The organism is Paraburkholderia sp. UCT70 (assembly GCF_050434085.1).
GTDB classification, from domain to species: Bacteria; Pseudomonadota; Gammaproteobacteria; order Burkholderiales; family Burkholderiaceae; genus Paraburkholderia; species Paraburkholderia tuberum.
In genome coordinates this window covers 402,220-459,890 of the sequence record NZ_JBNPVZ010000004.1, presented here as the reverse complement: position 1 = coordinate 459,890, position 57,671 = coordinate 402,220, and the positions used below count along the sequence as shown (strand labels likewise).

Below are 57,671 nucleotides of genomic sequence, written 5' to 3'. Positions count from 1 at the left end.
ATGATGTCGATGCTTTGCGCGATCGAGCTCAGCATCGACGGCACCTGCGCGCTTGGCTTCGGCGGCACGCGCACGTCGTCGGTGGCGCTCGCCTCGGCTGGCGCGAGCCAGCGCGGCCACGGCTTGCCGTTGCGGCGCAGCGCGACGGGCGGCGGCGCGGTGGGATCGAGAGCGGGCGTTTCGATGACCGGGCCGCCGAAATCGCGGCCGTTCAGGATGTCGTTGTTCAGATCGATCGCGATCACGCAGTCCGCGCGCATGCCACGCGCGACCGACACCGGCACCGGGTTGCTGAGCCCGCCGTCGACGAGCCACACGCCGTTGTGCCATACCGGCGTGAAGATGCCCGGAATCGCAATCGACGCGCGCACCGAGTCGATCGTGCTGCCGTCCTGCAGCCAGATTTCGCGGCCCGTGTCGAGTTCGGTCGCGACCGCCGCGAACGGCATGTGCAGTTGCGCGATCGAGCGGCCGGCGAATTTGTCGGCGAATAGCTGGATCACCTTGCGCCCGCCAAGCAGGCCGCCCGAGATACGCAGATCGAGCAGCCGCACCACGGTCTGCCACGTGAGACGCGACACCCACTCCTCGAGCCAGTCGAGATCGCCGTTCGCATAGACGGCGCCGACCAGCGCGCCGATCGACGTGCCGCACACGACGTCGGGCCTGATGCCCGCGTCTTGCAGCGCGCGAATCGCGCCGATATGCGCCCAGCCGCGCGCGGCGCCGCCCCCCAACACCAGCCCGATCCGGCTGTATCGACGTCGACGTATCATGCCTACCCCGCTTTTTCGGCCCGCTTATCCGGCCGTCTTCTGATCGACATTGCCCCCGCCTATCGCCCGCGGATCACGTCCGAGCGTGACGTGGTGTACACCCTCTGGTTCCGGTCGAAGTGAACGTTGAAGATGCCTTCTTCGGTCACGCCGCCCTCGCGCCATTTCCAGCTCCACACGGTTTCCGGCTTCAGCGGAAACACCGCGACTTGTCCAGGCTTGCCAAGCAAGCGCCGCACCTCGTCCTCGGTCATGCCCGAGCGAACCTGCGCGAAGTTGTCCGCGGTCAGCACCTGCGTGATCGCCTGCAGCATGCCGTCGCGATCGATGTCGACCATGTAGGTATTCAGGCCTTGCGGGCCGCGCGGATATTCGAAGCGCTTCGAGCCGTCGGTGAAGGTGCGCGTGGTCTCGGGCTTGCCCATCTGCGCGAGGATTTGCGCTTCGGTCGTGACGCCCGGCGTCATGTTCCTGAGCAGCAACGCGTCCGGTTTGACGGCGTTGAAAAAGTCCTTGAGTTTTTGCACGGCTTGATCGCTCTGCTGTTGGTCGCAGCCGGTCAGCGCAAAGCACGCTATCAGTAGCGTGACGCCCAGTGGTTTGAGACTCACTTCGGTTCCTGTCCGGATGTGCGGGATCTGTCTTCGCGGCGCCTGGCCGGTCTGTAGTGTGTACTACAAGGATAACCGCGCACGGAGAAAACCGCGAGCAACGTGTTGCGCGCAGCGCTAATGGATCGGCCGAGGTCGGTTGAGATGGGCACGCCAAAAGCAAAAAGGCGACGCTGTGTACAGCGTCGCCGTGTCGGTCGATAGGATCAACCGGAAGTGACGGCGGCTCATTAGCCGCCTTGCGCGAAGCACCGCGGACGACGCGCAGCGGCCTGCTCCAGACGAAGCGATGAGCAACCTTGGCTACTCACCTTGCGCCATCGCCGAATGACAAACCGCTGCCTTTTATGGCCGCCCTGGTCCCTCGAAAAGCCTTCCAGATGCCGCTAATCTAAACGCATCGGAGGCTTTCGACGAGAGCGCGTTTACACCGAATCGGCAGAAGATTCGCGTGGCGCAAGAGGGGTGCGGATGGCCGGCCCGCGGATCGCCGGCCGCCGGATGGCCGGCCCCCGGATCGCCGGCCGCCGGATGGCCGGCCCATCAAATCACACGAAAGCCGTGCGTGCCGTCGCGCGCGAGTTGCGCGACGAGCCCGTGCTCCCACTCCAGATACGCGCTCATCGCTTCGCGCGCGTTGTCGGTACCCTCATATGGCCGCTGATAACGATCGATCCGCGGCGACGCCATCCGCGCGCCGCCCGACTCCACGGGCAAGCCCGCGTCGATCCACGCGATCGTGCCGCCGCGCAGCACCTGCACCGGCCGCCCGGTCGCCGCGGCGAGCTCCGGCGCGACGAAGCGCGCGAGCACGTCGCTGCCGCACGTGAGCACATAGCGCTTCGCGTCGGGCAGTGTGCGCAGCGCGTCCGCGAGCTGACTGCGGATCACGAACCACGCGCCCGGAATATGCCGCCTCAGATAGTGCCTGCTGCTCGTGAAGTCGAGCACGACGGTTCCCGTCGACTGCAGCAGCGCGGCGAGCTCGGCCGGCGCGATGTCGTCGACGTCGGGTGGCGTCACCGCGTTGCGCGCCAACGGCGCCATGCCCTTCTCGGCGAAATCGGCCGCCGTCAGGCCATCGACCACGTACACCTCTACGTTCATCTGCGCGAGCCACGATGCGGTCATGTTCGCGCGCACACCGTCGCTGTCCGCGAGGATCACGCGCGCGCCGCGCACCGTCACGAACAGGTCGGTTTCCTGCACGAGCTGGCCGCCTGGCGCGCTGCGAAAACCGGGCACGTGGCCCGCCTCGTATTCCTCGGGGTTGCGAACGTCGAAGCGATAGACGGTACGCACCGCTTCGTCGGCCCAGCGGCGCGCTTCGTCGCGCGACGTGCGGCGCACGCGCGCCCGGTCGGCAAGCGCGCGCGCGCCGTCTGCCGCGGCGAGACGGGAAGCGTCGTCGACCGCGCCTTCGACACGCCGAGCGCTGCCATGCGCGAGCGGTTGACCGGCGAGCGTCCAGCCCATCGTGCCGTTGCGCAGCGCGGCCACCGGATTCGGCACGCCCGCGTTGATCAGCGACTGCGCGCCGATGATGCTGCGCGTGCGCCCCGCGCAATTGACGATGATGCGCGTGGCCGGATCCGGCGCGAGCTGCCTGGCGCGCAGCACCAGCTCCGCACCCGGCACGCTGATGCTGCCGGGGATGTTCATGAGCTGAAACTCGTCGAAACGGCGCGCGTCGAGCACCACGACATCGGCCTCGCGATCGAGCAGCGCCTGCACCTGCTGCGCGGACAGCGACGGCGTATGACGCACGCTTTCGACCAGTTCGCCGAACGCCTTGCTCGGCACGTTGACATCCTTGAACAACTCGCCGCCCGCTTCGCGCCAGCCTTGCAGGCCGCCTTCGAGCAAGGCGACGTTGGTATAGCCGAGTTCGGCGAAGCGCTCGGCCGCACGCCTCGCGAGGCCTTCGCCGGCATCGAACACGACGATCGGCACGGCCGGCCGAGGCAGCCGCAGCGGCGCGTCGAGTTCGAGCCGCGACAGCGGCAGATTGGCGGCGAACAACGGATGACTGCGCGCGTGCGGATCTTCCTCACGCACGTCGACGAGCGCGATCTCCTCGCGGTCGAGCAATGCGTGGCACACGTCTTGGAATGACCGGGTACGAAACTCTTTGACGACATTCATGGGTTCGGGAACTCCTTCGCTACATTCTCCGGCAACGGGTCGCGTCACCGCACCGATACTTAACCGTACACTCGAATTCCGATCGGCGCACGGTCACTCGCTGGATTGCTGATTCGGGCGCACTGCGAATGCGAAGCACCGCCGCGCGAACACGCTACGCACGCGCAATTTCCGCGCCATGGGTCGCGCCTCAGCGCGCCTCATCGGTCCTGCCGACCCTTCCGTCGACAGGGGCATCGCCGCGCCGCCAGCAGAAAAGGCGCCGCTTTGCCACAATGCCCCATCGCGCGAAAGCGCCGCCCATCGCAATCAACAGACAATGATCCCCTTCTCGGTTCTCGATCTTTCGCCGGTCACCGCGGGTGCCACGCCGGCTGACGCGTTCAGGAACACACTGTCACTCGCGCAGCACGCGGAAAAGCTGAACTACAAACGTTACTGGCTGGCCGAGCATCACAACATGACCGGTATCGCGAGCGCGGCGACCTCGGTCGTGATCGGCTACGTGGCCGGCGGCACGAAGACGATTCGCGTCGGCTCCGGCGGCATCATGCTGCCGAACCATGCGCCGCTCGTGATCGCCGAACAGTTCGGCACGCTCGCGTCGCTGTATCCGGGGCGGATCGATCTCGGCCTCGGCCGCGCGCCCGGCACCGATCAGACCACCGCTCGCGCGCTGCGCCGCGATCTCCAGGCGAGCGCCGAAACCTTCCCCGACGACGTCGTCGAATTGCAACGGTATTTCGCTGAGCCGGTCGCGGGCCAGCGTATTCGCGCGGTGCCGGGCGCGGGCCTGAACGTGCCGCTGTGGCTGCTCGGTTCGTCGCTGTACAGCGCGCAACTGGCCGCGGCGCTCGGGCTGCCGTTCGCGTTCGCGTCGCACTTCGCGCCCGATTACATGATGACCGCGCTGCAGGTGTATCGCACGCAGTTCCGGCCGTCCGCTACGCTGGCGAAGCCCTATGCGATGGTCGGCGTCAATCTGTTCGCCGCCGACACGAACGACGAAGCCGCACGGCTGTTCACGTCGCTGCAGCAGCAGTTCATCAATCTGCGGCGCGGCACGCCGGGACAATTGCAGCCGCCGGTCGAGCGGCTCGACGCGTCGGAGATGGAGTTGAACAACGTCGCGCGTGCGCTCGCTTGCACGGCGCTCGGTGATCGCGACGCAATCCGCGAAGGTCTGCAATCGATCACCGAGCAGACCGGCGCGAACGAGTTGATGCTGACCGCGCAGATTTACGATCACGCCGCGCGGCTGCGCTCGTTCGAGATCGGCGCCGAGGTGCGCGATGAAATGATGGCGGCCAGATAAGCGGTTCGCGAACCGATCGGCGGACACGGCGACGCACGAAAAAAGGGCGGCTCATGGCAAGCCGCCCTTGTCTTTTGCACTGAGTTGGGGCCGGTCGTGTGAGAAGCCGGCCCAATGCCTTCGTGGTCTAGAAGGCGCTCTTTATAACGCCCCCGTCGGCGCGCAACGCGGCTCCCGTCGTGGCCGACGAAAGCGGACTGGCGATATAGGCCACGAGCGACGCGATTTCCTGCGGCGAACCAAATCGCTTGATGAGCGAGGTGGGACGGACCTTCTCGAAGAACTCTGTTTCGAACGCTTCAAACGATTTGCCGTCGGCCTTGGCAAGGGTCTCCACGAATTCACTCACTCCCCGCGATTTCGTCGGCCCCGGCAGCACGCTATTGACTGTAATGCCCGTGCCGGCAACGGCTTCGGCGAGCCCCCGCGAGACCGCCAGCTGCGCGGTTTTCGTCATCCCGTAGTGGATCATTTCAGCTGGAATCTGCACCGCACTCTCGCTCGAAATGAAAATGATGCGCCCCCAGTTGGCCTGCCTCATCGCAGGCAAAAACAGGCGAGCGAGGCGTACCCCACTCAAGACATTGACGTCGAAGAACCGCTGCCAGTCCGCATCGGGAATCTCTTCAAACGGCTTGGGCTCGAAGATGCCCAGGTTGTTGACCAGAATTTCCACGTCGGGATAGCGTCGCGCGAGCTCTTCCGCCGAAGCGGCCGTACTGAGATCGCCCGCAAATCCCTGCACGTCGCTGCCCGTCTGCACTTTCAGCTGCGCGACCACGTCGTCCACAGATGACTGGGAGCGGCCGTTCACGATCACACGAGCGCCCTCCTGCGCCAACGTGGTGGCGATAGCGAGACCGATGCCGGCTGTGCTGCCGCTCACCAGTGCGAGCTTGCCTGTCAGGTTCAGGTCCATGGGTGATTTCCTTTCAATGGATGAATTAAAAATGGCGACATCGGAACTTGAACGTCGGATGCCGCCGTGAGGTTCACGTACGTGTAATCGCCGCAGTGCCGGCAAACGCGAGTTGGTGCCAGTGTTCACGCGTCTGCATCGCCTCTGCCTCCCGTCTGCGGCGAAAAGTGGCACGAGCACAGATGCCCTGTGCACGGTAATCCGGGGCGCAACGAACACCTTGGCGCGGCGGCTTCCTCGGCTCCGGGGATCAAGTCGGGATCGGGCGTAGAACCGCGCTTTCGAACTGGAAAAAGACTCGATCATCTGACGGAGAAGGCCGGGACCAGCAAGGCGTGTATGTGGGGGAACGCACATGAGTGGCAGGCGGACAGCGAAGCAGGCAGACCTGAAGTACGTGTAGGAGAAGGAAAACAAGGCCATGTCAGCGATTTTCCAACTTCGTTTGGCTAAGTGATGGTGGCGCCCAAACTCGCATCATCGCGATTCACTGGGGATGCGCGCTCCGCGCAGATCACGCCCGGATGGCATGACATGTGCGTTGTGTGCTGCAAGCAGCGGCTGGAATAAAGACGGTCGTGGTGCGCCGTCCGCGGAGCTGCAACATTACTTTTTGGACGCGCTGGCCGAACAGTCCTTCTCGAAGCCGCTCGGATCGATCCTGGATATCGTGGCCGAACAGTTGCGAATCGCCCGTTTCATGTCGATCCACGTGTTCCGGTATCTGGCCTGGCAGCGGTTAGTTGAAGTTGACCTCTATGTGCCTCTACACCTGACCAGACCTCATCCGGCACTCGCGTCGAATTTCAGGAAGATCGCCGCATGATCAGGCCAAAGATCAATGCCGTTCTGGTGCCGACCGGCGACGAACCGCTGACGGGACGGCATCGCGTCCTCGCGCGGATCGCTGATGATCTGGTTCTGTTCAAACTCGACCAGCCGCACGGCCGGCCGTTCGTCGTTCCTCGCCCCGTAGTGGCCCAATGGGTCGCCGATCAGCTAGTTTCGATCGGACCGGATCCTGCACCCGACTACGTACGTCGCGCCGATAGCGAAATACCGATCGCACATCGCACGAGGCGCGACACGTTATGGGCGGCGATAAAGCCTCTCGTCACCGGCGAGGACGCCGGGCTGATCTTCGACGAGGGCTATCGCTGGAAGATGCTGACGCTGCGGGCAGCCGAAGTCAACGTCACCGTCGCCTACCTGTACCGCGTGCTACAGCGATACTGGCAGTTCGGGCAAATCCCCAATGCGCTGCTCCCTGCCTATTCAAACAGCGGTGGGGCTGGCAAGGTGCGGGCATCAGTCGAGGGCAGCAAACGCGGGCGACCGCGAAAGGTGCTGGCCGCAGGGCACGACCCGGGCGCCGTCGGCGTCAATGTCACCCCCGACGACCTTAAATTCATCGCACTGTCCGTGAAGGTCTTTCATCTCCGGCGTGGCATGACGCTGAAGGAAAGCTATGACGAGATGGTGCTGCACCACTATTCGACGCGCGATCTGTTCGACGGCGAAGTCCGCAAGATCCCGTTTCCCTCGAACCGGCTGATCCAGCTCCCCACGTACCGCTACTGGGCCGCCAGGCTGATGGCCGACATGAGCCTTCAGCGGGAAGTACTCGATGACCTGCTATGGCGCAAGCGACTCCGTGGTCGCGCAGGTCGTGCCAGGGATACGACGATCGGGCCCGCCGATATTTTCGAGATTGATGCAACGGTCGGAAACTTCTATCTGGTTTCGGAATTCCATCGCAATCACCTCATCGGCCGACCCGTGATTTACTTCGTGGTCGACCGTCGCTCAACGATGATCGTCGGGCTGCACGTCGGCCTGATCGGGCCGTCGTGGAATGCGGCGCGCATGGCGTTGCACTGCGCATTCAGCGACAAGGTGAGCTTCTGTGCACAGTATGGCATCACGATCCGTCCCGAAGACTGGCCGGCGCAGGAACTGTGCAACCTGATTGTTGCCGACAATGCTGAACTGCTAAGCCGGCATGCCGAGAAATCCCTGCAGAACCTGCTGCATATCGACTGCAACATCAATCCCGTTGGCCTGCCGGTCGCCAAGGGCACGGTCGAGAACAAGTTCGCCACGGTCAACGAGTCGGTCGCGTGGGTACCGGGCGCCTGGAAAGCGCGAGCGCTCGAACACGATGCGCGCAATGATCTCGATCTGCGCTGGGACGCCACCCTGACGCTTCGGGAATTCACCCAGGTGCTCGTCGACGAAGTTCTCTATCACAACAATGCGATCGCGGTCCCGGATTTCCTCACCAAGGAAATGATCCAGGCCGGGGTGAAGCCCTATCGACGCGACATCTATCTTTGGGGCCTCGAACATGAGTCCGGCGAACGTGCTCGCCATTCCGATCCGGAGGCGCTCTATCGGTGCCTGTTGCCATCCCGACGCTGTTCGATGACCGAAAGTGGCCTGAAAGTCGACGACATGTATTACTTGCCTGAAGGAGGTAGCCATGAATTGCTGCTCGCACAGGCGAAGCGGTCACGCCGGTCAGTCACTATCCACCATGACGACAATTGCACGGATTTCGTCCATGCCATTGACCCAACCACGGGCAAATGGTCTCGTTGGCAGCTTAACACATCGTCGTCGGCGCGCTACGCTCGGTTGCGGTTCGAGGACATGCTTGAGGTCCATGCGTCGCTTCAGTTCGCAGCGCATGACGCTGCCGACCATGAGAATGTACAAAAGGCTGTCAGGAAGCAGAAGCAGCAAGCCATTGTGGCGGGCGCGAAGTCAGCAAAACGCAAGGCGCCGCGCCCTCCGACCCAAAGGGAATATCTGAATTCCACCAAAACCAACCGGCAGAGGGAAGTGGCGATGCAGAACGTCCTGCTGTCGACGGAGTCATCCACCCTGCAGAGTCTCGCAGAGCGTGAGCGCGAGGCCGCCACAAAGCACCGCAGCGAGATGCGCTCACGGCGCAACAAGGTTGTTGCCATGCGGCGATCAATGCCCAAACCGGGGAAAGCCTGATGTCGCGCGCACCGCTGATGCAGGCTATCTACCGACCCACCGGCGTGATTGCCTACGAAGGGAATCCGTTGATCGAGGCACTGCCCCCGATCTGTTCGACGGCCGATTTTGCGTCGATGATCGAGTGGCTGCCTCCAGCACCGCAGGACGCCGATCGCAAGACGCCCGCCGAGTTGCGTATCCACTCGTTGCCGTCGATCAGAAAGCTCGTCTATCTGTTGCCCGAATATGGGCTGTACAGTTCGATCTTTTCCGTTGTGCTGCGCGAGGGTTATACGACGCGCAACCCGGTGCGAACCGAAACCTGGCAGCATCTTCACTACGTCAACAGCGGCGGAAAAGACGCGTATGGCGCTCCAGAGCCGGCGGCGCACAGATCATCTGGCATCCTGTTCTCCGGCCTGAGCGGAACCGGTAAATCAACGTTCATCAACCGGCTGCTGCAAACGTATCCGCAGGTTATCCAGCATACGCGGTACAACGACCAGCAGTTCATTCATCCCCAGCTCGTCTGGATCAAGATCGACTGTCCGCACAACGGTTCATTGTCCGGTCTGACACTGCGGTTCTTCACGGCTGTCGACAAGGCGCTCGGCACCTCTTACGCGCGCAACAATTTTCCGGCAAGCGGTCGTTCGCCGAAGCTCGCCATGCTCCTTGAGGAGATGGCCGCGGTTGCCGCAAACCATTTTCTTGGCGTGCTGATCATCGACGAACTCCAGAATCTCAGCCGCGCGAAGACGCAGGGCGATGAAGGGTTCCTGACGTTCCTGAGCAGCATGGTCGAACAGATCGGCATCCCGATCATCGGCATCGGAACGCCTGGTGTCACGAAGGTCTTTCGCAAGACGCTGCAGGATGCGCGTCGTGCAGCGGCGATGGGCTACTACGAATTCCAGCGCTTTGCCGAAGACGAAGACGCGTGGGCCGATTTCGTTAGAACGGTTACACAATACAACTGGACCGATCACGCCATTCCGGATGATTCCGCCTTCAGGGCAGCGCTCTACTATCACACGCAGGGGATTACGGCGATCGTTATCGCACTTTTCATCCTCTCCCAGTTTCGCTGCCTCGCAGCCGGTGAACCGCTGACAACCGATACGCTAGACAGTGTGTCGCTGGGCGAGCTTGCACCCCTTCAGGCCGCACTGCGCGTACTTCGGTCAGGCAGCGCCGATGGCATGCACGAGTTCGATGATCTTGCCACCGACAAGGCTTGGGCAGAGGCAGTTGAAAACCTTGACCGTGTGGTTCTGGATTTTGTAACGACGCGAAAACCGCGTAAGTCGTCAAAGCGCGGCGCGAAGAATACGGGTCCCGGAAAAGGTCAGTCGCAACCATCGGACGATCCCCGCGATCTGCGGAATCTGGAAGCCACACGGAACCTGCACGAGCAACTGCGCGAATGCGGCCTGACCCCTGTCAACATTTTCGCGATGGGTAAGGATGCCGCCGACGATTAGCCACGCTGTACGCTTCAACGAAACGCGGATCGAGGTGCCCGTGAATCGTGTTCACCCGTCAATCACAGCCGTTTCCCGCACATGACCTCCGGTTCGAACCTGCTCCTCTTCCCCGTGTCACTGCCCGATGAAGCACTTGTCTCTCGCGTGAGCCGCTATCACATTCTCACGCGCAACCGCAAAACCCGGGACAGCTTCATGCAGCTGTTCGGCAAGCCGCGCACAGCGCTCACCGACATCGTACCGCCCGACATCCCGTGTCTGGCATTGCGCCTGCCGGGCGACAGTAGCGATAACCTCGAACGGCTGCTCAACGACAATACGATGTTTCCGCTCGCCACGCTTTTCAACAGTTGGACGCCGCCGACGGACTGGCTCGGCGCCGCAGCCACACCGGCCACGATACGGCGGCGCACACTTGGCCTCGCAGGCCTGACAAAGATATGCGAACTCTGCCTGCGGGAAGATTTCAACACCCACGGATCGCCTTATATTCACCGTGCACATCAGGCACCGGGCGTGATCTGCTGCTGGAGACACGGGACGTCATTGATCGAGCGGTGCCCGGAGTGTTCCTGCCCGTTCGAGCAACCGCGGGAACTCCTTGAGGTTCCCTGGAAGCCATGCGCGTGTGGATATCGCCTTGGCAGTGACGTAGATCCCATAGACGAGGCGACCGTAGGGGGAGACGCCGCGCGGGGCTATGCCGTCTTCGCTAGGGATCTATTGCTCGCGGCCCCGGGCTCGTATTCCACGTCGGTAATCGCCTCGACGTGCCGAACGAAACTCGTGGAACTGGGTCTTTCCCGTGGACAACGGGGAATCGACCGTCACGCGGCCGCAGCGTTACTGGGAGACTACTACGGTTCAGACCTGCTCGGGCAGATGGACCCCGCCTACGCCGCGGGCAAACGCGATCAATGGTTTCGCATGGGCAGCAGAAGCGGCACGCCGGATGTCCCCCTCAACCGCCATCTGCTCACCACGCATTTCCTGTTCGTCGACGCAGGCCGGTTTGTTCAGGCGCTCGACACGGCCGCCGCGGAAGCCCTCATGCCACCGATGCCAACGCAGGCCACCCTGGACCTTGCAGGCGACGCTCGGAAGCCGAATGACAAGGTGAGTCGCGCGGTGGGCGAACTGCGTCGGGTGCTGGAGGAAAATCCGCGCTATACCTTGGAAGACCTGTGGAGCAGGTATCGGGGCACGCTTACTCGCCTGCTGAAATGGGACCAAAAGGCTTTCGCCCAAATTCGCGACTTTGCACAGAAGTCGCGCAGCGGGCAACCAGTCACCGCGCGAGTGATTTCGCCACATCGGCTTGATGGCGAGCGGGCCGACCAGCTTCGACAGGCCGCGCTAAGACTTTATGCTAGCACCGATCGGCCGGCGAGAATCTCAAAGTACAGCATCGGGCGAGCCGCAAAGCTCGCCCATGTGGTGTCCTCGCGCGCCGCTTACCCGCAATGCAACGAAGTCCTCGACGGGTTCGCTGAGACCCAGTGGCATTTCTATGCCCGGCGATATCTGTGGACGCTCGCGCATCTTCCGGATGCGGCGTCGGCATCAGAAGTCCGGCAGCAGGCCGGCATCTGGCACTACAAGTTCGTTGAATTGGACGCGTACTTTCGGGCGCGCTCACTCACGCAGGTGATGCACCTTCGCGAAGGACAGATCATCGTACTCCTGCGCGGTCACGGTATCGACCTGAAATGGGAAGGCCCCTGCCCGGACAAGACATTTGCAAGGCCAGGGCGCGCCTACGTCAAGAAGTGCACCGGGACCACCACTCGCCATGCCGCAGGCCCGAGTTCGAACAATGTGCCGACACCTGTAGATATGGCCGCCGTGGTACTCGAACGGGCGCGTTTCGCCTCTGCTGGATGACCGGGGTCGACCCACTCCCGCCGTTCGACGCGGCGCCGCGTCAACGGCTGCTTCGCGGAGTATTACCGACCTTCGTAACTCCATCCAAGCGTGCGGGCCACACTCCGGTGGCGCAACGGGATCTTCGAGCCAGCAGCATGGAAGACCGACACGCTAGACCGTATGCGACGCCGCTTGGCAGTTGGAGAGCCGCTAGCGCAGGCAGTGCGTGCGCATTACGGCAGCGCGAACACAACAATCGCGTCGCCGCGCTTGTAGTCGAGTAGCTGGTTGCCGCCCGCCGCAACCGCCACATATTGCTTGCCGTGCACCGAGTACGACACCGCTGGGGCGTTGACGCCGGCGCCGCACTGGAACTCCCACAACTTCTTGCCGGTGCGCGCATCAAATGCGCGAAACAGGCCGGTGCCTTCTCCATTGAAGACGAGATTGCCCGCCGTCACCAATACGCCGCCGATCAGCGGCTGATCGGTTTTAAACGACCAGACGATCTTCCCGGTGTCGACGTTCACCGCTGCGAGCTTGCCCCACTGCTGCTCGTTCGGAATGGTCTTGAATGAACCGCCAAGCCACATCTTGCCGCCGCCCGGATACGGCGTGTCCTCGACCTGGTACGTCAACGGACGATGCAGGTTGGCCGCATACACGAGACGCGTCTCGGGGCTGTACGCCGTCGGCGACCAATTGACTCCGCCGTTCGCACCCGGCAGCATGTGCGCGCCCTGCGGCGTTGGCGGCGTCCACATGTTCTCTTGCGGGATCATCGCCGGCGAGAAGCGGATTAACTGGCCCGATGTGCGATCATGCACATAGACATGCCCGGTCTTTCCGGCATGGATTACCCCAGATACCATGCGTCCGTCGCGGTCGCGCACATCCACCAGGATCGGCGGGCTCGCCGCGTCGAGGTCCCACACGTCATGCGGGATGTACTGGTAGTGCCACTTGTACTTGCCGGTGTCGAGGTCGACCGCCACCATCGAGTCGGTAAACAGATTGTCGCCGGGACGTATTGCGCCATAAAAGTCAGGCGAGGGGTTCCCAACCACGAAGTACACTGTGCGCGTTTTCCGGTCGATCGCTGGTGTCATCCACACGGCGCCGCCGAGCGTCTTGTAGAAGTCGCTACCCTTCTCAGCAAGTTGCTTCTTCTCGGCATCGATATTGCGTTTAAGGTCCCGGCCGGTCGCATCCCTGGTCGCCCACACGCCTTCCTGTCCGGATTCGGGAATCGTGTAGAAGGTCCAAAGCAGTTGACCTGTGTTGGCGTCGAACGCTTTCACGAAGCCGCGAACGCCGTACTCACCCCCGTTGGTGCCAATCAGTACCTTGCCATCGACCACAATCGGTGCCATCTTCTCGCTGTAGCCTAGCTCGGGATCGCCGACCTCGGTTTCCCACAGGAGCTTGCCAGTCCCGGCGTCGAGCGCAACCAGCTTTGCGTCGAGTGTGCCCATGAAGAGCCTGTCGCCGTATATCGCCACGCCGTGGTTGGTTGGCCCGCAGCAGAAGGTAGTAACCCGCCCCAACTTGTGCTGGTAGTGCCACAACTCCCGGCCGGTCGCTGCATCGATCGCGTACACATGATCGAACGATGTGGTCAGGAACATCACGCCGTTCACCACCAACGGTGAGGTTTCCAGTGGTCCTTTGACCGCTGTCTGGAAGATGAACGCCAACTTCAGCTTCCCCACATTGGTGGTTTTGATTTGCGCACCCGGATAGTATCGCGTCTGGGCGTACGAGCCGTTAGGAAGCAGCCAATCCGCCGCATCGGACGCTGCAGTGTCCAACTGGCTTTGCGTGACGGTCGGGTTCGGCGACACCAGCGTCGACAGATGCATATCGGCCGACCCGCCGGTGACCTCGGGCCCTGCAAGGGCGCCGGCTGACGCCATGGTCAGCGTAGCCAGGAAGGCGAATACGAACGTTCGACGAAGCCTGCTATCGCGCCTTGTATGGGCGTTGGGCTGCATAGTGACCTCCTCGGGACGAGGAAACGTTCGGATCCGAACCAAGGACAGAACAACCCAATAAGTTTAGGTTGCGTGTACGACACCGACAAACTTCAATAAACCAAAGACGTGAAGACCCGGACAAGCCACCACACTTTACGCCGTCGCCCCGGCGCGGCCTTAACGGCGGCTCCTGAGAAACAATCAGTATGCCGTAGGGTTTCAGGCAGATTGCACGGCTAGGCTGATCTCGAAGCCGAGGGACGTGGCGCGGCGTCTGAGCGCTGCGATGCTGCGTTCGCGCTGCTGTTCCTCGTAGCGCCGCTGGCCCTGGTCGACGAAGGCCTCGCCACGCGTGAGCATGAAGTACACCATACGCGCGAGCTTGTGGGCCACCGCCGTATTGGCGCGCGGCTTGTCCATGCGCGAGCACAGGCGGCGGTAGAACGCACCGAGTGCCGAATCATTGCGCGACAGGCTCATCGCCGCGAGCTTGAGCGCCTGGCGCACCCGGTTGGTGGAACGGCGGGTGCGCGCACTCAATACCTTGCCGCCGCTGATCTTCGTGCCGGGACACAGCCCGAGCCATGAACAAAAGTGCTTGACGTTCGCAAAGCGGCTTAGGTCCGGGCCGATCTCGGAGAGGATCGTCATCACGGTGGTGACCGACAGGCCGTTGATGCGGGTGAGGTCCACGCCGGCCCAGCGGGCTAGGGCCGCACGTGCATCAAACTGCGGGGCGTTTTTGCCGAGCCACTTGCCGGGCCCGGCCAGCTCCGCCTCGTGATGGCCCAGCGGGACGAGCAGCGCCTCGATCTTCGCGTCGCATTCGAGAATGCGCTGGGCGAGGCTGTCAAATATCGCCAGCGCCTGCGCGAGCACGAACAGGTGCTCGTCGCGCCAGTTACCGGTCAGCGCCCGCTCGATCTCGGCCGCGCTGGCCTTGGCGCGGCCGTGGCGATGCTGCGCGAGCACCTTCGGGTCGCGCTCGCCGGCGACGATCGCCCGCACGATCGCCTGCCCGGTCATGCCCATCACGTCGGTGAGCTGCAGGTTCATCTGCACCAGCGCCTTCTGGATGCGCAGCACCCAGCTGCCCTGTTCAGTGAGCAGTACCTCGCGCTGGCGCACCACCGCACGCACCACGCAGACCGCATCACCCGGGCGCCAGGCCGCCCGCAGCAGCCCCAGGCTCATCAGCTTCTGCAGCCACTGGCAGTCGAGCACGTCGCTCTTGCGGCCGGGAACGTATTTCATCTGCCGCGCATCGACCAGCCACACCGTCAGCCCGCGCTGTTCCAGCACTTCATACACCGGGATCCAGTACACGCCCGTCGATTCGAGTGCCACCGTGTCAACGCCGCATGCGAGCAGCCAGTCCGCCATCGCGTGAAGGTCATCGGTCATCGTGCCGAATTCATGCACGGGTTCCCCGGCCGCCGACCTGGGCACTGCCACCCAGTGGCTCGAACCTCCAATATCAATCCCCGCCGCATTCGGGAACACCTCGGGACTCTCTTCGCGCTTGCGCATTGCCATGGCCTGCTCCACACTGGTTAGCGAATGGTTAGCGAATGGTTAGCGAATGGTTAGCGAACGGCAGCGCCATGGGATGCGTCGTAATTGACTCGATCTCCTGAACGGGATGCAGCTCGCGCTGCTCACCACTGTCGCCGACGAATCCCGGACCATGCTTCCAAGCGGGCTTATCCTGCGGCAGGCACGCCGCAGGCATGCACCATTGCCGTGTCGGTCATTGCGGCGCTGCCGTTCACCTGTATACCCCATCCCTGTTTCTCCGCCAACGCCGGACCCGGCACGGGCCTGGATTGCTTCCAAGGTTCAGCTGACGTTCGAGTGTCCTTGCGAATGCACGGGCGGATGACCGCACCTGGCCGGACCCGGTTCGATGGCGACTAACAGGAGCCGACCCGAAAGAGATCTTCGGAATTCCCGGTAGCGGCCATTCAAATGACCATTTGAGCTGCGTCGGACGCTTCAAAGCCGTCTGGCCGGTCAAGTTCTCCGGTTGGACGCGCCCCTTTTTTCTCCTGGACTCAAGAGCGGCTGCCGATGGTCGGGTTTCATTCGACTGGTTGCTCGCTCGTCTTGCTGTCGGTGTCGTCAATCGGAAGTTCCTTCCGGCAATTGCGTCGGAGCACTATGCTTTTCATCAAGTGAGGTGCGAGGCTAAGCTCGCGATCGGCTACCGGATAGGTGCGTAGATGCCGATTGATCCCACGCGCCCGAGGTCGTTCTTGTCGACAGTTCGGCGCGAGGCTTCTTGGTACGGCAGCGCGTCGTCGCGCGGGCGCGCGATGGATTAACTCTTCAAGGAGGCAGCGTCATGGGCGAGTTTGCGATTCAGGAATTTCGCGGGAGGCTGATCGGTCCGTCAGACAAGGACTACGACGAGGCGCGAGCGCTGTACAACGGCATGATCGATAAGCGGCCCAAGGTGATCGCTCGCTGCACCGACGCCGCCGATGTCATGGCGGCGGTCAACTACGCGCGCGATAACAAACTGCTTCTCGCAATCCGCGGAGGCGGACACAGCGGCCCCGGTTTGGGCAGTTGCGACGGTGGGCTGGTCATCGACCTGTCGCAGATGCGCAGCGTGCGCGTCGACCCAGCGAGCCGCACCGTGCGTGTCGATCCAGGCTGCACTGCAGCGGATCTAGATCACGCGACCCACGCCTTTGGCCTCGCCGTACCACTCGGCATCGTCGGCAGCACGGGGGTCGCAGGTCTGACCTTGGGCGGAGGAACCGGCTACCTCACGCGCAAGCACGGCCTCACGGTCGACAATTTGCTAGAGGTGGATGTAGTGCTGGCCGACGGCTCTTTCGTCACCGCTAACAAGGACAAGCACGTTGACCTCTTCTGGGCGGTGCGCGGTGGCGGCGGTAACTTCGGCGTGGTCACAAGTTTTCTATTTCAGGCCCACCGGGCCAAGATGGTGTTCGCCGGTCCGATCTTCTGGGACGCCAAGGACGCCAGGCAAGTTATGGCGATGTACCGCGACTTCATCCCACACGCCCCCGAAGACCTTGGCCTGTTTGTCGGCCTCAAAACCGTGCCTCCAACCGATCCCTTCCCTAAGGAGCACTGGAACAAACGCGCCTGTGCTCTGATCGGTGCTTTCAACGGGCCGATCTCAGAGGGTCAGAAGCTCATGGCCTCGCTGCTCGAGAAACTGCCCGCCCCGCTGTTCAACTGGATGGGCGAGATGCCGTGGACCGCCATCAACAGTCTGTTCGACCCGTTCTTCCCTAAAGGCTTGCAGTGGTACTGGAAGGGCGACTTTGTCAAGGCGCTGCCTGACGAGGCGATCGACGTGCACATCGCCAACGCGCTCAAGGCACCGACCCCCTTCTGCCTGATGCACCTTTACCCCATAGACGGCGCCGTTCGGCGGGTCGCCAGGGATGCCACGCCGTGGAGCGCGCGGGACGCGTCTTTTTCGATGGTAATTGCCGCGGTCAGCCCGGATCCCAAGGACGCCGAGGCGCTTAAGACCTGGGGCCGTGCCTACTGGGGGGCTATCCACCCGTTCAATCTGGAAGGCGCCTACGTCAACTTCATGGACGCCGACGAGGCCGAGAACCGCGTCGAACTAAGCTACGGCGAGAACTACACGCGCCTTGCCTCGATCAAGGCGAAGTACGATCCCAACAACCTGTTGCGAGTCAACCAGAACATTAAACCGAAAGCGTGAATCTACGCGCGCGGCCTCGCGCGCCCGCGCCGCGTGGTGGTGTTCGGCGTGAACACGCTGCCGACATTGCCGTCGTCGTTGCTGGGTGACTTGCTTGTGTCGCGCACGTTTGAAGCGCGTCCACGTCACGCCGAACCTGATCAGCGCGACGCGTGAATCAAATCGGGGCTAACCGAACTCCGCGGGGTTCACGTTCCCCGCACTCGAGGTTCCTGGACCTCTTCGGTGCGTGCAAGCTACGCGAAACAGTTCGCGAAAGTCCGCTTCGGAGCGATCCTAAGCTGGTACCTCGACGTCCGCTCCTGTTTAGGTTTGTAGGATGCCTGCCCTTGACCGTGCACATGGGCGCGCGCCACAGGAGCATGCGGGCAGGCGTCGTACAAACCCCGATGGAGGAAACCGCGGAGTGTCCCGGTGCGGCCGGAACCTGTATCGCTATGGGGATTGGAGCGGTCGCACGTGACGTCGGGATGACGGCGAGGTCAGGTGAACCGGGTTGATGTCGAGATGATGCACGTTGGCGAAGGGGGCCGGCTGGTGTTTCTGGCGGTGCGCGGAGCGCGAAACCGCGCGATCCGGGCGAGGGGCGCAACCGTCCGCTATCGGGTCCCGTTGCCGGAGAGCCGACGGTCGGTCTGGACGTCTCGAAACACTCACACTCATGCTGCGGCTCGCTGTGCGGGTGGTGCGCGGATCGGTGCGCTGCGCTGCAGGATGTCGATGATGACCATCGGCGCGCCGCAGTGCCGGCAGATGAAGCGCGGCGGGAGATTGCCAGGTGGTGCATTGGCAGCGGCGGCCTGCGCGCCGGTGGCCGTGACATGCAGCAGCCCGCGTATCTTCGCGAGATTGTGCCGCCGCACGGGATTGGCGAGCAGGCCATAGTGGCGGATGCGGTGGAAGCCGCTGGGCAGCACATGTAGCAGGAAGCGACGCATGAACTCATCCGCGCCCAGGGTCATGGTCTTGTAGCGGGTGCGCCCCTTCGCGCGATAGTCCTTCCAGCGGAAGGTGACCCCGCGTTCATCGAGCGCAACCAGCCGCTGGTTGGAGATGGCCACGCGATGCGTGTAGCGTGACAGGTAGGCGAGCACCGCCTCGGGTCCCGCGAACGGGCGCTTCGCATAGACCACCCACTCGCACACGCGTAGCGGCGCCAGCCACCGGGCGAAGACAGCGGGATCGGCGAGCGCGGCGTACTCGCCGAAGAAGCGCAACTGGCCGCGGCGATGCAGCGCCGCGAGTTCTTCCAGGAAGCGGCGCCGGAACAGCCGCGAGAGCACACGCACCGGCAGGAAGAAGCCGGGCCGGCAGGCGACCCACCGCTCGCCATCGGATGTCAGGCCGCCGCCGGTAACGATGCCATGTACATGCGGATGATGCGTGAGCGCCGAGCCCCAGGTGTGCAGCACCAGGGTTGCGCCGATCTGGGCGCCGAGATGTCGGGGATCGGCGGCAATGGTGCGCAGCGTGTCGGCGGCGACATCGAACAGCAGCCCGTAGAGCACCGCCTTGTTGTACCAGGCGATCGCACTGATCGCGGCGGGCAGCGTGAAGACGACGTGGTAATACTCCACGGGCAGCAGGTCGGCCTGACGTGCCTCGAGCCACCGGTGTGCGGCGCTCGCCTGGCACTTTGTGCAATGTCTATTACGACACGAGTTATAGGCGATCTCCACCTTTGCGCAGCCGGAACAGCGCAACACATGTCCACCCAGCGCCGCGCTGCGGCACTGTTCGATGGCCGACATGACCTTCAGCTGTCCCCGGCTTAGCTGTACAGTCTGTCGCCACGCTGGCCCGTGGACGCGGAAGATGTCCGCGACCTCCAGCACGGGGCGCTCCGCGCGGTGCAGGTCTAGTCGGAAGGCAGGCGGTCCAGCGGGCTGATGACCTGGCGTAGCAGGTCGGTGGCCACCTGGGCATAGAGTGCGGTGGTCTCGAGCTGCCGGTGCCCGAGCAGGACCTGGATCAGGCGGATATCGACCTTCTGTTCGAGCAGGTGAGTCGCAAAGCTGTGACGCAGCGTGTGCATGGAAACGCGCTTGTCGATGTTCGCGGCCTCGGCGGCGGCATGGATGGCGCGGTTCAGTTGCCTCGGGGTCAGCGGGTCGACGGGATCCATCCCCGGGAACAGCCATCCGCCCTTGAGCATGCGACCCTGCGCGTGGGCCACGCGCCACCAGACACGCAGGCGTTCGAGCAGGACCGGCGAGAGCATCGCGTAGCGGTCCCGGCGGCCCTTGCCCTGCTCGATACGCAGCGTCATGCGCTGGCTGTCAACGTCGCCGACCTTCAGCGCCACCACTTCACTGGCGCGCAGGCCGGTGCCGTAGGCGACCGACAGCGCGGTCTGGTGCTTCAGGTTGCCGGCGGCGGCGATCAGGCGGCCCACTTCGTCGGGGCTGAGCACGACCGGTAGCGTGCGGGGCACGCGCACCGGCTGCATCCTCGCCATCAGCTCGGGGTGGTGGAGCGTGATCTCGAAGAAGAACTTCAGTCCGGTGATGGCGGCATTCAGCGACACGGGCGAGATGCCGTGGTCGACCAGATGCAGCTGGTAGCGCCGCAGGTCCTCGACGGTGGCGGTGCCGGGCGGGCGCCCGAGGAACGCGGCGAACTGAAGGACCACGCGGACATAACCGGCTTGCGTCTTCGGTGCGAGCTTGCGCATGCGCATGTCGTCGATCATGCGCTGGCGCAGCGGACTGATATCCTGGCTGGTGTGAGTCATGGCTCTGCTCCCGTTGAACGACGAGGCGGATTGCCTCGCCCTTCAACATGAAAACAGAGTCGGTTTCCTCTCCGGGACCACTAACGTTGGCCGGAGCCCCTTACCGCGCGAGCGGTTTCGTCCTTTGGCCGACGGCGGTCTGTCGGCGACCGGCAGTAGTCGACCCAATATCCGGTCGCCGCATCTTGCGATATCTCAGTGGCCGCTGCCGAGGTCCAACTGTCGTCATAGACGGCCAGCCGACAGACTGCCACGCTTGTCGAAAAGCCGCGGGTTCAACATCGTGCACTTGGCGGTCGTTTGCTTGCAGATAATGAATCCGACAGCACTTCCCGTACATCACGACTTTTGCGGGATTGACCACGTCTTCACGGTGAGACGATGCAGGAGTAAAAAAGCGGTGAAGCCCTCAAGGCTTCGCCGCTTTTTTACATCTGCCCCTCAAGACCGTGCTCTCTCAAGAATGCGCCGCCTACCTCACGCCGCTCAACGCCGAAGTAGCGACCGCCGGCACCGCAATCCCGTTGGTCTTGGCGTACTGCACGGCCTGCGACAGCGTCGAGACCAGCGACTGCAACTGGCCAGGCGCCGATTGCGCGATATACGTCGCCGCCTGTGCCGTCGCCGGATTCGAGCCCGCCTGCAGGAGCGACGACATGCTCATCGTATTGCTTACCGCGCCGAGATCGGATTGCAGCCCCGCGTACTGGCTCACGCCCTTGCCGAGCGACGCGAGGCCGTCGGTGAACGCCTGCTTGCTGGCTCCGGTCGACGCGGGCGTCGACGAGCCGTGAGTGAACGCCTGCATCAGCGACTGCGACACGCTCTGCTGCGTCCCGCCGAGTTGCGACAGGACGCTCGCGCTCGGCAGCCCGCCCGCACCGCCCGAACCAGCCGCACCCGCCAGCATTCCCACCGCCGACTGCGCCTGGCTCGCGACGCCCGTCATCCCCATCGACGAAGCGAGGCTCGACTGCCCGCTCAGCACCTGCTGGTTCGCACCGAGGTAGTTCTGCACGAGCGACGTCAGCGCCGAGGGCTGCGCCGCGCCATTTGTTCCGCTCGCGGCCGGCTCCGCCTTGTTGCCGCCGAAACCGAATTGCTGGAGATTGAGTTGCGCGTACGAAGCGGCGGGCGCAACAAGCGCGGCCGCGGCCAGCATTGCGATCCAGGATACGCGTTTCGCCATGTTCGGAATCTCCCTTCTTTGTCCGATGATTGATCGATTGAGCCCCATTGGACCTTCGGTCATTTCGGCGGTTCATCACGTTTACATTTGCTTGCGAATTCGTCCGCTCATAAAAGCCACGCGGCCAGATGTCGACCAGACTTGAATTGCCTTTCGATTGAGGCGCATGCGGTAGGCGCATTAGGGGCAAACTGGTCTTTGACCGAACTCTTGGGCGCTCGCTTGTGGTCAAACCCGTCACAGAACCAAATTCCGCATACGACCCACTCCGGTCATTGGTCCCGACGCTACATCAACGGCAGGTTGCTCCTTGTCAGCGGACACTGGTGCGCACTGATGTGCTGTTTCTTAGAATCGAGTGCATGGTGTGGCGTGAGACGATGCGACCAGGAGGCCGCCAGACGTCTGGGCGACGGTGTGGGGCGAGCGGTTTCTTTGCGAATTGACATGTGCGAATCGCTTTCGGCTGGGCGCGGACGACCTTTCCTATCTACGGGCTTGCCGCGGGCGCGAGGAGGTCGCACGCGCGGAGCGCGAGTCGCAGTTTGCATATTCCACGCAAATCGAGCGGCCATTCTGCGGCAAAGCGAGCAAGCATTCCACGCGAAACCGAGCAGGCATTCCACAACAAAGCGAGCGCTGCGGACATGGCGACGCGGGGTGAGTTTTTTTACTCCTTCCCGCCTTCGGCGGTCAAACTATTTCGGCGCTTGCGCATCGATTCGCCTGAGAGCGTGAAGCGATGCGCGTTGTGAACCAGCCGGTCGAGAATTGCATCAGCGAGCGTCGGATCTCCGATGGCAGCATGCCAGCTGTCGACTGGAATCTGGCTGGTGACGATCACCGAGCGCCGGCCGTGCCGGTCGTCGAGCACCTCCAGCAGATCGCGCCGCGCCGCATCTGACAGCGGTGCCATGGCCAGGTCATCCATGACGAGGATGTCGGTCTTGGCCAACTGTGCCAGCAGCTTTGCGTAGCCCCCACTGCCGTGCGCGATGGCCATCTCCTCGTTGAACTTCGGCATGCGCAGATAGCAGGCCGAGAAGCCCTGGCGACACGCCTGGTTGACCAGCGCGCATGCAAGCCAGCTTTTACCGAGCCCGGTTGGTGCGACCAGAATGATGTTCTGGTGCGCCCGTACCCATTCGCCAGTGAGCACCCGGGCGAGCAGCGCACGATCCAGTCCACGGGGCTCGCGGTAGTTGATGTCTTCGGGCACCGCGTCCGGGAAACGCAGCTTCGCGCGGCGTAGCCGCGCCGTGAGCAGGCGCGACTGACGTTCGCTTGCTTCCCGTTCGACGAGCAGCCCCAGGCGCTCCTCGAAGCCGAGCTGGTCGATGCTGCTCTGGGATTGCTGGTCGGCCAGCGCGGCGGCCATGCCGAACAGGCGCAACTCGTGCAGCCGCTCGACAGTTGGATGATGCAGCATGTCATGATCTCCTTTCAGTGGTAGTAAGACGGTCCACGCACGTTGGCATGCGCGAGCGGCAATTCGGTCTGGGCGGCGGCCGTGTCGGCCCTGTTCTCCAGACCGTTCTTCAGCGTCGAGGCGATGAACCGATAGCTCGGCGCTTTAAGATCAATGGCACGCTGGCAGGCGGCTTCCAGTCGCGCATGGCCATAGTCCTTGCCCATGCGCAGCACGCCCAGACAGGCGCGGTAAGCCTGCTGTGGATGCTGGCGACCGCCAAGCAGGTGTTCGATGACTGCGGCGGTGTGCGGGCCGATCTCCATGGCCCAGTTGATCAGCCGCTGCGGATTCCACTCGGTGGTCGCTGCCCGATGATTCGCCGGCATGTGGGCGGCGATCGTGGTGTGATGGCCGCGGCGCTCGCTCTTCGCGTGCGCGGCAATGCGCTGACCGCGCAGGAAGATCTCGACGGTCGTCTTCGTGTGGCGCACCTCCACCTGCTCGCGGGCGTGGCTGTATGAGACGGAGTAAAAGTGTTCGTCGAGCTCGACATGGTAATCAATGCCGACGCGAGCAACCTTCCACTGCGCATACTGGTAGGGTCTGTCTGGCAGCGGACGAAGTGCCGGACGATCAAGTTCCTCGAAGGCGCTGCGGCGGCAACCGGGCAGTTTCTTGAACGGCCTGTTGTTCAGTTCAACGAGGAGTGCCGCGATCGCGCGGTTGGCTTCGTCGAGGCTGAACAGCCGCTGGTTGCGCAGCCGTGCCAGAATCCAGCGCTGCGCCAGGAGCACCGACTGCTCGACCTTCGCTTTATCACGGGGCCGACGTTTGCGGGCTGGGATGATCGCCACGGAATAATGCGCGGCCATCTCTCCATAGGTCCGGTTCAGAACCGGATCGTAGAAGTCGGCTTTGTGCACGCCGGACCTCAGGTTGTCGGGGACCAGGATCTCGGGACAACCGCCAATGAAGTTCAAGGCGCGCACATGCGAGCCAATCCAGTCCTCAAGCTGCTGGGTCCAGGTGACTTCGGCGTAGGTGTAGTTTGATGCGCCGAGCGTCGCGACGAATACCTCTGCTTCACGGATCTCGCCGGTGTGCGGATCGACGATGCCCAACCTGTTACCCGAATAGTCGATGAACAGCTTCTCCCCGGGCGTGTGCGTCTGGCGAAGCGTGACCGGCAACGCTGCCGCCCATCGCTCGTAATACTTGCAGAACCAGCTGTAGCCGTAGCCTTCGGGCTCCTGCGCTTTGTACTCGTTCCATAGCAGGTCAAGCGTCACGCCTTTCCTGCCGAGCTCACGATGTACCATCGGCCAATTGGGCATCGGCCGTGTCCGGCTTGACGACGGCGGCGGCGGGAATAGCAGCGCATCCAACGCTGTCTCCTCCATCGTCATCGCCTTCTCGAAGTCCAGTTGTGCGCGCCGTACGCGATCCAGATAGTCCCAGACCGTCGCGCTCGATGCGCCTATCGTCGTCGCGATCTCACGCTGGCTACGCTGGCACACAAAGCGCAGGCGTAGCACTTCCTTGATTTGACGCATGGATAACCTTTTATTCGACATTCGCTCGCTCGACAAAATCGTCAAGCGTGCCATGGTTATCCCGCGTTGCCGTCCCTCCAGCTTACCGCTCGGTTACGCGTGGAAATCGCGCTCGGGCAGTCGCGGAATCCCTGCTCGATTTGCCGTGGAATCGACGCTCGGCTTGCTGTGGAATCCGTGCTCGGTTCGCCGTGGAATTGGTGTTCGGTTTGGCGTGGAATACGCATCGCAGTTGCAACAAATCGTTGAGGATCAAGTTCATGTCAAGGAAGAGCAGGCACGGACAGGGCACGCAGCGACGCATCCAGGTACTCATTGGCGCAATCGTATTCATTCTAATTGTGACTGCGGGGTGGATCATTCACCAGACTCGGGCGGTCGCACGCCAGACTTCCCTTGCGTTGGCGTCGGCCGCGACGACGGCGAACGACGCGGGAATTTATGACCGCGCAATGCGCTTCGCAATGCTGGCGATGGACAAGGGTTGGCTCTCGCCGGGATCGGTAGAAGCAGAGCTTGAGCTTATGCGTGGCGCGCAAGCATCAATGCAAATTGCGTTGCTCAGCGGGCATCAGAATGCGGTTGATTCCGCCGTCTTCAGCCCGGACGGTAAGCGGGTGGTGACCGCGTCCTGGGATGGGACCGCGCGGGTGTGGGACCCGGCCACGGGTGAACAGATTGTGCAGCTCAGTGGCCATCAGGATCTGGTCTATTCTGCCGCCTTCAGCCCGGACGGCCAGCGGGTGGTGACTGCGTCCGCGGACGGGACCGCGCGGGTATGGGACGCGGCTACGGGCAAACAGATTGCGCAGCTCAGCGGGCATCAGGATCTGGTTTATTCCGCCGCCTTCAGCCCGCACGGCCGGCGCCTGGTGACTGCGTCCGCGGACAGGACCGCGCGGGTGTGGGACGCGGCTACGGGCAAACAGATTGCGCAGCTCACCGGGCATCAGAAACCGGTTTTCTCCGCCGCCTTCAGCCCGGACGGCCGGTGCGTGGTGACCGCGTCCGCGGACAGGACCGCGCGGGTGTGGAATGCGGCAACCGGCCACGTGATCGCTCAGCTCACCGGACATCGGGAACCGGTAAGCTCCGCCGCCTTCAGCCCGGACGGCCGGCGCGTGGTGACCGCGTCCGATGACAAGACGGCGCGGGTGTGGGATGCGGCGAACGGCCAGGTAATCGCGCAGCTCATAGGGCATCGGGGACCGGTTTTCTCCGCCGCCTTCAGCCCGGACGGCCAGCGCGTGGCGACAGCGTCCGATGACAACACCGCGCGGGTGTGGCACGCGGCGACCGGCCACTTGATCGTGCAGCTCACTGGGCATCGCGGACCGGTGAGCTCCGCCGCCTTCAGCCCGGACGGCCAGCGCGTGGTGACCGTGTCCGATGACAAGACCGCGCGGGTGTGGGATACGGCGACCGGCCAGGTGATCGCACAGCTCACCGGACACGAGGGGCCGGTGAATTCCGTCGCCTTCAGCCAGGACGGTCAGCGGGTGGTGACTGCGTCCCGTGATAGGACCGCGCGCACATGGGACGCGGCGATGGGCATCTTGCTGCTCAGAGGGCATCAAGGGTCAGTTATTTCCGCCGCCTTCAGCCCGGACGGCCAGCGGGTGGTGACCGCGTCCGCGGATAGCACCGCGCGGGTGTGGGACGCGGCCACGGGCAAACGGATTGCGCAGCTCAGCGGGCATCAGGGGGCAGTTTTTTCCGCCGCCTTCAGCCCGGACAGCCAGCGGGTGGTGACCGCGTCCTGGGATGGGACCGCGCGGGTGTGGGACGCGGCCACCGGCAAACAGATCTTGCTCCTCAGCGGGCATCAGGGCCCGGTTGATTCCGTCGCCTACAGCCCGGACGGCCAGCGGGTGGTGACCGCGTCCTGGGACGGGACCGCGCGGGTGTGGGACGCGGCCACGGGCAAACAGATCGCCCAGTTCGGTGGGCATCAGGGACCGGTTTTCTCCGCCGCCTTCAGCCCGGACGGCCAGCGGGTGGTGACCGCGTCCGCGGACAGGACCGCGCGGGTGTGGGACGCGGCGACCGGCGAGATAGTCGCGAAGCTCACCGGACATCCTGGACCGGTTTTCTCCGCCGCCTTCAGCCCGGACGGCCGGCGCGTGGTGACCGCGTCCGCGGACAGCACCGCGCGGGTGTGGGACACGGCGACTGGCCAGGTGATCGCGCAGCTCCCCGGGCACCGGGGACCGGTTTTCTCCGCCGCCTTCAGCCCGGACGGCCAGCGGGTGGTAACCGCGTCCGCGGATCAGACCGCGCGGGTGTGGCCTATCCGATGGCTCATGCAGAAGCGAGGTCAGAGCCTGGCTAAAGCCGTGTGTAGGGAAAAGCTCGTGGGAGCAAACCTGCTCACAACCGATGATGAAGCTGCCCTTTCTCTCGTACGCGGGCGCCGGGGCGAAAACGTATGTGGATCGTAACTCGCCGACTGGGCGGAGCGAGCTGCCACGATACGTTTGGCCAGCTCGACCAATTGCTTTCCCATCTTCCTGACCAGCTTCACATCGAAGTCCGCGGCCATGAGCAGGTCCATCGCCTACTCGTAGGTCCGCTCATGTTTTCCTCTGCACTGTGAGCCGCTGTGCGCGATCGTTATCGACTCAGACTCGACCCACTGCGGACCCCCGGCTGCTCATCATTCGAATGACAGCTTTCGGAGGGGTTGAACTGCCATTGACGCAAAGATCGCGACTGCCAGCTCGTCGGCCGGTGCGGACAGTGGCGCCGCCCCGATCTCAAAACGATGCGCGAACGCACGAAACGTGCAGCAAGCGTCCCCCCGGGCCGATTCGCTAGAAGGCCCAGTCCTATGGAAACTGCACGAACTATTTCAGCGAGGAGGGAGCGTCGCTACTGACCTTTGAATTGAGGTGCCCGCTTTTCAATGGTCGCAGCCAGCGCCTCGAGATGATCGTCAGTGTTGTGGCACATACCCTGAAAGACGGCACAGTGGTCGAGGAAGTCGTGCAGTTCCATGCGCTGGGCTGATTTCATCAGACGCTTCGTCAGCCGGAGGGCTTGCGGCGGTTTTGCGGCGAGGTTCCTGGCCAACTGCTGAGCAGTTTCCAGCAACTGGTCTGCGCCAACGGCGTCGAGAACGACACCAAGCTCCTTGCCTTCAACCCCGGTAAAGGTTCGGCCTGAAAACGTGAGCTCGGCTGCCCGCTGGTAGCCCACGAGTCGTTGTAGAAACCAGGCTCCGCCATCTCCGGGGATGATTCCCACATTGACAAAGGTCTCGCCCATGATTGCGTCAGCTGCAGCCAGTCTCAGGTCGCACATGCAGGCGAGGTCGAAGCCCGCGCCCAATGCGGCGCCATTGATGGCTGCTATGGACGGGACGTCGAGAAGATGCATCGCCAGGGGTATTCGCTGGATGCCTTGCCGATACTGTTTCTGGACCTCATAGACGTCCCCACCGAAACTCCCCTCGCGATGGAACATGTGCTTGATGTTTCCGCCGGAAGAGAAGGCCTTTCCGGCACCGGTCACAATCAGGACACCGATAGACTCCTCGGTGTTAATCCACTGAACGGTGCGTTCAATGTCGTCCACGAGTTTCGTGCCGGTGAGCTCATTACGGACATCATCGCGGTTCAAGGTCAGTGTTGCGACACGTCCGTCGACGCGTAGCAATGCATCAGTCAATTCAGGTGCATGGTTCATCTTGGCTGCTCGGTTTAATGTCACTGAGGGGTGGCCGCACTGACATCCTCAAGCAGGATGCGAGCATCGAGAATGGCTACCCCACTGGAATAGGCAAGCACGGGATTCAGGTCCAGCTCGGCGATTTCCGGAAATGCCGAGCAAAGCGTCGAGATGCCCATCATCAACCTGACCAGCGCATCCTTGTCGGTCGGGGCCGCTCCCCGTACCCCGTTCAGAATCTCACTGGCCCGAATCTCGGCGAGCATCCGGTGCGCGTCGTCCTCCGTGAGAGGGAGCGAGCGGAACACGACATCTTTGAGTACCTCGACCAGGATACCGCCGAGGCCAAACATCATGACCGGGCCGTAAGTCGGGTCACGCACGACACCGATGATGATTTCGACGCCACCTTTTGGCGCCATGGGCGTCACGAGGACGCCGGTAATGTCCGGGTCTTGCACATGTTTCCGGCCATTGGCCACGATGTTTTCGAACGCGTGCCTAACCCCATCGGAGCTTCCAACGTTGAGCCTGACCCCACCGGCGTCCGACTTGTGGATGATGTCGCGCGACACGATTTTCATCGCGACTGGCACCGAACCGAGGCGCTCGAACGCCGCAACCGCCTCATGCAGTGACCTGGCCAGAATCGCGGGAGCCGGCATTGGGACGCCGGCGTCCGCGAGCGCCTGCCGGGCCTCGTGCTCGAGCACAACCGTCCGGTGTTCGCTGCGACAGGACGACAGGACCGTCTCGAATGACGGCGACCGCACCGGATGGTCCTCTGCTTCAGCAAGTGGTCGCCTCTGCGCCTCGCCAAACTCTGCGAGGCCCTGCATGCAGCGGACCGCCAACTCCAGCGAGTCGTAAACCGGTACACCGGCTTCACGGATACACGTCAGAGGGGCCGGTCGCAGGTCCGAATACAAGCTCCCATAGAGGCTGTGCACAATGATTGGTTTACCGCGCGCTTCCAGCATTGCGGCAATTCGCGTAGAGGTCTGCATCTCAATGGGCGTCAGCGACTGGGAAAACCTCACGCCATATCCGCCGTAGAGCCCCGTGATGAGTAGTCCGTCCACCTGAGGGTCCTCGAGCAGAATGCGGGCACAGTCGGCAAATACCGCCGGGTTGGAATCCGTTCCCCCTGCAACGTCGACGGGGTTCGCAACGGCGGCCGACGGCGGCAGGATTGCTGACAGGCGCTGGCGCGTTTCGTGGCTCAGGGGAGCAAGCGTCAGACCATGTTCGCTCAAGGCGTCTGCAGCAATCGTCGCGTGCCCACCACCATCAGCGAGCACCGCCACGCGGCGCGACGCGAGCGGCTGAAGCAGCGAAAGCGCTTCAGCGAGCGAGAGAATCTCGTCGGACTTGCGAGCGAGCACCGCACCCGCCTGACGCAGAACGCCCTCGCTCACCGCGTAGTCTCCGGCCAACGCACCAGTGTGCGACTTCGCGGAACTACGTCCGGCGCTGGTGCGGCCTGACTTGTAGAGTACGACCGGCTTCCTGCGTGTAATGCGACGCAGTGCGTCCAGGAACACCCGCCCATTTTTCATACCCTCGACATACGCGACGACGACCTTCGTGTTCTCGTCTTCTGCAAAGTAGTCGAGGTACTCGTTGAACTGGATATCCGACTCGTTGCCGATGCCCACGTACGTTGACAGCCCGATGTGTCCGTTGGCCTCGGCCTCCGTCACGAGAGAAAGCGCCATGTTTCCAGACTGGGACAGCAATCCGATACCGCCTTTTTTCAGATTGCTAAAGCCGACAATGTTGCAGGCCTTGTGGGTATTAAATACCCCGGACGTGTTCGGCCCGACGATACGTACGTTATAGGCATGAGCGACTCGCACCATGTCGTCCTGGAGGCGCCGCCCGTCATCGCCTGCTTCGGCAAATCCGCCCGCCAGCACAACCGCGCCTTTTGCGCCTTTTTTGCCACATTGCTCGATGACCTGTGGCAGGGTCTTTGCCGGCGTGCAGACCAGAGCGAGGTCAATGTTGCCGGGTATGTCGCCCAGACTCGCATAGCATTTCAGGCCCAGGATTTCCGGTTCTCTCGGATTTATGGGGTATATCGCCCCGGCGTATCCGTCCTCCAGCAACTTTTGAATTGAACGAAAACCCCGCTTCGTCTGGTCTTTTGATGCGCCAACGACGGCAATCGAGTCTGGATAGAAAAGTTCGCGAATAGAGTGGCTGCTCATCGTTATTCTCCCTTGAACACCGGTTCACGCTTCTCGGCGAAGGAATCGATGCCTTCCTGCCAGTCTTTCGTTGTTGAACAGAACATCATGCCTTCCAGTTCTGCAGTCAGCGCTGCGTCAAGGGTGCGCTCGCCAGCGAAGTTCAGTTGTTCCTTCGCCAGCCGCATCGAGAACGGAGCCTTGCTGGCGACCCTCTGTGCAAACGCCCGTGCGCTCTGAAGAAAACCCTCATCGGGATACACGCGGTTTGCGAGCCCAATGCGAGCAGCTTCTTGCCCGTCAATCCGCTCTCCCAGGAAAACGAGCTCGCGGGCTTTTGCCAGGCCGACCAGCCGGGGGAGGAGATACGTGATTCCGCCGCCGAGAAAGTTGCCGATGCTTATTTCGGGCAATCCAATCTTCGCGCTCTCGGCCATCACAACGAAGTCGGAGGCAATCGCGATTTCTGCGCCGGCTCCCAGCGCGAAGCCATTTACTGCCGCGACCACGGGCTTGCCGAGCGTCAGCAGTCGCTTGCACACCACCTGCTCACCCCGCAGGTATTCGCGACGCTCGAAGGCCGTGCGGCCCGCCTTGTGTTCCTTAAGGTCCGCTCCGACGCAGAATGCGCGTCCCTCTCCCGTAACGAGAACTACCCGCGCGGCGCGGTCCGCTTCAGCGAGGCTTAATGCTTCGCTCAACTCATCGTAAAGTTGCTGGACCACCGCATTCAGACGATGCGGTCTGTTTAACCGGACCTCTGCAATCCCGTCCTGCACACCGTAAATTATCGTTTCGAAAACCATGAACGTCTCCGTCATTGCACCTTGATGGGCTCGCTCACGGTGTGGGGCATACCTCACGGGTCGTGGCGTCTCGGACAAACACAAACACGCGAAGAAACGTCCGTTGCGTAAAATCTACGCATGGGCAACGTTTGTTGCAATCCAGCGTTTACCCGTAATTGAGCCTTTACTGACGTTGCGATTGGCTCTGGTGGTGTAGTTAGCTGTTCTCATACTTATGCCGCTCGCGGGCGATGCAAAGGACGCGTGGCAATGGGCTCGGAAGCCTCATTTCCTCTGTGGATGCAACCTCTGTTTCAGCGTCAACAGCACCTGCAGGCCACCACCTCTTCGACCCGCACCCGAACTCGCACAGGTTTCGCGACCCCAGTCGCTGACAGCCTGCTGGTGGGGCCTTGCCTATTTGGATGCGGCTCCGTAACATTTGTTGTCATCCCACCGAGGTCCGCGCCGTGACTCCCAGTTTCGAAGACCTAGCAGCCCTCATTCGCGCCAGATTTCCGGAACTGAGCCCCCAATTTCAGTCAGGCGCAGCCTACCTGTTAAATTTCCCGGACGAGGTTGCAGTATCGTCAATGCGGAAGGTCGCAGAAAACGCCAAAGTACAACCCGCGGCCCTCGTGCGCCTCTCCCAACAACTCGGCTTCCCAGGCTGGAACGAGTTTCGGGAAATCTTTGTCGCCCGCCTTCGAACACGCCCGGAACCGCTGAGCAGCAAGGCGCGAACGCTCGTGAGGGGCGGTCATCACGAAGCCCTTGCCCACGACATGGAGGCTGCGCAGCAACACAATCTCGAGACTACTTTCGCACAGAATGGCGCTCGCATCGTGGATGCGGCGAAGCTGCTCAGAAAGGCTCCGCATGTCCATATAGGCGGCTTCCGTTCCTGCTTCCCGATTGCGTTCGGCCTCCTGTATGGGTACCGACTCTTCCGCTCTTCGGTGAGCCTCGTCTCCGGGGAAGCGGGCACGCTTGAAATGCAGTTGCGCAGCATCGCGAAGGGGCATGCGACCGTCGTCATCAGCTTCGCACCGTATTCACGCGAAGCCGCACGAGTCGCGGAAGCCGCCAAGGAACAGGGCAGCAAGCTCGTCGCCATCACCGACAGCGCGGTTTCTCCCATTGCGCTGAGCGCCGATGAGGTGCTGCTCTTCACACACGACAGTCCATCGTTTTTTCCTTCCCTCGTCGCAGCTTCCGCGATCGCCGAGTCGCTGGTCGCCCATCTGCTGGCACTTGAAGGAAACAGGGCCATCCAGCAATTGTCCGAGGCGGAAGAGACGCTACACGCGAAGGGTGCATACGTAAGCTGAATCCGGTCAGTGGTACCGCCATCTGTCGCGCAGTCCCGACGCCGGGACTACGTGTTTTCCCTCCCCCAATTTTTGTTGACGTCCCTTTCTGGTGGAGTACTATCCATATTGACAACAAACGTTGCGCACAATTCTCATAAGACATCGCGTGTTGCGCTGCATGTAGCGTTGCTGTCATTGGTCCCTCCCACGTCGTGGGGGTGACATCGCCAATCACTGCGGAGAGAATCATGGGACGTCGTTCCTTCCTTATGTCCGTCATTGCTGTTGCAATGTTCGGCGCCAGCATCGCGCACGCGGAAACCAAAGAGTTGGTTGTCGGTACCGACACCTCCTTCATGCCGTTCGAATTCAAGCAGGGTGACAAGTACGTCGGCTTCGACCTTGACCTGTGGGCCGAAATCGCGAAGGACCAGGGCTGGAAGTACAAGATTCAGCCGATGGACTTCGCTGGTCTGATTCCGGCGCTTCAAACGCAGAACATTGATGTCGCGCTTTCGGGCATGACCATCAAGGAAGAACGCAAGAAGGCTATCGATTTTTCGGACCCGTATTACGACAGCGGACTCGCTGCGATGGTGCAAGTCGGCAACACGAGCATCAAGTCCATTGACGACCTGAATGGCAAGGTCATCGGCGCAAAAACGGGCACCGCAACGATCGACTGGATCAAGGCGCACCTGAAGCCCAAGGAAATCCGTCAGTTCCCCAACATCGACCAGGCCTATCTGGCCCTGGAAGCGGGCCGCGTCGACGCAGCCATGCACGATACGCCAAATGTCCTGTACTTCGTCAACACGGAAGGCAAAGGCAAGGTCAAGGTTGCCGGCGCCCCCGTCAGTGGCGACAAATACGGCATCGGCTTTCCGAAGGGAAGTCCTCTGGTGTCGAAGGTCAACGAAGATCTGACGAAAATCAAGGCAGATGGCCGTTACGCGAAGCTCTACAAGAAGTGGTTCGGTTCCGAACCGCCGAAGTCGTAATCGCTCGGAAATCTCGGAAATGGGGGCGCGGCGGTCACGACCGTCGCGCTGGCAACGGAACAATCAGGAGCGCTTTGTGGAATTCGACTGGTCAGTTATCGGAGCGGCACTTCCAGACTTGCTGGACGGCGTGAAGCTCACAGTCTTTATTGCAGTTGTCGGGCTCGTCGGTGGTTTCATCGTCGGCATGATCGCCGGAATGTTCCGGGCGTATGGGCCTGTCGCACTGAACATTCTGGCTCAGGCCTACATTGAGCTGATCCGGGGTACGCCGATTGTCGTGCAGGTCATGTTTCTGTACTTCGCCCTGCCGCTGCTTGCGCATATCCGAATCGATGGCCTGACTGCCGCCATCATCGCGATAACGGTAAATTCGGGCGCCTATCTTGCCGAAGTGGTGCGCGGCGCGCTGTTGTCCATCTCCAAAGGCCTCACGGAAGCCGGTCTTGCGATGGGTCTGTCCATGCCACGTGTCCTCCTAAAGATTGTCGGGCCGCTGGCCTTTCGCCGGTTGATTCCGCCGCTCGGCAACCAGTGCATCGTTAGCCTGAAGGACACGTCCCTTTTTATCGTCATAGGTGTGGGCGAACTGACACGCAAGGGGCAAGAAATCATCGCGGGAAATTTCCGCGCCGTGGAGATCTGGACCGCGGTTGCCGTCATCTATCTGGTTCTGACTGGCGTGATGACGCTCACACTGCGTCTCGTTGAAAAGAGGATGAGCATCCTATGAACATGGTCGAATTCAAGGGGGTCTCGAAGAGCTTCGGCCACGTGCCCGTGCTCAAGGACATCAGCCTGCGCATCGAAAGTGGCGAAGTTGTGGTTGTCGTCGGTCCGTCCGGCTCGGGCAAGTCCACGATGCTTCGCTGTATCAACGTACTGGAAAAAATCTCGGGCGGAGACTTGCTGGTCGACGGGCAGAGCGTCAAGGGCAACGCCTCCGTGATCCGTAACATCCGGCTCGAGGCCGGCATGGTCTTCCAGCAGTTCAACCTGTTTCCCCAGATGACGGCGCTGGAGAATGTCATGTTCGGCCCTATCCAGGTGCGCGGAGCATCGCGAGCCGAGGCGCGCGACCAGGCAATGGCATTGCTGGACAAGGTGGGCCTCGAAGCGCGCGCCAATCATTACCCGTCCGAGTTGTCTGGGGGACAACAGCAGCGCGTCGCGATTGCCCGCGCCCTGGCCATCAGGCCCAAGTTGATGCTGTTCGACGAGCCAACCTCGGCGCTGGACCCGGAGCTGCGTCACGAAGTCCTCAAGGTCATGCAGGACCTCGCCACCGAGGGCATGACCATGATTGTCGTGACGCATGAAATCGGGTTCGCGAAGCGCGTCGGCACGCGCCTGCTGTTCATGGACCAGGGCGGCATCGCCGAGGACGGGCAACCGGCCGCGCTCATCCACACTCCACCGACACAGCGACTGAAAGACTTTTTGCAGCACGTGTCCTAAGCGAGGTTATGTCCGATATGAAGGTTCTCACTCCCGCCGTCATTTCCGGCTCTCCGTACGAAATCGGATACGCCCTCGGCTCACTGGCCCGGCCGGTGATGGGTGCGTACATGGGCCAAAGCGTCGCCTGGCAGGCGGTCAGCCGATGGCGCGGGCACGCGTTTGTGCGAGACCTGCGCCAGGCTGCCGAAAGTGCGTTCCCTGACCATGTCGCAGAAATCGAAGGGATGGCGGCAGGCATGGGATGGTCCGCCGAGGACGTGTTCCTGTGGAACTGCCGGGGAGAGTTGATTCACAACGCGCCGGACGGGTGCACGACACTGGCTGCCAGGTCGCAAAATGAGCGGCTCATCGCGCATAACGAGGATGGCGACCCGTATCTGCGCGACCAGTGCGAGCTCGTGGATATCCGTCCAACCGGCAAGCCCGGGTTCGTGAGCTTCTACTACCCGGGCTCCCTGCCCGGACATACCTTCGCAGTAAGCCGTGCCGGACTGGTACAGGCCATCAACAACCTGCGAATCAGGAAGCCCGCTGTTGGGGTGCCCCGCATGGTGCTCACCCGCGCGGTGCTCGACGTCGCTTCACTTGACGCCGCCATCAGGGTGCTCGATGGTGTGCCACGGGCCAGCGGCTTTCACCACACGCTGGGTTGCGTCGGGGACCCACGGCTGCTCAGCATCGAAGCCACTGTACAGCGCTGCTCCGTTACGGAGGTGACCCGCCTGTGCGGACACGCCAACCACCTTGTCCATGTCGGCTGTGACAACGAGGAGCAGATTATCACGGAGTCGTCCCGCGACCGGCAGACCCGACTCGGCGAGCTTCTTCCGAGTCTCTCGAACATCGGCGGGTTGAGTCTGCTGCAGGTACTCTCGGACAAGGCGTCGAAAGGTCTGCCAATTTATCGTGATGACCCTGCTGACCCGGACGACGAGAACACACTCGCGACTGCGCTGTTCGTCATTCAGGAAACCGGTGTGGAATTTGAAGTGCGCCAGCAAGGTGAACTTCGATTCAGGAGATTCGTGCCCCAGGAATCGCGCGCACGCACCGGGTCCTGACCGCTAAGACAAAGCATGACAACCGTATTTCATCGCGCCCCGCGCGCAAAGCTCCCAATCGCTGTCGCCGTGACCACGGCCGATGACCCGGCGTCAGAGTGTTTTTTGCGAACTGCGGCTGTACGCCTTACTGCTGCCGTTCATTTTGGTGATTTCAGCGATCAGCGAATGTCTGCACTTGGCCGGGAAGCGCCGGAGCCTGTCGTCGTGGATGAACTCACGCCCCAGGCTCCTGTCGTTTGTGTCAAACACTATTTGGTTTGGTATCGAAGTCTCTTGTCATGTGTCGGACTCTATTTGTCGTTCACAGCGGCACTTGGGACCCTTGCGGCCGAAGTCGGGGGAGCAGTCAAGAGTTAAATTAAAAAATTTACCCTCATTTTTCGGGGTTTTTTCCTTTCAAATCAACGGCGCCACTATACAACCTTTCATTAAAACAACGGGCGGATCAGGAAAAATCGTTTTAAATCAATGAAGCCACTATACAACTTTATTTTGTCTCAACAACCGACGGCTTCTATCACGGCTGATAGCAAAGGAGGCGCGCAGCCCTGCGCGCCTGATGCCGTCGGTGTGGCCAGTGCGAGCGTGACGGCACCCTGGAAGTTCGAATCGAGCCACGCTTTGGCACATCAATCCCTAACTGCAATCCCTGGCCAACACCCGGGACCCCGCACGACCTTGCGACCATATCAGGATCGGGCTATTTCGCGTTGGGATTCACCTGGGAGGCATGCTGCGGTCGTACGACTGCATTGCTGGGTGAAAACCGGTCATTCGTCGCTGCGATTGGTGACCCAGCCTACGTGTCGTGGAGCTGGCTCACCAGGTAATCGATGAGCGCACGTGCTCGAGACGGTAAAAAATCGATTCGACGGATAAAGCAGCCACACCGGTCCCATATATGTACGGGCCTCGAACTCCCAGTCGGTCAGCACCCGGACAATGCCGCCCCTGGAAATCGCCTGCGCAGCGGCAAAGTCGGGCAAGCTCGCAATGCCCAGGCCATGCAGCGCAGCATCCAATCGCGCGCCCGCATCATTGGCGATGTATCGCCCCTTCACTTCGACCGACTGTGTCTCAGAGTCGCGGCGGAAATGCCATCGATTGTCGTCGACCGTCTCCCCTAGATACATGCATGCATGCCGAGCAAGGTCGTGCGGCTCGGCCGGTGTCCCCCGTTCCGCGAGATAAGCAGGTGACGCGCATAGAACCCCATTTGACCGCTCCAAGTCGCCGGGCGGCAAGACCTGGCGGAGGCGAACGCGTGAGTCGGATCACCATATCGACATCGTCACGTAGCGGATCGACTTCGTGGTCGGCGAAGACCAGATGGACATCCACGTCGGGCCACATGCGCAGAAATTCGGGAACAAGCGGATGGATGACAGATCTCGCAAATGAAATCGGCGCACTGATGCTGACCTTGCCTCGCGGATCACCCGTCACTTGTCCAGCGACGTCGACGGCGCCCGACGCTGCACCGACCATATCCCGGCAATACCGGTAGATCTGCGCGCCTGAATCCGTCAAACGGATGCTACGGGTCGAGCGCTCAAGCAACCGCGTGCCAAGCGAATCCTCAAGGCGCTTGATCTGCCGACTGACAGTCGACGGTGTACTGCCCAGTTGCCGCGCGGCAATGGAGAAGTTGCCGGCGTCGACAACCCTCGCAAACGTCGCCATGTCGGGTAGCAACGCAAAGAGTTCATTGGCATTCATCGCGACCCTCGCACGCGCACCGGTCATTTGTGCATTTCAAACATAAAAGATGTTCCGCTGACCCGGATTATATTTGTCAATGCAATACCCGACAATTTGGGCCGTTCGAATGAAAACAGAAGGTCCGTCATGTCGAAGCAAAAGAGCGCGTTATGGATATCCGACCTGATGCTGCTTGCGGTCGCGATGGTGTGGGGCACAAGTTATGGGGTCGTGAAAGGCGCGCTCACGATCTATCCCGTGCTCGGTCTGCTGGCGTTGCGCTTCGGGCTGACGTTCCTCGTGTTGTCGCCAGCGTTGCGCTCGCTCCGACACGTCAAAGCGTCCGCCTTGCTGGGTGCGCTCGGCTCCAGTGCAATCCTGCTCAGCATCTTTTTGGCCGAGACTTTCGGGATAGCGCACACACGCGCGTCGAATGCGGCGTTCCTTATCAGTCTGTGTGTCGCGCTTACGCCGCTGGTCGAATGGGTGTTGCTACGACGAAAGCCGTCGAGTGGCGAATGGATCGCCGTGGGCCTGTCGCTGACGGGCGCCGCGTTCGTGAGCGCAGGCGTGATCATTCCGACCGCGGGCGACGCGCTGATTCTTCTTGCGGCGTTACTGCGTGCGCTGATGGTGTGCGTGACCAAGCGTGTGATGCGCGAATCGGCACTTGCTCCGCTGTCGGTGACCGCGGTCCAGGCAGGCGTCGTTGCATTGGGCAGCGTCCTGGCGGCGTTCGTGTTGCCGTCACAACATTGGGATGCGCTGCCGTCGCTCAGTGGGCACGGTGACTTATGGGCGAGCATCGCTTACCTCGTGCTCGCCTGTACGTTGTTCGCTTTCTTCGCACAGAACTTTGCCGTCAAGCGCAGCAACCCAACGCGCGTCGCTTTGCTGATGGGAAGCGAGCCCGCGTTCGGTGCGCTATTCGCATACGTATGGCTCGGTGAGCATCTTTCTGGCTGGGCATGGTTTGGCGGAGGTCTGATGGTACTTGCATCGGTGCTGGCGGCGGTTCCGTTTAAAAGGGACGCCAACGCGGCGCTTGAAATGCATCCCGCCGCTTCGGTTGACGGTTAGCCTATTATCAGGTCGCAAGCGGCTCCTGGCCGACTACAGCCTGTCCGCAAGTGGAGCAAGCGGCGGCCTGCGATTCTCATCATAAGACTGCGCGCTCGACGAAGAAGTCCGGCCCGATCTTCTGCCCATGTCGCCGTTGCAGGGATCGGCTAACGTGTTGGTTTGCGCGAACGTCGATTGAGTACAACCTGCGTAAAACCGAAGCGGATACCAATGTAGCCGTGCCGCCGTTCCTGCTCGAAGTCAATGCGCCGGTCGACATTCTGACTTCAAGCCTGACGATCTGCGCCGCTTGTCGTCGAGGGGAACCGCGGCAGCGCGTCGGCCGGCTGAGCACGCTGGGGACCGCGTGCAGCCAAGGCGGCCGCATCGGCCGTGCTGGTTCGCGGGCGCGCGCCGACGCGCATCGGAGGTCCGGCTCAATGGCCGATTTTTAGGGGCTCCGGATAGCGTCGCGTGAGTTCGTCGCTGCCTTGTGCCATCCACGACAACGACTGCCTCGGCAGATAGTATGACTGCGAGGCGGGCCAAACGCAGTCTGACTCTGACTCGCAAAAGCCGGACCTTGGCGCAGGCGTTAGCGCTTCGCATCCGTATCGTGCCGAACTTGCCGAGAGGTTGACGGCGGTACCTGAAAACGCATCGCCAGCATAGTAGAGGATGACATCGTCTCCATGACGCACGACGACTGAAGGCCGGCCAGCTGTCCCTTGTGACGAGACGGGAATCAACGGGGTGCCGCTACAGCTTGCCGTCGACCACTGGGCAACTTTGGCCGACGCCCACTCGAACTCGGAAGCAGATGCGCGGCCCGTGCTGTCCGGCTTGCGCTCCACCACTGCCAACACGGCCACTCCGCTTTCGTCGAGCATCACTCCGGCCTGACCGTCCAGATTGGTAAGGGGCCCGACCATCCTCCCATTCGCATCGAACACTCGCAGGGCCGGCATTGCCCGGTTGCCCCCGTCCGCGCCGCTGGGATGACCATCGTCGCCACCATAGGCGAGCGACGCTGCACAAACTGCAGCAGCCGAAATTAACACTCGGCGCACGGCTATTCTCCTTTGACTGGGCTCCAGCGCTCGACATCGCTAACGGACACTGAGCGGCTCGGGATAATGCTGTGTGAGGTCGTAACCGAACTCGGGCGTCCATGCAGGTTCGCCGGCCCCCGTTTGCGCATTCGAGTAAGTATCCGGCGCGATGAAGAGCGTGACATCGTCGCCCTGCCTGACTGCGATAGAAGGCCTGACAGGACAAAGCTCTGGATAGCAGCTCACGATGGGCGGATTGGAGCACGACGGATCAGGGCAAGTCTGCGACGCGAACCATTGGAACTGCGACGCTGATGCGGATACCGGATTGAAGCTGGCCACGCGCGTAATTCCGGCGAACACCACTGCGCCGTTCAACCAAAGCGTGACCCCGGTGTGGAATTCCGACGACACGAGCGGCCCGATCAGGCGCCCGCGTGCATCGTAGAGCTTCAGGACGTGCGTGTCGCTATGAGAGGAGCGGGCGGAGAGTGCGTCGTCTCCGCCGGCAAACACAGACGGCGCATTGAAAAGCAGAGCAACGAAGCAATAGATTCTCACTAACACGCGCATGATCCTTTCCTCCCGCCGAAGCGGCCGGTCACCTCATAATCGAAGGGCGTCGGCCAAAAATATACCCCTCAAAACCCCATCTTCAGAGGTTCGGGATAATGGCCCGTTAAATCAAAAGTGCTTTCGGCATTCCATCCGATGATCGGCTGCGTAGCCATCGGCTGACAAGTGGCATTGCCTGGAAAGGGGAAGAAGAAAGACGACATGTTCTGAGTTTGCGATTGGGTATTCGTTGCGATGTACAGTGAGACATTGCTCCCCACTCGCACCAGTCCCAGTGGCCGCGTAGGCGCTGCGTGGTTCCCGTCCTGAACATCGAGGACAGCGACGAACGCCTGGCCGGTGCAGTTTGAAGTCGCGTAGAAGACGCCCGAGTTGGCTGCCCACTGCAACTGCGTAGATGAAAATTGCTGGGTAGCCGTGGCCACGTCGACTTGAGATATACGCTGTACGGGGAGGAAAACGAGTGCGCCGTTGATTGGCAGCATGACACCGTCCTCGGCGCCATACGAGACGACGGGACCCACGGGATTGCCGTGCGCGTCGAACAGCTTGAGGGTTCTCTGCTCGTCACCTCTGTGACGCCACCCGGCGTCGTCGCCGGCGTAAGAGAAAGTGGCGACACACATGATCAACGCAAAGTAAAGGAGCCGACGCATTCGAGCCTCCCCGGCGTTATAGCGAAAGTCGAGTCACGCTAAAACCAAAGTCGCCGGGAAGCCGGGCTCATTGAGCCCGTGTTCGGTGATGGGGCAAGAATAGACTCGGTTACGCAAGATTTCAACCGACCCAATCCAGCCGTTGGATCCCGCACTAGCTTAACGGCAGATTTCGAGGGTTGAACCGCCATTCCTGCCGCCGCGGCGACCGACACACATCCCCGCTTGAAGCGGTACCAGCAAGCACCGGGCGCATGCCCAAATACCGGTTGGTCTTTTGAAACGCGCTGCTACCATTAGGCTGTGTTGTGCGGTATGGCGGCTTTCGCGCCTTGCCTGGTCGCAACAATCTGCGTTCCGCGACAACTTTCCACGAACCACGTTTCGGGAGGGATCATGTCGCGTCATTCATCCAGACTGGCGATCCAGTCGCCCCCAACCCCACGCAATGGGCTGTCCTTTACGCTGGCGTATGCCGGCGTGGCACTCATCGCGCCTCGGTCGCGGCCTTCCGCGTGGAAGCGTGTTCTGCGCCCGCTGCCGCTTGCGCTATGGGTGCCGCTCGCGCTCACCGCGTGGTGCGTGCCGATGGCCCACGCGGCCGGACCGCTGCCGCAGGGCGGCGCCTTCGTCCGGGGCCAGGGCGCGATGACGAGCGGCACCACTTCGCTAACGATCGACCAGTCCTCGTCCCGCGGCGTGATCGACTGGCACAGCTTCTCGATCGGCAACGGCAACACCGTCGCCTTCAACAACGGGTCGGGCGCAACACTGAACCGTGTCACGGGCGGCGATCCGTCATCGATTCTCGGCAAGCTCACCGCCACCGGCAGCCTCTACCTGATCAATCCGCAAGGCATCCTCGTGGGGCACTCGGGCGTCGTCAGCACGGGCGGACGTTTCGTCGCGTCCACCCTGGAGATCTGCAACGACGCCTTCATCAACGGCGGTGATGCACTGACGCTGTCGGGCAAGTCGGACGCGAGCGTGATCAACCTCGGCAGGATCAGCTCCAGCGGCGGCGATGTGTTCCTGATCGCGCGTCAGGCAGTCGTCAACGCGGGCACGGTAAAAGCGCCCAGCGGCACGGTGGAACTGGCGGCTGGCGAGACGGTGCTGTTGCAGGACTCGGCCAGCAGCAGGCAGGTGTTCGTGCAGGCAGGCAGTCACGGCACCGTCGTCAACGAGGGGCGCATCAAGGCCGCGCAGGTCAGTCTTCAGGCTGCCGATGGCAACGTCTATGCGCTCGCAGGCAGCGGCACCCGGATCCGCGCGACGGGCACGGCTACCCGCGATGGCCACGTCTGGCTGATCGCGGACAGCGGCCTCGTCAGGCAGCAAGGCAAGATCGCGGCAACGAATGCCGACGGCAGTGGCGGCACGGTCGATACGCAGGCGGCGCAGCTGGCGTTCGGCAGGCACGCAGCCGTTCACGCCGGGCAGTGGAATCTTTCAACGCCTGCTTTCACGATCGATGATGCTACGGCACGGACGTTGCAGCGCAGTCTGAGCGCGGGCACCTCGGTCGATGTCACGACCACGGGTGGCAACGGCGCAACGGGCGACCTGGGCATCGCTTCGAGCCTCCGCTGGCAGGGCCCGGCTTCGCTCACGCTTGCGGCATATCGCAATGTCTCAGTCACGAGCGGCACGACGATCGCGAACGACGGCGCGGGCAATCTGATCTTGCGCGCCGACGCTACGGGCGTCGATAACGGTGGCAGCGTCTCGAACCTTGGCACCGTCGACTGGTCCAAGAGCGCCGGCATCGTGAGCCTTCTCTACGACATGAACGGCCGCTACAGCCCCGGCACGCTGCTCGGCAACGCTTCGTGGACCGCCCCGGCCTACAGTGGGCTGGTCACGCAAATCACCGCCTACAAGCTCGTCAATTCGCTGACCGATCTGCAGAACATATCGCTCGACCTCGCCGGCAACTACGCGCTCGGCAAGGATATCGACGCCAGCGCGACGGTTATCAATCCCACCACCCCCTCCGGCCTCGCCTTCGTCTCGCTGGGCAGCGCAGCGACCCCGTTCACGGGACAGTTCGATGGCATGGGACATGTCATAGACAAGTTCAGTCAGAATGAGTTTTACCTGCCGTCGTTGGCCCGGTCGAGCGGCCTGTTCGGCGAGATCGGGACCGCTGGCGTGGTACGCAACGTCGGCATGACGAACAGCCTGCTCACGGCCTTCCAGAACGCTGACTTCAACGATCCCATTACCATCACCTACGGGATCCTGGCGGGCCGCAACCTGGGCCGGATCACCTACGCGTACACGACTGGCGGCCGCTCCGCCCCCCACTATGGCAACGTTCCGATCGGCGGCCTGGTGGGCATGAACGACGGTCTGATCGAGCGCTCGTGGAGCAGCGCTTCCGTGGGCGACGCGGGCGAGGCAGGCGGGCTCGTCGGTATCAACGTTGGACGGATCGTTCAGTCGTTCGCAACCGGCATTGTCAGCACCGACATACACGGCGTGCCGGGCGGCCTCGTCGGCGTGAACAGCGGTACGGTGTCGCAATCCTATGCAACGGGCGAGGTGCCTGGCGACCTCAGCGCGGGCGGCCTCGTGCATAGCAACTCCGGCGTGATCGAGCAGTCGTTCGCGACGGGGCTGGTTCGAGGCTATTGCTGCATCCCGCCGGGCACTCCCAGCAGTTTCGGCGGCGTCGCAGCCTATAACCAGCCGGCCGCCAACGGCACGATCGCAACGAACGTCTACTGGGACAAACAGACGACGAACCAGCCCGTCAGCGCCGGGACCGGCGACCAACTGCCCGCGTCGAACGGCCTCACCACTGCTCAGATGAGCAACCCGGCCAGCTTCGACGCATCGTGGGACTTCAGCCCGACCGGCGTGTGGGTCATGCCGGCCGGCGCGACCCATCCGATCCTGCGCTGGCAACTGGCCCAGTAGGCGCTGCTGAGAACCCGCGGCCTGCACGAGCAGGGCTCCGCCGCGTCACGCCGCGGCATCTCAACGGCAGCTTTTTGGGGGAGGAGCCGACGTTCGAATGTCTGCCTGAACACGCGCGCGCGTCCGATGATGGCCGAACCCGGTCCGATAGCTGAATTGAGAACCGCTTGCCGGCCCGCAGCGGATGATCGTCGCAAGTCGACCCGTTTCTGTCCTTCACGCCGTCAACACTTGAAGGGCCGCTTGCGAAGTAAAAACAGGCATCAATAAGTCCAGTGCAGTCGCTGAGCCGTGACCTCACGTATCGGCGCTCGCGCACGCGCATGTTTCTTGATGCGATGGAGCGCGGGGTGAATTCCTACCGCTGATTGCACTGCACGATAGACGATCAGTCGGCACGGCGAGTCAATGCCGAGCCGCCATCGACGTGGCGAAGCTGTCTTCGAGCATCAGGAAGCTGGCGATCTTTCCATCCGCGAAAGTCAGGATGATTGCGAACGCGCTATCGATCAGCTTTCCGGTGGCGTTGATCCGGGTTTGGAGATGGCCGAGGATGACGGCCCGCTCGTCGCTTGCCAGAACATCCTTTATATCAAGGCGCACGCGCTCAATCGTGGTTTGGGTGTCCCTGACGAAGTTGGACATGGCCTCGCGCCCGGTTTTGTGCCCAACCCATGGCAACACACCTGAGTCGCCCGGAATGTTCCAATCGAGATCCGGTGTGCATAACGCGGCAATCTCGACACCGCTCGCGCCGGATCCGATCTTTTCGAGGAACTGCTGCGCGAGGCGAATGTTTTCTTGCCTATTCATCGTGTTTTTCCGGTTTGTGCTGCTCTGCGGGAGGTTGGAAGCGAGGTGCTGAAGCGTCAGACCTGCGCGCGTCCACCGTCGACGAACAGCTCGATGCCGGTGATGTAGCTGGCATCGTCCGAAGCGAGGAAGGACACCGCTTTGGCGATCTCGTCGGCGGTACCCACTCGCCCAAGCGGGGTCGTTTCGGCGACTTCCTTGCTGTACGCGTCGATCTGCTCGTCAGTCAGTCTGAGTTCGGACTTGTAGGCAGGCGTAACCACGACGCCGGGCGCAACCACGTTCACGCGAATGTCACGGCCTTTGAGGTCGGATGCCCAGGTGCGCGCGAACGAACGCAACGCTGCCTTGGTTGCGGCATAGACACCGAACGCGGGGGTGCCCTGGATTGCCGCGATCGATCCGGTTATCACGATTGCGCTGCCTGGCGGCATCAATGGCAGTGCGGCTTGCACGGTGAACAACGTGCCTTTCATGTTGATGCCGACGTATTTTTCGAATTGCGCTTCGGTAATGTTGCCGAGCGGCGCAAACTCGCCGCCGCCCGCGTTCGCGAAAAGAATATCAATCTTCTGGTGCGCCGCCGACACGGTATCGATAACGCTTTGAAGGTCGGCCGTCGAAGAGATATCGCCACGGATCGCACGGGCGCCGTGCCCGATCTCGACCACCGCTGCGTCCAGTTCCGGCTGGCGTCGTCCGGTGATGAACACCGTTGCGCCTTCGCGAGCAAGGCGTTTTGCGGCGGCAAAGCCGATCCCGGTGCTGCCGCCGGTGATAAGCGCAACCTTGCCGGCGTGTTTGGTGACGTGAATGTTGGCGTGGAGAGTAGTCATCTGGGGCTCCTTGTCGAGCGGGGTTGATCGATGACTCAAGCGTATATAGATTTCAAACAGAGATAAATGCGGTATCTGTGGTTTCTTTATCCATAATTGTGGATAATAGAAACGGTATCGAGCGCAACCGAGACGCCAGGCAGGACCGTTTCCAAACGCTATGCACCGCGGTGAATAATTTGCGAGGTGAATCAATGGATCATCTGCAGGCCATCCGCATCTTTGCCCGGGTTGTCGAGACAGGCGGCTTCGGACGAGCCGCGCTTTCCTTGAACATGCCGAATGCCACGGTGAGCAAGTGGATCAAATCGCTCGAAGAACATCTCGGCGTGAAGCTGCTGGAACGCAGCACGAGGAGCGTCAGCGTAACGACCGATGGGGCTGCCTACTATGAACGTACGCGTCACCTGCTCAGCGAACTCGATGACATCGAAGCTACGCTTGGCCGGGATCAGGCAAGCCCGCGCGGCGCTTTGAGGGTCGACGCTGGCGGATCGACCGCCAGCGGCATCATCATCCCCGCATTGCCGGCCTTTTGCGCGCGATATCCTGAAATACAGATGCAACTGAGCGTCACCGACCGCACTGCCGATCTCATTGCTGAGAACATCGACTGCGCGATTCGAAGCACGGCCAATGATCCCGCTCTGGTGACGCATTCGATCGGCACGCTCTCATGGACCACATGCGCGAGTCCCGCGTACCTGGCAAAGCACGGCACGCCGAAACATCCGCGCGAGATCGTTGATAGGAACATGCCAGTGGTTGGATACTTTTCCGCGAGTACCGGGCTTACGCAGCCGCTTCAATTCTGTCGGGGTGCGGAGACTGTTACGCTGGATCGTCCACGCAACGACGTGCTCGTTAGCGAAAGCAACGCGCATCTCGCGACTGCGCTTAGCGGTCTCGGGATAGTTCACACACTGGACTTCATGGTGCGCCCTTTTATCAAGCAGAAAAAGCTTGTGCCTGTTCTCGCGGAATGGCGGCCCGCGCCCATCGACGTCTACATCGCTTATCCGCCGAGCCGCCGGTACAGCACCAAGGTCAGGGTGTTTGTCGACTGGGTAACCACGCTGTTCGCGTCGGTCTGAGTGACGGCGGTCGGTGACGACCACAACCGCAAAGTCATCGAACTCGGCCGCCTCATTACGGTGACGGGCTGCGCTGATCAGCATGGGCTTCTGCCGTTCTGACCCGGACCGCTAAAGAAGCCCACGCGATGGGCTTTGGACATCTTTCTACCGGGACCCGCGATATACAACTCCCAAAGAGTGATTGGCCGTTGTCTCAGGAGAAGCGGCCGGTTGAATGTCCGGTTGAGCGAACGGGTGAACGACTGAAAGTGGCCGAACCGAGCCGGATGCCGATTCGGCCGAGTTCGCCCCCCTTTGCGGACATCCGGCGCTCGGAGGACAATGCCCTTGCGAATCTCTTCCGAGGCTGCCCAACATGGCTAAATTTCAGCCCGATGGATGGCATACCGTCACGCCCCGAATCGTCGTACGGGATCCGGAAAACCTGATCACATTCATCAAGATGGTGTTTCAGGCACAGGGCGAATTCCGTCACGGGCGGCCTGCCGAAATCATGATCGGCGATTCCGTCGTGATGGTTAGCGGCGGAGACGGCCTTCGCGATCCGATGCCGGCATTTCTGTATGTCTACGTCGAGGACGCCGATTCGACCTACCAGCGAGCGATTGCGGCAAATGCGATCTCACTCGAAGTTCCGACCGACATGCCATACGGCGACAGGCGAGCGATGGTAAGAGATCCGTGGGGAAACACATGGCAGATTGCCACACATCAGCGCGACCTCTCTGCTGCCGAGATCCGTTCAAGGTTGGCCAACGACAGATAGGCCGATATTTGTGGAGCATGGAGCGATTTGGGCGCCTCGTCTTCCGTCCGCAGTTGGCCGAACCCGGTCCGATAGCTGAATTGAGAACCGCTTGCCGGCCCGCAGCGGAGGATCGTCGCAAGTCGACCCGACCCGTTGCCGACGGTCGGGTCGTCGCCGTTCCAACGGCAGGCATCAGAGTGGAACGGCCATACCGCGCCTTCACCTATGAACTCGTCTTCGGCCTTAACCGACAGTCGCCGGTCGGCAGTCGTGGGGCGGCGGCTGGTTGACCCGCTACCGCCACAATGAAACAGAATGACTGTTCGCTGATGGTTGTGGATATCAGTCGGTCTCATTGCGCCAGTTGCCACTGCAATATCGGATGCGTCGCTCCAACGGGCATCGCCCAAACGCCGCCTGGGCCAAAGTCGTATGTCGGACCGAAACTGGACGGCGTGCTCATCTGCATAGTAGTCAAGCCTTTAGCGTCCCCTAGTGTCGCGCCTAGGAGCGTGGTGCGGACGCCAACTGTCGCGCCTGTCGTTTGCGTATCCCAGTAGACATCGCCGGTGATGGTCCCCGGGGAAGACGCGATGTAATTTGCGTTGTAATCCGCGATGCCGCCCGGCCCCCCCGCAGGTCCGGATGGCTGGTCAATCTTGCCGGTTGCGAACGACTGACTGATCGTGCCTGAAGTCCCGCCAACTAACCCACCCCCGCACGCATTGACGGTGTCACATTGCGGCTGCACATGAACTGTTCCAGTCGCATAAGACTCTGTGATAACGCCAAAATTGTAGCCGACCAGACCGCCCGCTCCCTGGTAATGGGTCGAGGTGACATCGCCCGATGCGAACGATTCTCGGACTACTCCGAAACTGTTAGTCCCGACCAGGCCTCCCGCGGCGTAATAGGATGAAACGTCGGCGGTGCTCGACGAACGCGTGATCGTGCCGCCGTTCAAGCCCACAAGTCCGCCAGTTGAAACAGGACCGATGCCAGTTGAAAGAGGACCGATTGAAGTAACACTGCCGCTTGAGTGCACGGATGCGATCGTACCGTAGTTCGTGTCTGCGAGAAGGCCCGCCCAGGTGGCAGACTCGGGGAAGTTGGCGGCACTGCCCTCAATGTTGAGGTTCCGAACGACGCCCGAGTACCCGATGTCCCCGAGAAGCGATCCAGATAACCAAAGATGCGAAATCGTGTGTCCCATGCCATCGAACTGGCCCGAGAACGAAGCCACGGCCGGACTGGATTCACCGGGCGGGGGCGTGGCGTCGATGTCCCTGCCGAGCGCGTAGTTGCCTGAAGGGTTGAGTCCAACTGCGCCCAGATCGGAGACGGTATTCACCAGCGCATAGACGGTAACTTGCGTCACCAGACCACTGTCTGGAGGGGCAGACCAGGTGCTGTTTGAGAGAATGTTTCCGGGTAAGTATCCACCGGTTATGTCATGCAATGCCCTCACGATGCCCGTGCTGCGCGACCAGTCGATCGTGCCGTTGTTGATGACGCTGTCGCCATTGTCGATGCCGGCTGCGTCGGCGCGCAAGGTCAGGTTGCCCGCACCGGAGTTGGCGATGGTCGTGCCCGTCGCCACCGACACGTCGTGGTACGCGGCGAGTGTGAGCGAAGCCGGACCGCTCCAGCTCAAACTCGAAGCGACGCCAAGATCGCCCGTTGCGCCGTTCGCGCCTGTGGTCGTGACATCGATCGACGTGCCCGCGTTCAGGCTGCGCTGCAACGCATGCGCGACGGAGTCGTCGATCGTGAAGTCGGGCGTCGACAGATTCCATTGGCCCGCGTGAACGGCTGCATGCTTGCCAAAGGCCAGTTGTGCCGCTTGCGTGTCGACCGTTCCGCCGCTGCCATCCGCGTTGCTTGCGGAGATCTTGCCGAGTTGACTCACACGGCCGCCATCGGCGACGAGCCACACGTGGCCATCACGATCCGCGGTACCCGTCGCGCGGATGCGCGTGCCGCCGCCAGCGAGCGCGTAGACATTGCCGTCGGCGGCTTGCAGGCTGACCTGCGCGGCCTTTATGTGCCCTCTGTTGACCACGGTGCCCTGGCCGCCCGTCTGCACGAATACCTGTCTGCTGCTGCCCGAGTCCTGTAACAACACCTGTTCGCCTGCAGCCAGTTCGGCCGTACCGTTGGGCGCTGTGATAGTGCCCGCGTTGATGACGGCACGCCGCGCGATCAGGAACACATCACCGCCGCTCGAACTGACCTTGCCAAGGTTGATCACGCTTGCGTCCCGGTCGCCCGACAGCGTGAGGGAACCACCGCCCTGCATGAACGCGTCGTTGCAGACATCGAGCGTTGACGCGACGAAACGGCCACCGGTGCTGATCACGCCCGATGGCCCCACGACGATGCCTTGCGGATTGATCACATACAGGCTGCCCGTTGCACTGAGCCTGCCGAAGATGGCGGACGGCGAGCCGCCCGTCACGCGGTTCAGCGTCGCGCCCGAGCCGTTGTCGAACGTCACGCTGTTGTTCCTGCCGATCGAAAAACTGTTCCACTCGATCACGCCGCGCGTCGAACCCGGTTGCGTGACCACGAGGCCGTTGCCCTGGCTTGCTATCGCGCCCGTGCCGGCCACGTAAGTGCCGCCCTGTGGAAGTTTGCCCGCCGCGAGCGTCGCATGGGCAAAGGACAGTCCGGTGAGCGCGCTGCCGATGACGAGCCACAGGCGTCCGGCTGACTGCCGACGACGCAGTGCGCGTCGCGCGGGCCGAGGTGGTTCTGGACGTGACATACACCCCCCCTTTCCGCGTGGGGCGCGGAATGGCTGACGACGACCCGCAGAGCCGGCCTGAAACGCGTTAGTCGCAGCGTCTGAAGAATAGCCGCTGACGTCGCCGACGCATGCCGATATCTCTGCGTTTTGCGCCTTCTTCGCCTTTTATTCTGTGCGCTTGTGGACGCCTGGCGTGTACCGGCATCTCCGGATGTTTTTACGAAATCAACGCGAAACTGCGCCACGACGCGACTGGGTTCTGCCAGTCGCCTGTGACACGTGCTGTGGACAGCCTATGGCGATGGACGATACCGGCGCTCGTGTCCCAAAGGCCAAGGACCGTTTGCAATGCGGAGCCGACGTCTGAACGTCCGTCCAACGGGAGGGGCGAATGACGCTTGATGGCCGCACAGCGACCGATAGTCGATCGCCATCCGGCGGTGCCTGCGCTTAAACCTCAGTCTGCTCCGCCATCTCCAGTGCATCGTCGACCTCGATGCCAAGATAACGTACGGTGCTCTCGAGCTTGGTATGCCCAAGGAGCAGTTGAACAGCGCGGAGGTTTTTCGTGCGGCGATAAATCAGCGACGCCTTCGTCCGACGCATCGTGTGCGTGCCGTACGCCGTGTCGTCCAGTCCGATCGACGCGACCCAGCAATGCACCAGGCGCGAACACTGGCGCGTCGAGAGGTGCGGCGATTCACGCAGCCGGCTTGGGAAGAGGAAGTCTGGCGCCGCCAGCCCCGCCGCCTCGATCCATGTCTCGACGCTATCCCGCGTCTGTTCGGTAATCTCGAACTGAACCGGTCGTTGCGTTTTCTGCTGCATGATCGTCGCCCGACTGGTGACGTGCTCGCCGTTGCATACGTCGCGGACCCGCAGCTTCGTCAGGTCGCATGCACGTAGTTTGCTGTCGATAGCCAGATTGAACATGGCGAGGTCGCGGACGCGCGCCGAAAGCTGCAGGCGGATGCGAATGGCCCAGATTTCTTTGAGCTTCAGCGGGGGTTTCTGCCCAGTCAACCGGCCTTTGTTCCACGGCACTCTGGCAGCGGTTCCTTTCTCAGGCGTTTCCATGACGATCTCCTTTCAATTGAAGAGAGATCCAGTCTGTGCCCGCAGTCAGTGGGCGCTGTCCGACCCATCGGTGCCGTTGAGGTTTCATCAAGCAAAGGGCAGGTGCTTGAGGTAGACCGGTCATTCGATCAAGTGCAGTCGCCGGCCGGACATTGGCCCCTTCTCATTTCGTAACAAAAGGACCTTCGCGGCGGTGAAGATAGACCAGGACCGGTCGAGCAGATCGGTTAATTGAAGATGCCGGTCTTTCGCGATACATCCGACTCGCTCATCGAAAAGCGCTTCACGATGTTATCGGTGTTGAACAGCACCACCAACTCCTTCTTCGTGCCGCTAGCGCTCGATCCGAACAGGTTGACAACCGGAATGTAATTGACCGCGTCGCCATGCAGCTTGGTCAACTCGTAATGCCAGATTTCCAGGCCGCCGTCCGTGAACTCGGTCTTCATCGGCGAGCCGAACATGCTGCGGACCTCGTTCTTCGTCGTTTTGCCTTCGACGATTTTGGTCGAAACGGTGGACTCCGTTTCCGAACGCAATGAATCATTACCCACGCCGGCACATCCGGTCAGCAGGATGGCGCCAGCGGCGATTGCAGTTGCCACCACGAATTTCTTCATGTTCCCTCGTAGAAGTGGGTTATTTTTTGGGCACGGTGAATGTGAATCGCTGTTAGCGAGCGATTCACCTTACTATCGGTTACAGGGAGGAAATCTTTAGAGCGACCCGGAAATTCGACAGCTTCGCAGGCGGTTCGCAGTTGATGAACGGACGTTCATAAATCGATGGTGAGAGGCCGTTCCTGGCCGAATGCCGCCTGTCCGCAGGCGGCCCTCTCCGGTACGCCGCGATGGACCGCAAAATAGCCCCAGGCAGCTTCGCTTAACGGAGCGCGACGCAGGAGGATGACTGCAGGACAGAAACCCACGTAATCGATCAACGGTTTTCCGGCGCCGCTGTCAGCCCCTCCAACAGCGCCTTATGAAACGCATGCGGGTCCTGCATCTGCGGCGCGTGACCGAGCCCCGCGAACTCGACCAGCGTCGCACGGGGAATCGCCTTCGCGGCCGCGCGGCCCAATTCGTGGTAATGGCCGAGCTTCGCGCGCACCTCGGGCGGCGCTGCATCCTTGCCGACCGCCGTCGTGTCCTTCTGGCCAATCAGCAGCAGCGTCGGCATGCTGAGCTGGCCCAGCTCATAAAAAACAGGTTGCGTGTAAATCATGTCGTAGAGCAATGCGGAATTCCACGCGACGATCTGCTTGCCCGGCCCACGATACATGCCCGCGAGCATCTGCACCCACGGTTCGTAGTCCGCGCGCCATTGCCCCGCGTAATAGGTCGCCTGCTCGTAGCGGCGGATGCCGTCGGCGGTGGTCTTCAGCTCCCGCTGATACCACTGGTCGACCGACAGCGACGGCACGCCCTTCGCCTTCCAGTCCTCGAGTCCGATGGGGTTCACGAGCACCAGTTGCTGCGTTTCGCGCGGATACATCAGCGCATAGCGGACGGCGAGCATGCCGCCCGTCGAATGACCGACCACCGTCACCTCGCTGACGCCGAGCGAATCGAGCAGCGCATGCGTATTGCGCGCGAGTTGCTGGAAGCTGTACTGGTAATGCTCGGGCTTGCTCGATTTGCAAAAGCCGATCTGGTCCGGTGCGATCACGCGATAGCCGGCATCGCTCAGCCGGCGAATCGTCGCGTCCCACGTCGCCGAACAGAAATTCTTGCCGTGCAGCAACACCACGGTGCGGCCGTTCGCATGCGCGGGCTTCACGTCCATGTAGGCCATCTGCAAAGGCACGCCCTGTGACGTGAATTCGAAGCGTTCGACCGGCGCCGGGTAGCTGAAGCCCTGCAGCTCCGGACCGTAGGCCGGGCCGGAATCGTCGAGGGAAGACGCGGCCGCGGCGCTCGCGACGGCCGGGCTCGCCTCGCCGACCGGCACGCCCGCCGGCGTGGCGGCCTCCGCGACAGACGCCGCGCACAACATGGCGCAGGCGCAGACACTCGACAGGGCAAGCAGGAATGGGCGGCGAAGGTTCATCGGGATGCTCTGCAAAAAACGCAATAGGGATGCACGAGGCGGGGAGCGCACGATTCTACGATGCGCCGCCGAACTCCGCCGCCAGTCGCGCACTGCGGGCACGGCACGCGGCCGCGGAGACGTGGCATGCATATTGCAACTTCTGGGCTCAAGCATCGTCCGACACAACCTCGTGGCCAATGTGTTGCGCCGCACCGAACAGCGCGCCGTAACGGGCGATCGTTTGAGGATGGTCCGCCACGCGGCCCCCGCAATAAACATAATTCGCTCGCGTCCAATCGGTGCTAGAACTGACTGATGGACCCGCGAAAACAGGCAGCGAAGAACGGCAATGCGGCACGACTGCCAGGCAGCCCGAATCATCAGCGGAGAGGAAGCGACCAGATCATTCCCGGGGGTATATCAATCAAGAAACCATCTTGCATGAGGTCGGAGTGAGTGCTGAAGGGCTCACTCCGATCAACAGGAGACAAATATGAATACTCCGGCACGGTTGAACGACTTACAGCGCACTACCCTCGCGATCGTCCTCGCCGGCGGACGCGGTACCCGGCTCGGACCGCTCACGAACAAGCGCGTGAAGCCGGCGGTGCACTTCGGCGGCAAATACCGGATCATCGACTTCGCGCTGTCCAATTGCCTGAATTCCGGCATCCGCCGCATCGCGGTGGTCACGCAGTACAAGGCGCATTCGCTGCTGCGGCATCTGCAGCGCGGCTGGAGCTTCCTGCGCGGCGAGATGGGCGAGTTCATCGACCTGTGGCCCGCGCAGCAGCGCGTCGAAGGCGCGCACTGGTATCGCGGCACCGCCGACGCGGTGTTCCAGAACCTCGACATCATCCGCTCGATCCGCCCGAAGTACGTGGTCGTGCTCGCGGGCGACCACATCTACAAGATGGACTACACGCGCATGATCGCCGATCACGCGGACAGCGGCGCCGACTGCACGGTCGGCTGCATCGAGGTGCCGCGCATGGAAGCGGTCGCGTTCGGCGTGATGGCGGTCGACGAAAATCGCCGCGTGACCGGCTTCGTCGAAAAACCGGCCGACCCGCCTGCGATACCCGGTCGCCCCGACACGGCGCTCGCGAGCATGGGCATCTACGTGTTCAGCGCCGACTACCTGTACACGCAGCTCGAAGAGAACATCGCCGCGCTCGATACCGATCACGACTTCGGCAAGGACATCCTGCCGCGCGTCGTCACGCAGGGCGTGGCGATCGCGCATCCGTTCAGCATGTCGTGCGTGTCGTCGGACCCGAGCGTCGAGCCGTACTGGCGCGATGTCGGCACGATCGACGCGTACTGGGCCGCGAACCTCGATCTCGCGTCGACGATTCCGACGCTCGACCTGTACGACGAGTCATGGCCGATCTGGACATACCAGGAGCAGTTGCCGCCCGCGAAGTTCGTACGCGACATGAAGGGGCTGCAGGGCTCGGGCAACAATCTGATCGTCTGCGGCGGCTGCGTGATCTCGGGCTCGCAGATTTCGCGCTCGGTGCTGTCATCGAACGTGAAAGTAAGTTCGTTCTGTAATATCAATGAGGCAGTGTTATTGCCGCAGGTCACGGTCGGCGCGAGTTGCCGCCTGCAGAAGGTCGTAATCGACCGTGGCTGCACGATTCCGGAAGGCACGGTGATCGGCGAAGACCCGGCGCGCGACGCCGAGCGCTTCTATCGCACCGACGAAGGCGTCGTGCTGGTCACGCAGGAGGCGTTGCGCCAGCATCCGGAGTAGCGCGCCCCGCCGCATGCCAGCGCCGGCGGCCACGCGCCGCCGGCCAGGCGTCGCGTGGCTTCACCTGGCTTCGCCCGAACCACCGCTGACTATTTGCCGACCCCGAGCAACCCTGCCACCCCCGACAGAGACCCGGCCAATGACGATTCGCGCCCTCCACGTCGCAAGCGAGCTGTATCCCCTCCTCAAAACGGGCGGTCTCGCCGACGTCGCGGGCGCGCTGCCGTCCGCGTTGATCGAGCGCGGCGCCGACGTGCGCGTGCTGCTGCCGGGCTTTCCGGCCGTGCTCGCCGGCCTGCGCGATCTGCAGCCGGTCGCGCAACTGGGCAGCCGCTTCGGCGCGCCGAACGTGACGCTCGAACGCGGCACGCTGCCCACCAACGGGCTCGCCGTCTACGTGATTCGCGCCGCGTCGCTGTACGATCGCCCCGGCAACCCGTATCTGAACGACGAACACGTGCCGTACGGCGACAACGCGCAGCGCTTCGCGCTGCTCGGCTGGGTCGCCGCGCAACTCGCGCAGCAAACGGACACGACGTGGTCGCCGCAGATCGTCCACGCGCACGACTGGCACGCGGGGCTCGCGCCCGCCTACCTGAAGGCCGCCGAACGCGAGCACGGCCGCGCGCCCGCGCGCAGCGTGTTCACGATCCACAACCTCGCCTACCAGGGGATTTTTCCCGCGCATCAGTTCGGCCTGCTCGGCCTGCCGCACGATTTCTTCAACATGCACGGCGTCGAGTTTTATGGTCAGCTGTCGTTCCTGAAGGCGGGGCTCTACTACGCCGAGCGCATCACGACCGTCAGCCCGACCTATGCGCGCGAAATCCAGACGCTCGCGCACGGCGGCGGGCTCGATGCACTGCTGCGCCATCGCGCGCACGATCTGAGCGGCATCCTGAACGGCGTCGACTACACGGTGTGGAATCCCGCCACCGATACGCTGCTCGCGACGCACTACAGCGCGTCGAGACTGGCGGGCAAGCTCGCCTGCAAGGAAGCGCTGCAAAAGCGCTTCGGCCTCGCGCAGAGAAGCGACGCGCTGCTGTTCGGCGTCGTCAGCCGGCTGACCGAGCAGAAAGGCCTCGATCTGCTGCTCGGCGCGGTGCCCGAGATCGTCAAGCGCGGCGGGCAACTGGTCGTGTTCGGCACGGGCGATCCGGCGCTCGAGAATGGCCTCAGGATGGTCGCGCAGGCGCATCCGGAATCGGTCGCGGTCGAACTCGGCTTCGATGAAACCCTCGCGCATACGATCATCGCCGGCAGCGACGTGGTCGCGGTGCCGTCGCGCTTCGAGCCGTGCGGGCTCACCCAGCTCTATGCGCTCGCCTACGGGTCGCTGCCGCTCGTGCACTGCATCGGCGGTCTCGCGGATACGGTCGCCGACGCATCGCTCGAAAACCTCGCCGACGATTTCGCCACCGGCTTCGTGTTCGAACGCTTCGATCCGAAGGGACTCGCCTCGGCGATCCGCCGCGCGTTCGCGCTGTACGGACGCCGCACCGAATGGAAGGCCACGCAGCGGCGCGCGATGCGCCAGGACTTCGGCTGGGGCGCCTCGGCCGACCGCTATCTGGCCTTGTATCGCGAACTCGTCTGAAGCATCCGCCGCACGCTGAACTGTCAGGTTTCGTTAATCTTCACGCGCGTTTGATGGTTCGGCGCAACAGCACGGGGACGGATCAACTCGCGGCTGTCAAACTCCTGTATCGTTTGCTGACTTGCCGGCTATGCAGTTCGTGCGTTTTTCCTGCACCATCTGTATCAGGCATGTCTGCCGCGCGGCACCCGGGCCATCGGCCCGCCCGCGCGAGCCTCCCCTTCCAGTGTTTTGTTGATCGCGCATGACCGGTTGCGCGAGCCTTACCATGACGAAAAACGTTCTGAGCATCCAGTCCCATGTCGTGTTCGGTCACGCCGGCAACAGCGCGGCCGTGTTTCCGATGTGCCGGCTCGGCGTCAACGTGTGGCCGCTCAACACCGTGCAGCTCTCGAATCACACGCAATACGGGCACTGGAGCGGCAGCGCAATCGACGCATCGCAGATGGAAGATCTCGTCGACAGCATCGGCGCGATCGGCATGCTGCCGCGCTGCGACGCAGTGCTCTCCGGCTATCTCGGCACGAAGGAACAGGCGCAGGCGGTGATTGACATCGTCAAGGCCGTGAAGGCGGCCAATCCCCGCGCCTGGTACTTTTGCGATCCGGTGATGGGCGCCACGGGCGGCTACAAGGTCGAGCCCGGCATCCAGGAATTCCTCGTGAAAGAAATGCCGCAAGTCGCCGACGGGATCGCGCCGAATCACATCGAATTGCAGCGCCTCGTCGGTCGCGAGATCGAGACGTTCGAGGAAGCCGTCACCGCGTGCCGCGAGCTGCTCGCGCGTGGGCCGAAGCTCGTGCTCGTCAAGCATCT

Annotated in this window: 41 protein-coding genes and 2 pseudogenes (2 of these 43 only partly in view); 20 read left to right on the top strand and 23 right to left on the bottom strand. The window is 62.3% G+C overall.

The window, feature by feature from the left end; all coding sequences use genetic code 11:
• From OKW41_RS27690 to OKW41_RS27680, 3 genes are all read right to left on the bottom strand, one after another.
• A protein-coding gene (locus OKW41_RS27690; RefSeq protein WP_429449012.1) for a patatin-like phospholipase family protein crosses the window boundary here: on the bottom strand, positions 1-776 show its 5' portion. It extends 178 nt beyond the left edge of the window; the window shows 776 of its 954 coding nt (coding positions 1-776); the start codon lies at positions 774-776; its stop codon lies off the left edge, out of view.
• A gap of 59 nt (positions 777-835) precedes the next feature.
• Complete coding sequence (gene bamE / locus OKW41_RS27685; protein ID WP_429574600.1) at positions 836-1,387, bottom strand: outer membrane protein assembly factor BamE domain-containing protein; 552 nt, start codon at positions 1,385-1,387, stop codon at positions 836-838.
• Between the two features lie 543 nt (positions 1,388-1,930).
• Positions 1,931-3,532, bottom strand: a complete 1,602-nt coding sequence (locus tag OKW41_RS27680) for a rhodanese-related sulfurtransferase (RefSeq protein ID WP_429574599.1) — start codon at positions 3,530-3,532, stop codon at positions 1,931-1,933.
• Between the two features lie 319 nt (positions 3,533-3,851).
• Between OKW41_RS27680 and OKW41_RS27675 the strand changes: the two genes are divergently transcribed.
• Positions 3,852-4,847, top strand: coding sequence for an LLM class flavin-dependent oxidoreductase (locus OKW41_RS27675; RefSeq protein WP_429574598.1), 996 nt, complete (start codon positions 3,852-3,854; stop codon positions 4,845-4,847).
• A 127-nt stretch (positions 4,848-4,974) separates the two neighbouring features.
• On the opposite strand, the gene OKW41_RS27670 is transcribed toward OKW41_RS27675, so the two are convergent.
• On the bottom strand, positions 4,975-5,766 hold the full coding sequence (locus OKW41_RS27670; RefSeq protein ID WP_429574597.1) for an SDR family NAD(P)-dependent oxidoreductase: 792 nt from the start codon (positions 5,764-5,766) through the stop codon (positions 4,975-4,977).
• Positions 5,767-6,295: 529 nt separating this feature from the next.
• On the opposite strand from OKW41_RS27670, the gene OKW41_RS27665 reads away from it, so the two are divergent.
• The 4 genes from OKW41_RS27665 to OKW41_RS27650 all read left to right on the top strand — a co-directional run bounded on the left by OKW41_RS27665 (position 6,296) and on the right by OKW41_RS27650 (position 12,125).
• The gene (locus tag OKW41_RS27665) at positions 6,296-6,592 is read left to right on the top strand and encodes a hypothetical protein (RefSeq protein WP_429574596.1); all 297 of its coding nucleotides are present in this window, start codon (positions 6,296-6,298) and stop codon (positions 6,590-6,592) included.
• The gene (locus OKW41_RS27660) at positions 6,589-8,772 is read left to right on the top strand and encodes a hypothetical protein (protein ID WP_429574595.1); all 2,184 of its coding nucleotides are present in this window, start codon (positions 6,589-6,591) and stop codon (positions 8,770-8,772) included. The genes OKW41_RS27665 and OKW41_RS27660 overlap by 4 nt, the downstream gene beginning before the upstream one ends.
• Positions 8,772-10,238, top strand: a complete 1,467-nt coding sequence (locus OKW41_RS27655; protein ID WP_429574594.1) for an ATP-binding protein — start codon at positions 8,772-8,774, stop codon at positions 10,236-10,238. The genes OKW41_RS27660 and OKW41_RS27655 overlap by 1 nt, the downstream gene beginning before the upstream one ends.
• Before the next feature lie 81 nt (positions 10,239-10,319).
• Positions 10,320-12,125, top strand: coding sequence for a TniQ family protein (locus OKW41_RS27650; protein ID WP_429574593.1), 1,806 nt, complete (start codon positions 10,320-10,322; stop codon positions 12,123-12,125).
• A 215-nt stretch (positions 12,126-12,340) separates the two neighbouring features.
• Here the strand turns inward: OKW41_RS27650 and OKW41_RS27645 are convergent, their stop codons facing one another.
• Positions 12,341-14,023 carry a pyrroloquinoline quinone-dependent dehydrogenase gene (locus OKW41_RS27645; RefSeq protein WP_429576490.1) on the bottom strand — a complete coding sequence of 561 codons (1,683 nt, stop codon included), beginning with the start codon at positions 14,021-14,023 and terminating at the stop codon, positions 12,341-12,343.
• A 279-nt stretch (positions 14,024-14,302) separates the two neighbouring features.
• The gene (locus tag OKW41_RS27640) at positions 14,303-15,619 is read right to left on the bottom strand and encodes an IS110 family transposase (RefSeq protein ID WP_429574592.1); all 1,317 of its coding nucleotides are present in this window, start codon (positions 15,617-15,619) and stop codon (positions 14,303-14,305) included.
• An 808-nt stretch (positions 15,620-16,427) separates the two neighbouring features.
• Between OKW41_RS27640 and OKW41_RS27635 the strand changes: the two genes are divergently transcribed.
• Entirely contained in the window at positions 16,428-17,798 is a 1,371-nt protein-coding gene (locus tag OKW41_RS27635; protein ID WP_429574591.1) for an FAD-binding oxidoreductase, read from the top strand.
• A 659-nt stretch (positions 17,799-18,457) separates the two neighbouring features.
• Here OKW41_RS27635 and OKW41_RS27630 read toward each other — a convergent pair.
• The 5 genes from OKW41_RS27630 to istA all read right to left on the bottom strand — a co-directional run bounded on the left by OKW41_RS27630 (position 18,458) and on the right by istA (position 24,706).
• The gene (locus OKW41_RS27630; RefSeq protein ID WP_429576489.1) at positions 18,458-19,654 is read right to left on the bottom strand and encodes an IS91 family transposase; all 1,197 of its coding nucleotides are present in this window, start codon (positions 19,652-19,654) and stop codon (positions 18,458-18,460) included.
• A 2-nt stretch (positions 19,655-19,656) separates the two neighbouring features.
• A complete protein-coding gene (locus OKW41_RS27625; RefSeq protein ID WP_429574590.1) occupies positions 19,657-20,532 on the bottom strand; it encodes a tyrosine-type recombinase/integrase in 876 nt (291 codons plus the stop codon).
• A gap of 472 nt (positions 20,533-21,004) precedes the next feature.
• Positions 21,005-21,721, bottom strand: a complete 717-nt coding sequence (locus OKW41_RS27620; RefSeq protein ID WP_429574589.1) for a hypothetical protein — start codon at positions 21,719-21,721, stop codon at positions 21,005-21,007.
• A 670-nt stretch (positions 21,722-22,391) separates the two neighbouring features.
• The gene (gene istB / locus OKW41_RS27615) at positions 22,392-23,150 is read right to left on the bottom strand and encodes an IS21-like element helper ATPase IstB (RefSeq protein ID WP_429571338.1); all 759 of its coding nucleotides are present in this window, start codon (positions 23,148-23,150) and stop codon (positions 22,392-22,394) included.
• Positions 23,151-23,164: 14 nt separating this feature from the next.
• Positions 23,165-24,706 (bottom strand): IS21 family transposase, encoded by a 1,542-nt coding sequence (gene istA, locus OKW41_RS27610; protein WP_429571339.1) that lies wholly within the window; start codon positions 24,704-24,706, stop codon positions 23,165-23,167.
• Positions 24,707-24,876: 170 nt separating this feature from the next.
• Here istA and OKW41_RS27605 point away from each other — a divergent pair, with 170 nt between their 5' ends.
• Positions 24,877-27,126 carry a WD40 repeat domain-containing protein gene (locus OKW41_RS27605; RefSeq protein ID WP_429574588.1) on the top strand — a complete coding sequence of 750 codons (2,250 nt, stop codon included), beginning with the start codon at positions 24,877-24,879 and terminating at the stop codon, positions 27,124-27,126.
• 430 nt (positions 27,127-27,556) lie between these two features.
• Here OKW41_RS27605 and OKW41_RS27600 read toward each other — a convergent pair whose 3' ends face one another.
• The 3 genes from OKW41_RS27600 to OKW41_RS27590 are packed head-to-tail and all read right to left on the bottom strand — an operon-like array spanning position 27,557 to position 31,352.
• Positions 27,557-28,372, bottom strand: coding sequence for an enoyl-CoA hydratase-related protein (locus OKW41_RS27600; RefSeq protein ID WP_429452268.1), 816 nt, complete (start codon positions 28,370-28,372; stop codon positions 27,557-27,559).
• Positions 28,373-28,392: 20 nt separating this feature from the next.
• Entirely contained in the window at positions 28,393-30,567 is a 2,175-nt protein-coding gene (locus tag OKW41_RS27595) for an acetate--CoA ligase family protein (protein WP_429574587.1), read from the bottom strand.
• A gap of 2 nt (positions 30,568-30,569) precedes the next feature.
• Positions 30,570-31,352 carry an enoyl-CoA hydratase/isomerase family protein gene (locus OKW41_RS27590; protein WP_429574586.1) on the bottom strand — a complete coding sequence of 261 codons (783 nt, stop codon included), beginning with the start codon at positions 31,350-31,352 and terminating at the stop codon, positions 30,570-30,572.
• A 452-nt stretch (positions 31,353-31,804) separates the two neighbouring features.
• Between OKW41_RS27590 and OKW41_RS27585 the strand changes: the two genes are divergently transcribed.
• From OKW41_RS27585 to OKW41_RS27565, 5 genes are all read left to right on the top strand, one after another.
• Positions 31,805-32,665, top strand: a complete 861-nt coding sequence (locus OKW41_RS27585; protein ID WP_429574585.1) for a MurR/RpiR family transcriptional regulator — start codon at positions 31,805-31,807, stop codon at positions 32,663-32,665.
• Between the two features lie 230 nt (positions 32,666-32,895).
• Positions 32,896-33,648, top strand: a complete 753-nt coding sequence (gene glnH, locus OKW41_RS27580) for a glutamine ABC transporter substrate-binding protein GlnH (RefSeq protein ID WP_026226140.1) — start codon at positions 32,896-32,898, stop codon at positions 33,646-33,648.
• Between the two features lie 76 nt (positions 33,649-33,724).
• Positions 33,725-34,381: a glutamine ABC transporter permease GlnP gene (gene glnP, locus OKW41_RS27575; protein WP_133665171.1), complete on the top strand. Its 657-nt coding sequence runs from the start codon at positions 33,725-33,727 to the stop codon at positions 34,379-34,381.
• Positions 34,378-35,106: a glutamine ABC transporter ATP-binding protein GlnQ gene (gene glnQ / locus OKW41_RS27570; protein WP_429452274.1), complete on the top strand. Its 729-nt coding sequence runs from the start codon at positions 34,378-34,380 to the stop codon at positions 35,104-35,106. The genes glnP and glnQ overlap by 4 nt, the downstream gene beginning before the upstream one ends.
• A 17-nt stretch (positions 35,107-35,123) precedes the next feature.
• Positions 35,124-36,170: a C45 family autoproteolytic acyltransferase/hydolase gene (locus tag OKW41_RS27565; RefSeq protein ID WP_429574584.1), complete on the top strand. Its 1,047-nt coding sequence runs from the start codon at positions 35,124-35,126 to the stop codon at positions 36,168-36,170.
• An 802-nt stretch (positions 36,171-36,972) separates the two neighbouring features.
• Here OKW41_RS27565 and OKW41_RS27560 read toward each other — a convergent pair.
• Positions 36,973-37,892, bottom strand: a pseudogene (locus OKW41_RS27560) (LysR family transcriptional regulator).
• A 129-nt stretch (positions 37,893-38,021) separates the two neighbouring features.
• Between OKW41_RS27560 and OKW41_RS27555 the strand changes: the two are divergent.
• Together OKW41_RS27555 and OKW41_RS27550 are read left to right on the top strand one after the other, a co-directional pair.
• Positions 38,022-38,954: a DMT family transporter gene (locus OKW41_RS27555; protein ID WP_429574583.1), complete on the top strand. Its 933-nt coding sequence runs from the start codon at positions 38,022-38,024 to the stop codon at positions 38,952-38,954.
• 85 nt (positions 38,955-39,039) lie between these two features.
• A pseudogene (locus tag OKW41_RS27550) lies at positions 39,040-39,238 on the top strand (phosphate acyltransferase); the annotation flags it as partial.
• An 807-nt stretch (positions 39,239-40,045) separates the two neighbouring features.
• On the opposite strand, the gene OKW41_RS27545 reads toward OKW41_RS27550, so the two are convergent.
• Together OKW41_RS27545 and OKW41_RS27540 are read right to left on the bottom strand one after the other, a co-directional pair.
• Positions 40,046-40,561, bottom strand: coding sequence for a hypothetical protein (locus OKW41_RS27545; protein ID WP_429574582.1), 516 nt, complete (start codon positions 40,559-40,561; stop codon positions 40,046-40,048).
• A 68-nt stretch (positions 40,562-40,629) separates the two neighbouring features.
• The gene (locus OKW41_RS27540) at positions 40,630-41,220 is read right to left on the bottom strand and encodes a hypothetical protein (RefSeq protein ID WP_429574581.1); all 591 of its coding nucleotides are present in this window, start codon (positions 41,218-41,220) and stop codon (positions 40,630-40,632) included.
• 588 nt (positions 41,221-41,808) lie between these two features.
• Here OKW41_RS27540 and OKW41_RS27535 point away from each other — a divergent pair.
• Positions 41,809-44,145, top strand: coding sequence for a filamentous hemagglutinin N-terminal domain-containing protein (locus OKW41_RS27535; protein WP_429576488.1), 2,337 nt, complete (start codon positions 41,809-41,811; stop codon positions 44,143-44,145).
• Between the two features lie 405 nt (positions 44,146-44,550).
• Here the strand turns inward: OKW41_RS27535 and OKW41_RS27530 are convergent, their stop codons facing one another.
• Positions 44,551-44,958: a nuclear transport factor 2 family protein gene (locus tag OKW41_RS27530; protein WP_429574580.1), complete on the bottom strand. Its 408-nt coding sequence runs from the start codon at positions 44,956-44,958 to the stop codon at positions 44,551-44,553.
• Between the two features lie 56 nt (positions 44,959-45,014).
• Positions 45,015-45,794, bottom strand: a complete 780-nt coding sequence (locus tag OKW41_RS27525) for an SDR family oxidoreductase (RefSeq protein WP_429574579.1) — start codon at positions 45,792-45,794, stop codon at positions 45,015-45,017.
• A gap of 23 nt (positions 45,795-45,817) precedes the next feature.
• On the opposite strand from OKW41_RS27525, the gene OKW41_RS27520 reads away from it, so the two are divergent.
• Both OKW41_RS27520 and OKW41_RS27515 read left to right on the top strand, forming a co-directional pair.
• Positions 45,818-46,888: a LysR substrate-binding domain-containing protein gene (locus OKW41_RS27520; protein WP_429574578.1), complete on the top strand. Its 1,071-nt coding sequence runs from the start codon at positions 45,818-45,820 to the stop codon at positions 46,886-46,888.
• A gap of 358 nt (positions 46,889-47,246) precedes the next feature.
• Positions 47,247-47,657 (top strand): VOC family protein, encoded by a 411-nt coding sequence (locus OKW41_RS27515; protein ID WP_429448991.1) that lies wholly within the window; start codon positions 47,247-47,249, stop codon positions 47,655-47,657.
• A gap of 334 nt (positions 47,658-47,991) precedes the next feature.
• On the opposite strand, the gene OKW41_RS27510 is transcribed toward OKW41_RS27515, so the two are convergent.
• From OKW41_RS27510 to OKW41_RS27495, 4 genes are all read right to left on the bottom strand, one after another.
• Positions 47,992-50,406: a filamentous hemagglutinin N-terminal domain-containing protein gene (locus OKW41_RS27510; protein WP_429574577.1), complete on the bottom strand. Its 2,415-nt coding sequence runs from the start codon at positions 50,404-50,406 to the stop codon at positions 47,992-47,994.
• 432 nt (positions 50,407-50,838) lie between these two features.
• The gene (locus OKW41_RS27505; RefSeq protein WP_429574576.1) at positions 50,839-51,465 is read right to left on the bottom strand and encodes a tyrosine-type recombinase/integrase; all 627 of its coding nucleotides are present in this window, start codon (positions 51,463-51,465) and stop codon (positions 50,839-50,841) included.
• A 227-nt stretch (positions 51,466-51,692) separates the two neighbouring features.
• A complete protein-coding gene (locus tag OKW41_RS27500; RefSeq protein ID WP_429448985.1) occupies positions 51,693-52,085 on the bottom strand; it encodes a hypothetical protein in 393 nt (130 codons plus the stop codon).
• A 316-nt stretch (positions 52,086-52,401) separates the two neighbouring features.
• On the bottom strand, positions 52,402-53,514 hold the full coding sequence (locus OKW41_RS27495) for an alpha/beta fold hydrolase (RefSeq protein ID WP_429574575.1): 1,113 nt from the start codon (positions 53,512-53,514) through the stop codon (positions 52,402-52,404).
• Between the two features lie 475 nt (positions 53,515-53,989).
• Here OKW41_RS27495 and glgC point away from each other — a divergent pair, with 475 nt between their 5' ends.
• From glgC to pdxY, 3 genes are all read left to right on the top strand, one after another.
• The gene (gene glgC / locus OKW41_RS27490; protein ID WP_429448982.1) at positions 53,990-55,255 is read left to right on the top strand and encodes a glucose-1-phosphate adenylyltransferase; all 1,266 of its coding nucleotides are present in this window, start codon (positions 53,990-53,992) and stop codon (positions 55,253-55,255) included.
• Positions 55,256-55,394: 139 nt separating this feature from the next.
• Complete coding sequence (gene glgA / locus OKW41_RS27485) at positions 55,395-56,855, top strand: glycogen synthase GlgA (protein ID WP_429574574.1); 1,461 nt, start codon at positions 55,395-55,397, stop codon at positions 56,853-56,855.
• Between the two features lie 268 nt (positions 56,856-57,123).
• Positions 57,124-57,671 carry the 5' portion of a pyridoxal kinase PdxY gene (gene pdxY / locus OKW41_RS27480; protein ID WP_184070025.1) on the top strand. The gene runs 319 nt beyond the window's last position, so the window shows 548 of its 867 coding nt (coding positions 1-548); its start codon is at positions 57,124-57,126; its stop codon lies beyond the right edge, outside the window.

Coding starts and splice junctions, on each gene's coding strand:
- glnH (WP_026226140.1), top strand. CDS start 32,896: ATGGGACGTCGTTCCTTCCTTATGTCCGTCATTGCTGTTGCAATGTTC.
- OKW41_RS27660 (WP_429574595.1), top strand. CDS start 6,589: ATGATCAGGCCAAAGATCAATGCCGTTCTGGTGCCGACCGGCGACGAA.
- OKW41_RS27640 (WP_429574592.1), bottom strand. CDS start 15,619: ATGGCAATGCGCAAGCGCGAAGAGAGTCCCGAGGTGTTCCCGAATGCG.
- OKW41_RS27505 (WP_429574576.1), bottom strand. CDS start 51,465: ATGGAAACGCCTGAGAAAGGAACCGCTGCCAGAGTGCCGTGGAACAAA.
- OKW41_RS27650 (WP_429574593.1), top strand. CDS start 10,320: ATGACCTCCGGTTCGAACCTGCTCCTCTTCCCCGTGTCACTGCCCGAT.
- OKW41_RS27655 (WP_429574594.1), top strand. CDS start 8,772: ATGTCGCGCGCACCGCTGATGCAGGCTATCTACCGACCCACCGGCGTG.
- OKW41_RS27620 (WP_429574589.1), bottom strand. CDS start 21,721: ATGGCGAAACGCGTATCCTGGATCGCAATGCTGGCCGCGGCCGCGCTT.
- OKW41_RS27530 (WP_429574580.1), bottom strand. CDS start 44,958: ATGAATAGGCAAGAAAACATTCGCCTCGCGCAGCAGTTCCTCGAAAAG.
- OKW41_RS27515 (WP_429448991.1), top strand. CDS start 47,247: ATGGCTAAATTTCAGCCCGATGGATGGCATACCGTCACGCCCCGAATC.
- istB (WP_429571338.1), bottom strand. CDS start 23,150: ATGCTGCATCATCCAACTGTCGAGCGGCTGCACGAGTTGCGCCTGTTC.
- glgC (WP_429448982.1), top strand. CDS start 53,990: ATGAATACTCCGGCACGGTTGAACGACTTACAGCGCACTACCCTCGCG.
- istA (WP_429571339.1), bottom strand. CDS start 24,706: ATGTCGAATAAAAGGTTATCCATGCGTCAAATCAAGGAAGTGCTACGC.
- OKW41_RS27670 (WP_429574597.1), bottom strand. CDS start 5,766: ATGGACCTGAACCTGACAGGCAAGCTCGCACTGGTGAGCGGCAGCACA.
- OKW41_RS27590 (WP_429574586.1), bottom strand. CDS start 31,352: ATGGTTTTCGAAACGATAATTTACGGTGTGCAGGACGGGATTGCAGAG.
- OKW41_RS27625 (WP_429574590.1), bottom strand. CDS start 20,532: ATGACTCACACCAGCCAGGATATCAGTCCGCTGCGCCAGCGCATGATC.
- OKW41_RS27680 (WP_429574599.1), bottom strand. CDS start 3,532: ATGAATGTCGTCAAAGAGTTTCGTACCCGGTCATTCCAAGACGTGTGC.
- OKW41_RS27635 (WP_429574591.1), top strand. CDS start 16,428: ATGGGCGAGTTTGCGATTCAGGAATTTCGCGGGAGGCTGATCGGTCCG.
- OKW41_RS27500 (WP_429448985.1), bottom strand. CDS start 52,085: ATGAAGAAATTCGTGGTGGCAACTGCAATCGCCGCTGGCGCCATCCTG.
- OKW41_RS27565 (WP_429574584.1), top strand. CDS start 35,124: ATGAAGGTTCTCACTCCCGCCGTCATTTCCGGCTCTCCGTACGAAATC.
- OKW41_RS27600 (WP_429452268.1), bottom strand. CDS start 28,372: ATGAACCATGCACCTGAATTGACTGATGCATTGCTACGCGTCGACGGA.
- OKW41_RS27645 (WP_429576490.1), bottom strand. CDS start 14,023: ATGGCGTCAGCCGGCGCCCTTGCAGGGCCCGAGGTCACCGGCGGGTCG.
- OKW41_RS27510 (WP_429574577.1), bottom strand. CDS start 50,406: ATGTCACGTCCAGAACCACCTCGGCCCGCGCGACGCGCACTGCGTCGT.
- OKW41_RS27665 (WP_429574596.1), top strand. CDS start 6,296: ATGACATGTGCGTTGTGTGCTGCAAGCAGCGGCTGGAATAAAGACGGT.
- OKW41_RS27495 (WP_429574575.1), bottom strand. CDS start 53,514: ATGAACCTTCGCCGCCCATTCCTGCTTGCCCTGTCGAGTGTCTGCGCC.
- glnQ (WP_429452274.1), top strand. CDS start 34,378: ATGAACATGGTCGAATTCAAGGGGGTCTCGAAGAGCTTCGGCCACGTG.
- OKW41_RS27675 (WP_429574598.1), top strand. CDS start 3,852: ATGATCCCCTTCTCGGTTCTCGATCTTTCGCCGGTCACCGCGGGTGCC.
- OKW41_RS27535 (WP_429576488.1), top strand. CDS start 41,809: ATGGCCCACGCGGCCGGACCGCTGCCGCAGGGCGGCGCCTTCGTCCGG.
- OKW41_RS27540 (WP_429574581.1), bottom strand. CDS start 41,220: ATGCGTCGGCTCCTTTACTTTGCGTTGATCATGTGTGTCGCCACTTTC.
- glgA (WP_429574574.1), top strand. CDS start 55,395: ATGACGATTCGCGCCCTCCACGTCGCAAGCGAGCTGTATCCCCTCCTC.
- OKW41_RS27525 (WP_429574579.1), bottom strand. CDS start 45,794: ATGACTACTCTCCACGCCAACATTCACGTCACCAAACACGCCGGCAAG.
- OKW41_RS27555 (WP_429574583.1), top strand. CDS start 38,022: ATGTCGAAGCAAAAGAGCGCGTTATGGATATCCGACCTGATGCTGCTT.
- OKW41_RS27595 (WP_429574587.1), bottom strand. CDS start 30,567: ATGAGCAGCCACTCTATTCGCGAACTTTTCTATCCAGACTCGATTGCC.
- OKW41_RS27545 (WP_429574582.1), bottom strand. CDS start 40,561: ATGCGCGTGTTAGTGAGAATCTATTGCTTCGTTGCTCTGCTTTTCAAT.